The 57671-nt window shown below is 33.8% G+C and carries 58 protein-coding genes, 1 tRNA gene and 1 other RNA gene (2 of these 60 only partly in view); 27 read left to right on the forward strand and 33 right to left on the reverse strand.

What is annotated here, in order from left to right; translation table 11 throughout:
• The 5 genes from K5783_RS04950 to K5783_RS04970 all read right to left on the reverse strand — a co-directional run.
• A protein-coding gene (locus K5783_RS04950; RefSeq protein ID WP_297472522.1) for a cache domain-containing protein crosses the window boundary here: on the reverse strand, nucleotides 1-1303 show its 5' portion. It extends 416 nt beyond the left edge of the window; the window shows 1303 of its 1719 coding nt (coding positions 1-1303); it begins with the start codon at nucleotides 1301-1303; the stop codon falls past the left edge of the window.
• A gap of 145 nt (nucleotides 1304-1448) precedes the next feature.
• On the reverse strand, nucleotides 1449-2252 hold the full coding sequence (locus tag K5783_RS04955) for a transcriptional regulator (RefSeq protein ID WP_297472524.1): 804 nt from the start codon (nucleotides 2250-2252) through the stop codon (nucleotides 1449-1451).
• Nucleotides 2253-2319: 67 nt separating this feature from the next.
• On the reverse strand, nucleotides 2320-2862 hold the full coding sequence (locus tag K5783_RS04960) for a hemerythrin domain-containing protein (RefSeq protein WP_297472526.1): 543 nt from the start codon (nucleotides 2860-2862) through the stop codon (nucleotides 2320-2322).
• Nucleotides 2859-3083: a hypothetical protein gene (locus K5783_RS04965; protein ID WP_297472528.1), complete on the reverse strand. Its 225-nt coding sequence runs from the start codon at nucleotides 3081-3083 to the stop codon at nucleotides 2859-2861. The genes K5783_RS04960 and K5783_RS04965 overlap by 4 nt, the downstream gene beginning before the upstream one ends.
• Nucleotides 3084-3147: 64 nt before the next feature.
• The gene (locus K5783_RS04970; protein WP_297472530.1) at nucleotides 3148-4485 is read right to left on the reverse strand and encodes a multicopper oxidase domain-containing protein; all 1338 of its coding nucleotides are present in this window, start codon (nucleotides 4483-4485) and stop codon (nucleotides 3148-3150) included.
• A gap of 281 nt (nucleotides 4486-4766) precedes the next feature.
• Between K5783_RS04970 and K5783_RS04975 the strand changes: the two genes are divergently transcribed.
• The 3 genes from K5783_RS04975 to K5783_RS04985 all read left to right on the forward strand — a co-directional run bounded on the left by K5783_RS04975 (nucleotide 4767) and on the right by K5783_RS04985 (nucleotide 6104).
• A complete protein-coding gene (locus K5783_RS04975) occupies nucleotides 4767-4964 on the forward strand; it encodes a hypothetical protein (RefSeq protein ID WP_297472531.1) in 198 nt (65 codons plus the stop codon).
• Complete coding sequence (locus K5783_RS04980; RefSeq protein WP_297472533.1) at nucleotides 4964-5185, forward strand: hypothetical protein; 222 nt, start codon at nucleotides 4964-4966, stop codon at nucleotides 5183-5185. Before K5783_RS04975 ends, K5783_RS04980 begins: the two co-directional genes overlap by 1 nt.
• 418 nt (nucleotides 5186-5603) lie before the next feature.
• A complete protein-coding gene (locus K5783_RS04985; RefSeq protein ID WP_297472535.1) occupies nucleotides 5604-6104 on the forward strand; it encodes a hypothetical protein in 501 nt (166 codons plus the stop codon).
• Here K5783_RS04985 and K5783_RS04990 read toward each other — a convergent pair whose 3' ends face one another.
• The gene (locus K5783_RS04990; protein ID WP_297472537.1) at nucleotides 6105-7451 is read right to left on the reverse strand and encodes a multicopper oxidase domain-containing protein; all 1347 of its coding nucleotides are present in this window, start codon (nucleotides 7449-7451) and stop codon (nucleotides 6105-6107) included.
• A 345-nt stretch (nucleotides 7452-7796) separates the two neighbouring features.
• Here K5783_RS04990 and K5783_RS04995 point away from each other — a divergent pair, with 345 nt between their 5' ends.
• The gene (locus tag K5783_RS04995; protein ID WP_297472538.1) at nucleotides 7797-8171 is read left to right on the forward strand and encodes a hypothetical protein; all 375 of its coding nucleotides are present in this window, start codon (nucleotides 7797-7799) and stop codon (nucleotides 8169-8171) included.
• Nucleotides 8172-8321: 150 nt separating this feature from the next.
• On the opposite strand, the gene K5783_RS05000 is transcribed toward K5783_RS04995, so the two are convergent.
• Genes K5783_RS05000 through serB form a run of 3 tightly spaced genes read right to left on the reverse strand, consistent with a single transcriptional unit; the run spans nucleotide 8322 to nucleotide 10700 of the window.
• Nucleotides 8322-9236, reverse strand: coding sequence for a PHP domain-containing protein (locus tag K5783_RS05000; RefSeq protein WP_297472540.1), 915 nt, complete (start codon nucleotides 9234-9236; stop codon nucleotides 8322-8324).
• 53 nt (nucleotides 9237-9289) lie between these two features.
• Nucleotides 9290-10015 (reverse strand): coenzyme F420-0:L-glutamate ligase, encoded by a 726-nt coding sequence (cofE, locus tag K5783_RS05005; RefSeq protein WP_297472542.1) that lies wholly within the window; start codon nucleotides 10013-10015, stop codon nucleotides 9290-9292.
• A gap of 34 nt (nucleotides 10016-10049) precedes the next feature.
• The gene (gene serB / locus K5783_RS05010; RefSeq protein ID WP_366939167.1) at nucleotides 10050-10700 is read right to left on the reverse strand and encodes a phosphoserine phosphatase SerB; all 651 of its coding nucleotides are present in this window, start codon (nucleotides 10698-10700) and stop codon (nucleotides 10050-10052) included.
• A gap of 105 nt (nucleotides 10701-10805) precedes the next feature.
• Between serB and K5783_RS05015 the strand changes: the two genes are divergently transcribed.
• From K5783_RS05015 to egtB, 3 genes are all read left to right on the forward strand, one after another.
• Nucleotides 10806-11090 (forward strand): hypothetical protein, encoded by a 285-nt coding sequence (locus K5783_RS05015; protein WP_297472546.1) that lies wholly within the window; start codon nucleotides 10806-10808, stop codon nucleotides 11088-11090.
• A 67-nt stretch (nucleotides 11091-11157) separates the two neighbouring features.
• Nucleotides 11158-12600, forward strand: coding sequence for a proline--tRNA ligase (gene proS / locus K5783_RS05020; protein ID WP_297472548.1), 1443 nt, complete (start codon nucleotides 11158-11160; stop codon nucleotides 12598-12600).
• A 49-nt stretch (nucleotides 12601-12649) separates the two neighbouring features.
• Entirely contained in the window at nucleotides 12650-13960 is a 1311-nt protein-coding gene (egtB, locus tag K5783_RS05025) for an ergothioneine biosynthesis protein EgtB (protein WP_297472550.1), read from the forward strand.
• Here egtB and egtD read toward each other — a convergent pair.
• Nucleotides 13957-14979, reverse strand: a complete 1023-nt coding sequence (gene egtD, locus K5783_RS05030) for an L-histidine N(alpha)-methyltransferase (RefSeq protein WP_297472552.1) — start codon at nucleotides 14977-14979, stop codon at nucleotides 13957-13959. The genes egtB and egtD overlap by 4 nt on opposite strands.
• 95 nt (nucleotides 14980-15074) lie before the next feature.
• Between egtD and K5783_RS05035 the strand changes: the two genes are divergently transcribed.
• On the forward strand, nucleotides 15075-16040 hold the full coding sequence (locus K5783_RS05035; RefSeq protein WP_297472553.1) for an ABC transporter ATP-binding protein: 966 nt from the start codon (nucleotides 15075-15077) through the stop codon (nucleotides 16038-16040).
• On the opposite strand, the gene K5783_RS05040 is transcribed toward K5783_RS05035, so the two are convergent.
• Complete coding sequence (locus K5783_RS05040; RefSeq protein ID WP_297472555.1) at nucleotides 16037-19561, reverse strand: chromosome segregation SMC family protein; 3525 nt, start codon at nucleotides 19559-19561, stop codon at nucleotides 16037-16039. The two genes, K5783_RS05035 and K5783_RS05040, sit on opposite strands and share 4 nt — an antisense overlap.
• 617 nt (nucleotides 19562-20178) lie before the next feature.
• On the opposite strand from K5783_RS05040, the gene K5783_RS05045 reads away from it, so the two are divergent.
• Nucleotides 20179-20913, forward strand: coding sequence for a carbon-nitrogen hydrolase family protein (locus K5783_RS05045; RefSeq protein ID WP_297472557.1), 735 nt, complete (start codon nucleotides 20179-20181; stop codon nucleotides 20911-20913).
• On the opposite strand, the gene K5783_RS05050 is transcribed toward K5783_RS05045, so the two are convergent.
• A complete protein-coding gene (locus K5783_RS05050) occupies nucleotides 20914-22008 on the reverse strand; it encodes an inositol-3-phosphate synthase (protein ID WP_297472559.1) in 1095 nt (364 codons plus the stop codon).
• A 102-nt stretch (nucleotides 22009-22110) separates the two neighbouring features.
• Between K5783_RS05050 and K5783_RS05055 the strand changes: the two genes are divergently transcribed.
• From K5783_RS05055 to K5783_RS05065, 3 genes are read left to right on the forward strand one after another with little or no spacing between them, the layout of a single operon-like run.
• Complete coding sequence (locus K5783_RS05055) at nucleotides 22111-23052, forward strand: deoxyhypusine synthase (RefSeq protein WP_297472561.1); 942 nt, start codon at nucleotides 22111-22113, stop codon at nucleotides 23050-23052.
• Between the two features lie 49 nt (nucleotides 23053-23101).
• The gene (locus K5783_RS05060; protein WP_297472563.1) at nucleotides 23102-23815 is read left to right on the forward strand and encodes a PAC2 family protein; all 714 of its coding nucleotides are present in this window, start codon (nucleotides 23102-23104) and stop codon (nucleotides 23813-23815) included.
• Between the two features lie 50 nt (nucleotides 23816-23865).
• Nucleotides 23866-24486: a LysE family transporter gene (locus K5783_RS05065; protein WP_297472565.1), complete on the forward strand. Its 621-nt coding sequence runs from the start codon at nucleotides 23866-23868 to the stop codon at nucleotides 24484-24486.
• On the opposite strand, the gene K5783_RS05070 is transcribed toward K5783_RS05065, so the two are convergent.
• From K5783_RS05070 to K5783_RS05080, 3 genes are all read right to left on the reverse strand, one after another.
• Nucleotides 24483-24614 (reverse strand): hypothetical protein, encoded by a 132-nt coding sequence (locus K5783_RS05070; protein WP_297472566.1) that lies wholly within the window; start codon nucleotides 24612-24614, stop codon nucleotides 24483-24485. The two genes, K5783_RS05065 and K5783_RS05070, sit on opposite strands and share 4 nt — an antisense overlap.
• Nucleotides 24615-24702: 88 nt before the next feature.
• A complete protein-coding gene (locus tag K5783_RS11250; protein WP_366939168.1) occupies nucleotides 24703-24990 on the reverse strand; it encodes a DNA-binding protein in 288 nt (95 codons plus the stop codon).
• 322 nt (nucleotides 24991-25312) lie between these two features.
• Nucleotides 25313-25561 (reverse strand): hypothetical protein, encoded by a 249-nt coding sequence (locus K5783_RS05080; protein ID WP_109876106.1) that lies wholly within the window; start codon nucleotides 25559-25561, stop codon nucleotides 25313-25315.
• A 72-nt stretch (nucleotides 25562-25633) separates the two neighbouring features.
• Here K5783_RS05080 and dinB point away from each other — a divergent pair, with 72 nt between their 5' ends.
• Nucleotides 25634-26728 (forward strand): DNA polymerase IV, encoded by a 1095-nt coding sequence (gene dinB, locus K5783_RS05085; protein WP_297472572.1) that lies wholly within the window; start codon nucleotides 25634-25636, stop codon nucleotides 26726-26728.
• A gap of 9 nt (nucleotides 26729-26737) precedes the next feature.
• Here the strand turns inward: dinB and artG are convergent, their stop codons facing one another.
• From artG to K5783_RS05110, 5 genes are all read right to left on the reverse strand, one after another.
• On the reverse strand, nucleotides 26738-27655 hold the full coding sequence (gene artG / locus K5783_RS05090; protein ID WP_366939158.1) for a thaumarchaeosortase: 918 nt from the start codon (nucleotides 27653-27655) through the stop codon (nucleotides 26738-26740).
• Between the two features lie 241 nt (nucleotides 27656-27896).
• Nucleotides 27897-28376, reverse strand: coding sequence for a hypothetical protein (locus K5783_RS05095; protein WP_297472576.1), 480 nt, complete (start codon nucleotides 28374-28376; stop codon nucleotides 27897-27899).
• Nucleotides 28377-29039 carry a DsbA family protein gene (locus K5783_RS05100; protein WP_297472578.1) on the reverse strand — a complete coding sequence of 221 codons (663 nt, stop codon included), beginning with the start codon at nucleotides 29037-29039 and terminating at the stop codon, nucleotides 28377-28379. It abuts the gene before it with no gap.
• Between the two features lie 32 nt (nucleotides 29040-29071).
• Nucleotides 29072-29269 carry a hypothetical protein gene (locus K5783_RS05105; protein ID WP_297472580.1) on the reverse strand — a complete coding sequence of 66 codons (198 nt, stop codon included), beginning with the start codon at nucleotides 29267-29269 and terminating at the stop codon, nucleotides 29072-29074.
• Nucleotides 29270-29589: 320 nt separating this feature from the next.
• Nucleotides 29590-29958, reverse strand: a complete 369-nt coding sequence (locus K5783_RS05110) for a C2H2-type zinc finger protein (protein ID WP_297472582.1) — start codon at nucleotides 29956-29958, stop codon at nucleotides 29590-29592.
• Nucleotides 29959-30041: 83 nt separating this feature from the next.
• On the opposite strand from K5783_RS05110, the gene K5783_RS05115 reads away from it, so the two are divergent.
• Genes K5783_RS05115 through K5783_RS05125 form a run of 3 tightly spaced genes read left to right on the forward strand, consistent with a single transcriptional unit; the run spans nucleotide 30042 to nucleotide 32157 of the window.
• Nucleotides 30042-30428, forward strand: coding sequence for a hypothetical protein (locus K5783_RS05115; protein WP_297472583.1), 387 nt, complete (start codon nucleotides 30042-30044; stop codon nucleotides 30426-30428).
• A gap of 27 nt (nucleotides 30429-30455) precedes the next feature.
• Nucleotides 30456-31340, forward strand: a complete 885-nt coding sequence (locus K5783_RS05120; RefSeq protein WP_297472585.1) for an NAD(P)-dependent oxidoreductase — start codon at nucleotides 30456-30458, stop codon at nucleotides 31338-31340.
• A gap of 55 nt (nucleotides 31341-31395) precedes the next feature.
• Nucleotides 31396-32157 (forward strand): SDR family oxidoreductase, encoded by a 762-nt coding sequence (locus tag K5783_RS05125; RefSeq protein WP_297472587.1) that lies wholly within the window; start codon nucleotides 31396-31398, stop codon nucleotides 32155-32157.
• On the opposite strand, the gene K5783_RS05130 is transcribed toward K5783_RS05125, so the two are convergent.
• A complete protein-coding gene (locus K5783_RS05130; RefSeq protein WP_297472588.1) occupies nucleotides 32146-32727 on the reverse strand; it encodes a DUF99 family protein in 582 nt (193 codons plus the stop codon). The two genes, K5783_RS05125 and K5783_RS05130, sit on opposite strands and share 12 nt — an antisense overlap.
• A complete protein-coding gene (locus K5783_RS05135; protein ID WP_297472590.1) occupies nucleotides 32708-32833 on the reverse strand; it encodes a hypothetical protein in 126 nt (41 codons plus the stop codon). The genes K5783_RS05130 and K5783_RS05135 overlap by 20 nt, the downstream gene beginning before the upstream one ends.
• Nucleotides 32834-32937: 104 nt before the next feature.
• Between K5783_RS05135 and K5783_RS05140 the strand changes: the two genes are divergently transcribed.
• Entirely contained in the window at nucleotides 32938-33147 is a 210-nt protein-coding gene (locus K5783_RS05140) for a hypothetical protein (protein ID WP_109876263.1), read from the forward strand.
• 52 nt (nucleotides 33148-33199) lie between these two features.
• Nucleotides 33200-34414, forward strand: coding sequence for an NAD(P)/FAD-dependent oxidoreductase (locus K5783_RS05145; RefSeq protein ID WP_297472592.1), 1215 nt, complete (start codon nucleotides 33200-33202; stop codon nucleotides 34412-34414).
• Here the strand turns inward: K5783_RS05145 and K5783_RS05150 are convergent, their stop codons facing one another.
• Nucleotides 34415-37372 (reverse strand): hypothetical protein, encoded by a 2958-nt coding sequence (locus tag K5783_RS05150; protein WP_297472593.1) that lies wholly within the window; start codon nucleotides 37370-37372, stop codon nucleotides 34415-34417.
• Between the two features lie 402 nt (nucleotides 37373-37774).
• On the opposite strand from K5783_RS05150, the gene K5783_RS05155 reads away from it, so the two are divergent.
• Nucleotides 37775-38404 carry a bifunctional 2-polyprenyl-6-hydroxyphenol methylase/3-demethylubiquinol 3-O-methyltransferase UbiG gene (locus tag K5783_RS05155; protein ID WP_297472716.1) on the forward strand — a complete coding sequence of 210 codons (630 nt, stop codon included), beginning with the start codon at nucleotides 37775-37777 and terminating at the stop codon, nucleotides 38402-38404.
• A 33-nt stretch (nucleotides 38405-38437) separates the two neighbouring features.
• Nucleotides 38438-38717, forward strand: an RNA gene (rnpB, locus tag K5783_RS05160) — RNase P RNA component.
• Nucleotides 38718-38740: 23 nt separating this feature from the next.
• On the opposite strand, the gene K5783_RS05165 is transcribed toward rnpB, so the two are convergent.
• Nucleotides 38741-40099, reverse strand: a complete 1359-nt coding sequence (locus K5783_RS05165; RefSeq protein WP_297472595.1) for a hypothetical protein — start codon at nucleotides 40097-40099, stop codon at nucleotides 38741-38743.
• 116 nt (nucleotides 40100-40215) lie between these two features.
• Here K5783_RS05165 and cofD point away from each other — a divergent pair, with 116 nt between their 5' ends.
• The 3 genes from cofD (at nucleotide 40216) to K5783_RS05180 (ending at nucleotide 42797) form a co-directional block, all read left to right on the forward strand.
• Nucleotides 40216-41136 carry a 2-phospho-L-lactate transferase gene (gene cofD / locus K5783_RS05170; RefSeq protein ID WP_109876119.1) on the forward strand — a complete coding sequence of 307 codons (921 nt, stop codon included), beginning with the start codon at nucleotides 40216-40218 and terminating at the stop codon, nucleotides 41134-41136.
• A gap of 1 nt (nucleotide 41137) precedes the next feature.
• Nucleotides 41138-41776 carry a 2-phospho-L-lactate guanylyltransferase gene (gene cofC, locus K5783_RS05175; protein ID WP_297472597.1) on the forward strand — a complete coding sequence of 213 codons (639 nt, stop codon included), beginning with the start codon at nucleotides 41138-41140 and terminating at the stop codon, nucleotides 41774-41776.
• 112 nt (nucleotides 41777-41888) lie between these two features.
• The gene (locus K5783_RS05180) at nucleotides 41889-42797 is read left to right on the forward strand and encodes a TFIIB-type zinc ribbon-containing protein (protein WP_297472599.1); all 909 of its coding nucleotides are present in this window, start codon (nucleotides 41889-41891) and stop codon (nucleotides 42795-42797) included.
• Here the strand turns inward: K5783_RS05180 and K5783_RS05185 are convergent.
• Both K5783_RS05185 and yciH read right to left on the reverse strand, forming a co-directional pair.
• A complete protein-coding gene (locus K5783_RS05185; protein WP_297472601.1) occupies nucleotides 42786-43775 on the reverse strand; it encodes a CPBP family intramembrane glutamic endopeptidase in 990 nt (329 codons plus the stop codon). The genes K5783_RS05180 and K5783_RS05185 overlap by 12 nt on opposite strands.
• 5 nt (nucleotides 43776-43780) lie before the next feature.
• Nucleotides 43781-44089 carry a stress response translation initiation inhibitor YciH gene (gene yciH, locus K5783_RS05190; protein WP_109876122.1) on the reverse strand — a complete coding sequence of 103 codons (309 nt, stop codon included), beginning with the start codon at nucleotides 44087-44089 and terminating at the stop codon, nucleotides 43781-43783.
• A 104-nt stretch (nucleotides 44090-44193) separates the two neighbouring features.
• Here yciH and K5783_RS05195 point away from each other — a divergent pair, with 104 nt between their 5' ends.
• From K5783_RS05195 to K5783_RS05205, 3 genes are read left to right on the forward strand one after another with little or no spacing between them, the layout of a single operon-like run.
• Complete coding sequence (locus K5783_RS05195; RefSeq protein WP_297472602.1) at nucleotides 44194-44523, forward strand: Sjogren's syndrome/scleroderma autoantigen 1 family protein; 330 nt, start codon at nucleotides 44194-44196, stop codon at nucleotides 44521-44523.
• Nucleotides 44524-44557: 34 nt separating this feature from the next.
• Entirely contained in the window at nucleotides 44558-44728 is a 171-nt protein-coding gene (locus tag K5783_RS05200) for a preprotein translocase subunit Sec61beta (protein WP_297472604.1), read from the forward strand.
• Between the two features lie 7 nt (nucleotides 44729-44735).
• Nucleotides 44736-46484: a DUF2070 family protein gene (locus K5783_RS05205; RefSeq protein WP_297472605.1), complete on the forward strand. Its 1749-nt coding sequence runs from the start codon at nucleotides 44736-44738 to the stop codon at nucleotides 46482-46484.
• Here the strand turns inward: K5783_RS05205 and K5783_RS05210 are convergent.
• Nucleotides 46468-47121: a hypothetical protein gene (locus tag K5783_RS05210; RefSeq protein ID WP_297472606.1), complete on the reverse strand. Its 654-nt coding sequence runs from the start codon at nucleotides 47119-47121 to the stop codon at nucleotides 46468-46470. The two genes, K5783_RS05205 and K5783_RS05210, sit on opposite strands and share 17 nt — an antisense overlap.
• A gap of 80 nt (nucleotides 47122-47201) precedes the next feature.
• Between K5783_RS05210 and K5783_RS05215 the strand changes: the two genes are divergently transcribed.
• The gene (locus K5783_RS05215; protein WP_297472608.1) at nucleotides 47202-49667 is read left to right on the forward strand and encodes an ABC transporter substrate-binding protein; all 2466 of its coding nucleotides are present in this window, start codon (nucleotides 47202-47204) and stop codon (nucleotides 49665-49667) included.
• Here the strand turns inward: K5783_RS05215 and K5783_RS05220 are convergent.
• The 6 genes from K5783_RS05220 to K5783_RS05245 all read right to left on the reverse strand — a co-directional run.
• Complete coding sequence (locus K5783_RS05220; protein WP_297472609.1) at nucleotides 49652-50143, reverse strand: DUF367 family protein; 492 nt, start codon at nucleotides 50141-50143, stop codon at nucleotides 49652-49654. The genes K5783_RS05215 and K5783_RS05220 overlap by 16 nt on opposite strands.
• A gap of 34 nt (nucleotides 50144-50177) precedes the next feature.
• Nucleotides 50178-53465: a lamin tail domain-containing protein gene (locus tag K5783_RS05225; RefSeq protein WP_297472610.1), complete on the reverse strand. Its 3288-nt coding sequence runs from the start codon at nucleotides 53463-53465 to the stop codon at nucleotides 50178-50180.
• 137 nt (nucleotides 53466-53602) lie between these two features.
• The gene (locus tag K5783_RS05230) at nucleotides 53603-53848 is read right to left on the reverse strand and encodes a hypothetical protein (RefSeq protein WP_297472612.1); all 246 of its coding nucleotides are present in this window, start codon (nucleotides 53846-53848) and stop codon (nucleotides 53603-53605) included.
• Between the two features lie 136 nt (nucleotides 53849-53984).
• Nucleotides 53985-54061, reverse strand: a tRNA-Pro gene (locus K5783_RS05235).
• Between the two features lie 127 nt (nucleotides 54062-54188).
• Nucleotides 54189-55100 (reverse strand): DNRLRE domain-containing protein, encoded by a 912-nt coding sequence (locus tag K5783_RS05240; protein WP_297472613.1) that lies wholly within the window; start codon nucleotides 55098-55100, stop codon nucleotides 54189-54191.
• Nucleotides 55101-55239: 139 nt separating this feature from the next.
• Nucleotides 55240-57671, reverse strand: the 3' portion of a protein-coding gene (locus K5783_RS05245; protein WP_297472614.1) for a S8 family serine peptidase. The gene runs 1 nt beyond the window's last position; only the last 2432 of its 2433 coding nucleotides appear in the window; the start codon is cut by the window's right edge — 2 of its three bases fall inside, at nucleotides 57670-57671; its stop codon occupies nucleotides 55240-55242.

Below are 57671 nucleotides of genomic sequence, written 5' to 3' on the forward strand. Positions count from 1 at the left end.
TTTTGATGATTGGGACAACAGAATCAGTAAAGATTTGGCCATATCGTTTTTTCTGCTCAGCATTTAGAGTTTTAGTAATTTTGATTGAGCCCACTAAATCAACCAAACAGACATAGCTCTCACGCTTTTCTTCAAAGTATTTTGACAGAATATCCCCTTGTTGTTTAATGATGTTTTCTCGCTTTCCTATTGCAGAAATTGTTTCCTCTATTGTCTTTGCCATATCATCAAATGATGTGGATAACTGTTCAATCTCATCATTTGTCTTAATGTTTGTTCTAACATCAAAGTTTCCTGAGGAGAGTTCTTTAGCTGCATCACGCAATTTGAGAATTGGTTGTGATATTCTTCTAGACAGTATGAAAGTAACAATACTTGCAATAACAATAAGACTAATTCCAACTAAAATTATCTTATTTTGTAATTCTGTAATTGGTTTTAAGATAGAAGACTCATCTACTTCAGTTAACAAAACAAATCCAAGATCTTTTTGACAGTAAGAATATCCAAAGATGTCAACATTTCTGTAATCAGTATAATCAACAGCCTCTACATTTCGTCCATTATCAAAGCATTCACTTACTGCAAATGTGTCTACTTTTTGATTAAATGGTGTGTTTTCAAAAAATATTGATTCAGAAATCATCATCTTGTTTTTATTCACCAAATAAACTTCGCCTGTCTCATGCAAGCCAAATCTGTTCAGCAGTATGTTATCAAAGACAGAACTCCCCATACTTGCAATCATCACACCCACCTGATTGCCACTATCTGAAAGAATAGGCAATGAAATATTCATCAGGCGAGTTTTGTCAAGATCTTGTGTAAACTCTACAGTTACATCATTTACTTTGTAGTTGTCTTTGATGTATGTTATAGGATCAATTTTTTCATTTAATGAAAATATTGGTTTTCCCCTCATATTGATAATCTGAAGGTCTCTTATTCCAGCTTCAAACTCATTTAATTGAAATGATTGAAATTCATCATGAAGATGGGGAAGTTGTTCTTCAAGAATATTATGAAATGAAACATCATCAAGTCCAGGTATCAAGACATCAAATGATTCTTGAACAACTTGATTTTGGGTAAAACTCTGTAATTTTGTAATTCGTGATTCAATGATTGATGAAATTGTCTGACCACGTGTTTCTGATTCATCTTTTAGAGATTCTTTGACATTATTTTTGATTACACTATCTGCAAAATTGTATGCAAGGCCAGTTGTAACAGCAATAGATGCTATGCTAATTGCAAGCATCAAAACAATTAGTTTCGTACTTATACTTACAAAAGACTTCATATGATTTTTAACATATTTTTAGGTATTTTAATTGTGATCTAGTTAATCATTAGAATCCAAATAAGTCAGTATTGCATTACAATGATAAGCCATAAACGCATCCAGATTTGTTCTATTTATATTCAAAACCACAAAAATAATTTTTTTAAATTTCTTTTAGTTTACTTTCTTGAAACACATCAGAGCCATGCCAGCAATATCGGAAATAATCAAGACACCATTCATGAAACATAGGATCTTTTGAATAAAACATTTCAGTAATATCAGATTCGCCATCAATGCCAGGAAACATAACACACGCTTCTTTTTCATTAAGGACAAGGGTAGTGTGTGCATTAGTCATCATTTTACGCTCAACTAAGCCCTTTTCTATTAACTTATCAAATCCTAATTTTTTTAATAATGCCTTTCTTCCCTTTGGAACTACAGTGGGTTCTGAAAAAATATAATTGAATTTGACACCTTTTTTGATTTGTTTTACCAAGGGTTCAATAATATCAAGAGGCACTTCAGAAACTACTTCATAAATATACTCACTAGAATTTTTGTAGATATTCTTCCATTGCTCTAACACTTTAGATACTCCTTTGACATATTCGCTAATTGCAAGTTGACCACAACGCATATTGAATTTATGAGGAATGTTCCCAAAATCATGATTTTCAAAATATTTCCTATTTTGTAATAAAAATACTAACGAAGGAACTTGTGTACAGATACTTTTTCCAAATGTCGTTAATGTGTATGTACCGTCTATTGTTTTTTTTATCAAGCCAGTTTTTTCAAGACGTGAGAAATTTCTGTGCACTTCCTGTCTTGTCGCATCAATTTCTTTGGCACATGTTGAAGGGGCTAAATTTTTGCTCAATAGTTTAAACAAAATACTTAGTCTTTGAGGGCTAGCTAACTCCAGCACATAATCTGCCGCCTCATCAATCAGATCAGTCATGCATGATCATCAGATTCATGCACTATAAAACTAGTCGAAAATTAGATTCAGTCAGAGATACAGCACATCATTTTTGATACCAAGAACATGACTCCAAAAAGGCAATTTCTGCAATCATTTCTTCTACTTTCTTTACTACAGCAAACACTGATTTGTATTCCTCATACATATCAACCTCTTCTTCTTTTGTTAGCACATTTGCCTCAGCATCATCAAAAAATTTGTTTTCTTTGTGCAGATGATCTTTTAGAAACACGCCATATGCCTTTAGAAACCTTGAGACAGGTTCCCGTTCATCAGAACCGCCCTTCCATAATTTTAAATGACGAGATATTTGTCGTGCAACATTTCTACCAAACTCATGTTCAACAAGAAATCTATGAATCTCTTCTTTGAGCGTGTCATGATTTGAAACACATGGAAAATACGAGTCTTCTTCACGTGAATGATGAATCGTATCTACAAATTCAGAAATTACTATCATGATTTTATTCAAATCTGAAAATGGAATTTCTGTGCCTTGTTCTAACTCATCAGAACATTTGAAAACTATTTTTTCCAGGCGTTTTACCTGATCATGATCTGCACGTAATTGATTAGTAGCACTCATTTTGAAGATATGAACTCTCTGAGAATTTCAGCAGCACCTGAAGTATCACATGCTTCCAGTCTGTCAAGAAGATATGAATCAGATTCTATTTCATTCATTTTTTCTTTGAGTTGGCGATATTTTTCTGCATCATCATAATAATTTAAAATATGAGTCAAATCATCAGATGAAATACCGTTTTCTTTTAGTTTAGATTCAAGATTTTCTCGGCTCAATGACATCAGCAATTATTCTCCCACATTGTATTTAAAATCATATTACAATTTTTCATGTTGAACAATGCTGTTATGATCTAACACTAACAGTGCCTTGCATCCATGGGTGCAATGTGCAAATATAATCAATCATACCAGGATTCTCAAATGTATGACTCCAAGTATTGCCTGCCTGAATAAATTCTGAATCAAATGATTTTTCATTATCAGTTACAGTATGTACAACAGAATCATCGTTTGTCCAAGTCACTGTTGTTCCAGATTTAATTTCTATCAAAGTTGGAAAATATGATTCTACAATGTCGGGATTCCAAGAATTTTTGACAATGGATACTTTATCTGTTTGAACTTTTTCAGCATGACTAACTTGAACCTGACCTAAATTCTCATATGATATTATCACTGGTTTTTCTAAGGATTTGATCAAGTCTTCTTGCCATTCTATCATAGAATAGCTTCCCTTGTTGTTACTTGGTTTTTGAATGTTAGACAATGATGATGCATCTTCAAGCACTTCAATTATTGCCATAGAGCCTCGTTCTTCTTGAATACCATGAACATGGAATAGGTATCTACCAGGAGTATCCCAAGTAGCTTCAATTATTGCAGTATCACCATTTCCAATCAAATGTGTTTGTGCAAAGTATGGTTCATTCCATAAAATTCCTGATGGATACACTTGCATTATGGTACTATGAATATGAAATGGTGATTGGAGTACACCTCCAATACCTACTACATAAAATCGTGTTAACTCTCCTGCTACAACTTTGATTGGATTATCCATGTATTGTCCAGCATATCCGTTAATTGGGTAGTATTCTGTGAAATATGCCAGAGTTTCAGTTGGATCAAACTCACTTAAAGTGAAAAAATACTCTCTTGCAGGCTCCATTGGACGTATGGCAGGATCAATAATCATTGTTCCAAACATTCCCATTCTCACATGCTCAGTTGTAGGAAATGCATGACAATGATACATGAAAAGTCCTGATTCTTCTGCGATAAAATGATACGTGTATTCTTCACCTGGCATTATCATTGGAAACACACCATCGTTTACAGAATCATGAGTTCCATGAAAATGAACAGTATGTGCATATGGAGTATCGTTAACAAATTTTACAGTAACATCGTCTCCTTCATTGAATCTAAGAGTAGGAGCTGGAACTGTTCCATTGTATGTCCAAACTGTTGCTCTAACACCACCTGCAACTTCAATTTCGGCATCTTGGGCAATTAGTGTATAATGTAATGTTTGAGGATCTGGATTTTCAAATTTTGGATAAATATTAGTTGAATCTGCAACAGTTGTTTGTATTTCAGGAGATTGGAGTAGTAATACAGATGCAATACCAAATCCTACTATTATGCCTGCAATAATATACAATGTACTTGGTTTGATCATAAAATCACCGATAGTACAGATACTAAAATTACTGCAACAGCATAAAATATCCAGTATGTCCTTTTATGTCTTGGAATGTTTAGGGATTTTGATTTAGCTTGAAATTTCATTATAACTCCTTTGAAAAAGCGAGAACTGTGTGAGAAAAAGTCACACCATGTTCTGGTCTAGGGAAGCATTGTTCTCGCATGATTATGGATATGCAAAAGTGATGATTAACCTTGGTAAGCTTGCTAGCTTACATGTAACCTCTGAAACTTACGAGGGTCTTTGAGAAATCAATGCCTGATGGATGTATGAGAATCGATAGTTGTAGAAGATGTGGAATCAAATTAAAAATAAAACAAAAATGCTCAATTTGCACACAGCCAATAAAATTTGTCTGTAATGATTGCCGTTTAGAAACAGAAGAACAAATCCATTCCACATGTAGATTGGTGGATATGCACTACAAACCTTTAGCACCAGAGATAGCATAATGTCACGCAATTCTGATTCACATCCATTGTGTGTGGGAAAATGCAAAGAATTTGAAGTGCTCAGATCAGGCTTGGAGAGAAGATACAAACCAGGTCACAAGCGGTGTCAGCAATGTAATCAATGGATGTTGTATGAAGGGGTATTCTGCCCGTGTTGTAACTATCGTCTAAGAACAAGACCTAGATGTAAAAAATACAAAGTGGATCTTCCAAGAATTTGAATATCTTTCAAATTCAAGAAATTTCTTTTCCACATTTGTTTGAACAGATTTTCTCAAACAAGCTAACAAACTCTCGTCCACAATGAATGTAATTTTTGATGATTTTCATAATATTAGTTATGGAATAATTCTACAAAATCACAACCAATGCAGAATTTTGCTTGAATTTTTCTCCAAGGTTGTTTTGCATGGAGAGCAATGTTCGTATCACTTGTTTGAACTAGATTTGAACACTTTGGACATGTTTCCATATTGTTAATTATCGTTCTTAATTATATTAGATGGTAAACAACACAGTTGATTTGTCATAAGGCAAGCTTCCAATCGGGTTACAAATTTTCAAAACACAATACATAATTAACTAATAATCATTGTAAAAAACCAATTGACTATTGAGCAAAAAAAGAAAACTGAGACTATGTCATTTAGATTAGATAGGGAGATCCTAGATAAGCTAAGATCAGAATCTGAATTACAGGGAGTTAGTTTGAATGTGTTGGCAAACAAAATTTTCTCAAGATATGTGGATTGGGGGATGTTTGAGCCCAAGGTAGGCATGGTTCCAATAGCAAAACCCATTGTAACTGCATTATTTCAAAAACTGTCAGAACAAGAGACAATTGAATTGGCAACACAGATAGGCCATAGCATTGTGTCAGATATAGCCACATTCATGAAAGGCTCTATGGATATTGATTCATTTGTTTCATGGTTTGTAACAAGAATGAAAATTTCAGATTTTGAGATGAATTATTCTATAAAAGATTCAAGACACAGTTACATCATAAAACACGATTTAGGATACAACTGGTCGTTATATCACAAAACAGTATTAGAATTAATTTTCAATGACGCATTTGAGAAAAAAATTGATTTTAACATTAAAGATAGAATGATGGAGTTATCTTTTGAGAAATAATCATACTGCTTTTACAGTTCCAGTCATCCAAGGATGAAGCATGCAATAGTATTCATACAAACCAATCTCATCAAATGTCTGCTCAAAAGAATCGCCTGACATCATCATTCCAGAATCAAAGAGTTCATCATTGCTTGTAACAGTATGAACAGAGATGTCCTTGTTTGTCCATGTAACAGTATCTCCAGCTTTTATCTGAGTAATTTTTGGATAGTATGATTTGTTAGACGACTTTACTGCAGAGCCTTCTTCTACTTCACAAAGGGTGGTTTCAACTATTTGCGAAGTGTCAGCATCGCCTGATGTAGGGATATGGTGTTGCTCATGATCAGATGAGACTAATGTTTTAGTAATTTCGGCATCAGGATCAGGTTGTTGCAAACTGACAGCAATCTCTTGCTGCCATTCCCACATGTCAATGGATTTAGTTTTTGCAACATCTACACCATCAACTGCATCAGGAGTAGCATCCCTTACATCAAAGTAAGCCATGGTGCCCTTTTCTTCAGGCACCCCATGCAAATGGAATAGATACCTTCCAGGCTCTTTCCATTTTGCCTCAAATATTGCGGCATTTCCAGGACTTACTTCCCATGTCTGCGTTTTAATTGGTTCATTTTCCCAAATTCCCGAAGTAATCGTATCAAATATTGTTCCGTGTATATGGAAACCAAAAGCCGCGATTGCCCCCATATCAATATAGTACAATCGGACTAGTTCGTTGGTTTTTGCAGGTAATGGGTTTGTCCAGTACTGGTCAGCATACCCATTGAAAAACACGTAATCAGGAGTCCAGGTCTCCTGATCTTCCAAATCATATTCTCCTTTTACGAGGACATATTCTCGTGCAGGTTCTAGTCCCTCCTTGGGGTCTACAATGAATGCACCATACAATCCGTTTCGGATGTGTTCAGATACGGGCATCACATGGCAGTGATACATGAATGCACCAGCTGGTTCTGCTATGAAATCATATGTGTAAGAATCACCTGGTAGTACTTCTTGGAATACTCCATCATTTTTCTCGTTATGATCTCCGTGAAAATGCATAGTATGTGGAAGTTTGCCATTGTTGATGAAATTGATTATGACTCTGTCACCTTCAGTTGCCCTCAAGGTAGGACCAGGGATTGTTCCATTATACGTCCAAGCTTCGATTCTCTTGCCAGGAGCAATTTCAACAGTCGTATCTTCTGCAAATACAGTGAAAGTTCGTGTAACTGGGGGATTTTGGATAGAAATATTTTCTGCATATGATACTGAGGGAGTCTCAGAAACAACTAACCACAAACCAAACGCCACACCAAAGGAGGCAAGGGCTGCAATCATGATAATATTTCTATCCATGAACCATAATTCCACACACAGCATTTAACAATGAAGTTTATTTTGCAATCACTTGCAAACAACACAATACAACTTGTTTATCTAGAACAATCCATGAAAAAATAGATTGGCACCAAGATGTAAAGGATACTGTATTGATTTTATCACAAAAAGATTTGAAAATGGATTAAAATATCAAAATGGATTGAAATGGTGTACAATATGTTCCAAATTCGTCAAAACAGAGTCAATCAGATGTTCTTGTTGCAATACTAAATTACGAGTCAGAGCAAAAAATAGAGTATACCCCAAGAAGATGGAGAAACAAGAAAATTGTTTAACTGTAAAAGCAGAGGAAGTAAAACAATGAGCATTCAAGGAATGTATATGCTAAACACTGGAGAATACACTGAAGAGAAAATTCACCAAGCTCTTAGAATGCTATACACAGACAGAAAGAACGAATTTCAGACACTATCTGAGGCATTTTTAGGAAAAGAGAAACTAAACAAGATGGAGAATTGGAAGGAATTTGTTCTAAACTTTTGTTTGGATGTAGAGGACTCGTTTAAAACATGGTCTAATCAAAAACCGCCATCTGCCACTTCCCCACAAAAGGCTTTGACAATTCTAAGGCAGATAGGCAAGGGCAAAACATCAATGAACCAGTTAACACATATGCTAAACATTTCATATAATCTTTCAAAAGAGTTCAAAGAAATTTACAGGCGTCTAAAGTAGAATTAATTATAGACTGAAATCGTTTTTTGAGCATTAACTGCTTATTGTTAAAGGGAAATTTGGTTCGTCAAAAGGGAATTACAAAGTTAGTTCAAGACCCTAACATCAGAAATACTGTAGATGGTTGAGTTTAGATTATCCTATTTTGATTCATAATGCCATTTTGAACATGGTAGCCAAATTTCTGTCTTTCATGAAACCAGGATCCTGATTTTGAAAATTAATTTTTTGTGAGATTCGTCTCATCAGATAGATTGCAATGTTGTAAAATAAAGACCACATGTGACTATTTTGGTTTGAATCATAGATTCTTAGCAATAATGTCAAAAGCCATTTTGAATTTGGGTAGTGTTCAGAAATATAATCAATCAGATAATCCTTAGAATTATTAATTTTGTATTTTAGATGATCTAGTGTTTCGGATTGTAATGCATAGCCTGTTTGAGATATACTGATTTTCCCTTTTTTCATTGCTCGTAAAATGTCATCAAGATTATTTTCTGAATCAATTATATTCACACATCTTCCAAGTGTTGATATTACATGGGAGTCACTTCCTGCAACTTGAATCATATCATTGTCTAATGCAAATTGAGTTGCTCTAGCATTGGATAGTATGTCAATATTGTTACTATTGAAAACTTCAACCATGTCACATTTTTTTGCATTGTCACGTAATGCATCAAGTAGGCTAAAGGGGTGAGGTGCAGATGAAACCCCTCCCTGATCCCGGATTTTATCAATTACGTCATCAAGAGAAATGCCTGCAGGAATTTCATCATGAATCCCATATGCCAAAACATGTGCCCCATTATCAATTGTGATCTCTTCTGCTGGAAAAACATCTATGTTTTTGAATTTTTCATGATCATTTTTGTATTCCAGTAATTGATGATACCCATCTAGAGTATTGTGGTTTGTTACAAAAATTGCATTTAATCCTAAATTATATGAACGCTCAAGTTGATCCCGTATTGATATATTACAATCGTATGGAGGTTCTTCTTCACCAACATGAAAATTTGAAAAGGAGTTATGGCAGTGTAATTCAGCGTTAATGGGCAATTTCAAAAGAAATCTTCTTCTTTAGATTATAATCCTATTGAAAGAGAAGAGAATCATCTAAAAAGATCTTCATGTTCTGGACGAATTAATTCATCAATAACGTGTTCTTCAATTTTAAATGTGTAACCACGTATTATTGCAATTGGAGATTTCAGCGATTTTCCCATTACCAATTCTGCTGCAGAAGAAAGCTCATCAGCTATAGCAATCGCAGTAACACGTAAAATTTTTTGAAATGAATCAAGAGTTCCAGCATAATCAATTATAGGATTTAATCCAGAAATACCAATTGCACAATTAGTTTGACCCATACGAAAAGGACGGCCAAACGTATCAGAAATGATTACTGCCACATTTTTGTTAGTTTGTTTTAAAATATTGTAACGAATAGATTCTGCAGAGACATCAGAGTTAATCGGCAACATAGTAGCATGTCCTTCTTTTACATTGCTTTCATCAATGCCTGCATTTGCACAAATGAAACCATTTTTTGTTTCAACTATTATTATTCCATTTTTCATTCGGACAATTCTTTTTGTTTCAGATAAAATTAATTCAATTAATCGTGGATCTTTTTGATATTGAGAGCCAATTCCTTGAGACAATAAAGATGGTACAATATTAGATAAACTGACAATTCTTCCTTCTTGTTTTGAGATTATTTTTTGTGCAATTACAATAATATCTCCATTGTTCAGTTCAGAAGATTTTATGATTAATTCAGAGATATTGTCAGAGGGTTCAATTTCTTTTTCAATAAAGATTGGGATGATTTGCAAGTAAGATAACTAAAAAGATGGACTAAAAAATTGTTTAGGCAGGAGAAACTGTTTCCAATTGTATCTTGTAATGTTTGTTAATAATATCTAGAACTTTAGAAAGATCTTTTTCTTCCAAAGTAGTAGTAGCTAAATCTTTGACTATATCCTGAGCCCGATAAGCAATTCCTAAACCACAGATATCAAATAATTTTACATCATTTGCTCCATCTACAACACAAACTATGTCTTCTATTTTTTCACCCCATTCTTTAATTTTTATTTTAGCAGATTTGGATTTATCAGAATCAACATTAATAATCACACCATCAAGTTTTCCGTCTTTAAATAATAATTCATTAGAAAAGACATAATCAAGACCCAGTTCTTTTTGTAATCGATCCATCATCAAAGTGAATCCACCTGAAACTGCCATGAGTTTCCAACCAGCAGCTTTTAAGACGCTACACAGTTCTTTTGCACCAGTCATTATTGGTAATGCATCAGCGACTTCCTGACACACTTTTTGATCAAGGCCTTTAAGAGCGCCAACTCTTGTTCTCAAACCTTCTTCCCAGTTAATTTTACCTTGAATTCCTTGTTTGGTAATTTCCCAAATCTCATCTTCTTTGTGGAGTTTTTCTGCGAGGAGTGGAAGGTATTCTTCATCATATAAAACACCTTCAACATCAAAAATTGCAAGCAACGGATTTCTGATTTGCAAAAAAATTGCTAATTATATTAAAGTTTAAACTTTTTTTGAGATCCAAAAAACGCTAGTAATAAATCACCGTATGTTTTATGATTAAACATGGCAGAATTAGAACACAAATATGAAGTTGACATAAATGAAAAAGAAGGAAGACAAAAACTGCCACAGGATGTAAAAGACGAGTTAAAAGCATCAGGCATGATGGATGAAAAAGGAAAATTGAAATTAAAAGGTGTCAGTCCAAAAATGCTCAAAAAAATGAAACAAGAATTTGTTGATTGTCCAGTATTAAAAGAAGAGATTCAATTTATTCAGTGTTTTGTGTGCCCAAATTTCCAAAGCAGGGTAATGGGCAAAGTTCTCTGTAAAGGGGATGCTCTTTAAAGAAAATATAGATTTTCAAAATTCTCACGAAAGGCTCATTAGTTAAATTAATTCTTTGAGTTTTAGCTTGAGTAAAGAAGACATAGGGATCACAGTTTCAAAAAACGATGATTTTAGTGAGTGGTATACACAAGTAGTCCTTAAAGCAAAACTTGCAGATTATGCACCAGTGAAAGGATTGATTGTGCTTAGGCCGGATGGATATTCCATTTGGGAATCATTAAGAAGCACATTTGATAAAAAATTTGCAAAAAATGGAATCAGGAACGGATTTCTCCCAATTTTAATCCCAGAATCATTATTAGGTAAAGAACAAAAACACTTTGCAGGATTTAATCCAGAAGTTTTTTGGGTAACTCATTCAGGAACAAATGAAATTGGAGATAAACTTGCACTGAGACCAACATCAGAAACTCTGGCATATACAATGTACGCCAAATGGATTCAAAGTTGGAGAGACTTACCACTAAAAATTAATTTTTGGAATACAGCTTTGAGAGCAGAAATCAAAGCTACGAAACCATTTCTTAGAACATCAGAATTTTTATGGCAAGAAGGACATACAGTCCACACATCACAGGAAGAAGCAGAAGAAGAAGTGATTAAAATTTTAGAGATTTACAAAAATTCAGTAGAAGAGGAATTGGCAATTCCTGTAACAGTGGGAAAGAAAAGTGAAAAAGAGAAGTTTGTCGGTGCAGTATATACAACTACTATGGAATCAATCATGCCAGATGGAAAAGCATTGCAGATGGGCACATCTCATTTTCTAGGACAAAATTTTTCAAAACCATTTGAAGTGAAATTTGCAGACAAGGATAATGTAGAACATTTTGCATGGCAAACTTCATGGGGAGTGTCATGGAGATTAATCGGAGCGATGATCATGGTACATGGAGATGATAAAGGATTAGTATTACCTCCAAAAGTAGCACCAACACAAGTTGTAATTGTTCCAATTTATAAAAATGATGAGGGTAAAGAAAAAGTATTACCAAAAGTTGAGGAAATCAAAAATAAATTAGAATTAAAAGGAATCAGAGTTCATGTTGACAACAGAGAAGGATTATCCCCAGGCTACAAATTTAATGATTGGGAACTAAAAGGAGTTCCACTAAGAATAGAAATTGGACCTAAAGATATTGAAAAAGAAAGTGTAGTTATTGCAAAAAGATACAATTGTGAGAAAACAAATTTGAGTTTTACAGATATCGAGAGAATTATTATAATTTTAGATGAAATTCAAAAAGAGATGCTAAAAAATGCACAAGAACAATCGAAAAAGAACAGCATAAACATATCAAACTACTCAGAATTCAAATCTAAAATTGAGGGAGGGGGTTTCTTGAATGCGCCATGGTGTGGAACATCAAAATGTGAAGAAAAAATTAAAGAAGAAACAGGAGCAGATATCAGAGTAATTCCATTTGGCAGTGAAAATTTAAATCTAAAATGCATATACTGTCAAGAGCAAAGTCAATCAATCCCAATTTTTGCTAGAGGATACTAAAAGAAATTAGCCACAAATATAATAATAGAAAAAAGATCATTGTTCATTAATGGCCTCCAGTCAAAAGTTAGATCAAAAGGGAGTATTATTAGAACAGTTTAAAGAAACACGAAATAGAACACTAGAACTAGTAAAAACTTTAGAAAAAGACGACTTTGTTGTTCAAACTGCTTTTTTTATGAGCCCTCCAAAATGGCATATCGGTCATGTTAGTTGGATTTATGAGGCAATCATGAGCAAATTAGATAAAAATTATGAATTTTACTCAAAAGAATTTACAGAGTATCTAAATTCGTATTATCAACAATTTGGAGTTCCACATGACAAAGGATTGCGAGGAGTAATTTCCAGACCAACCGTTGATCAATTGTTTCAATATTTTAACACTATTAATCAAAGAGTGGAGAAATTTATCAAATCACAGACATTAGATGAAAATGCAATTAAAACTATCACAATGGGGTTTCATCATGAATGCCAACATCAAGAACTTTTAGTGTATGATTTGCAACATCTTCTTGCTGAACAATATAGACCAGTGAAAAAAGACATTGCAGACAAACCAAAAGTGAATGATAAAAAATCAACCTACATCAAAGGAGGAATTTATGAAATGGGTTACAATGGAAAAAACTTTTGTTACGACATAGAACTTCCTGAACACAAAGTTTACCTTAATGATTTCAAGATGGATGTATTTCCAGTTTCTAATCAACAGTATTTAGAATTCATCGAAGATGGAGGATATGAGAATTACAAATATTGGTTGTCAGACGGATGGGAGAAAGTAAAAGAAAACAAATGGAGTTCTCCCATGTATTGGGAAAAAATTGACGGAGAATGGAATGTCCGAGATTTTATAGGAATTAGAAAAATCAATCCAAATGAGCCAGTATGCCATGTAAGCTATTATGAAGCCGATGCATATTGCAAATGGGCAGGAAAAAGACTTCCTACAGAAGCTGAATGGGAAAAAGCTGCTTGTTGGAATGAAGAAAAACAAGAAAAATCAATTTATCCTTGGGGAAATGAAGAGCCAGAAAAAGACAAATGTAATTTATTAGAATCATATTATTGGAAATGTACAGAACTAGGAACATTCCCAAATGGTACTAGTCCTTCAGGATGTCAACAAATGATTGGAGATGTTTGGGAATGGACATCATCAGAATTTATCGGGTATCCAGGATTCAAATCGGGATTTGATGAATACAATGACAAGTGGTTTACAAATCAAAAAGTTTTGAGAGGAGGATCATTTGCAACACCAAAAATGTCCATCAGAGGAAGCTATAGAAATTTTTTCAGATTAGATGAACGTTGGTTATTTTCCGGGTTTAGATGTGCAAAAGATATCTAGATTTTGGATACGAGTGTTAGTGAAAAATGATTTTTGTCATCTAACCAAGTATGTTTGATGTCAAATCCCACATCATCAAGAAGTTTATGTATATCAGACAACTTATACTTGTGAGAATATTCGGTGTGAATCAGTTCGTCTTTTTCCAAATTCAATAAAAGGTCAGATTTTGATATTACTACAGATTGGTTTACTAGAGATTTTAGATACATCTCAATTCTCTGATCATTTTCGTTGTATAGTGAATGATGTGAAAAATTATTTAAATTAAAATCTGCATCAAGTTCATCATTGATTCTAGAAAGAACATTTAGATTAAATTCCGCAGTTATGCCTTGCGAATCATCATAAGCAGATTCTAAAATCTGTTTATCCTTTACTAAGTCAAGTCCAATCAGAAAAAGATCACCTTTTTTCATGGTGGAATTTATTTTTTGTAGGAATTCATGTCCATCAACAGGGGAGAAATTTCCAAAACTAGAACCTAAAAATAAAATTAAGTTTTTTTTCTCATCATAGTTTTTTAGAAATTCTAAACCACCTTCATAGGTATCAATTATTCCAGTTATATGCAAATGTTCATAATCTTTCAATAAATTCTCTGAACTTTCCGCTAAAATCTCAGAAATATCTATAGGAAAATATTCAACAACATCACAAATTTTTGAAAAAATATCAAGAATTATTCTTGTTTTTACAGATGCGCCACTACCTAATTCAACGACTCTGAAATTTTTGTCCAAATACGAAGGCAATTCATTTTGAAGTTTTTTTAAAATTATAATTTCGGTTTTAGTAGGATAATATTCAGGCAACATACAAATTTTTTCAAATAAATCTGAGCCCTTTTTGTCATAAAAAAATTTAGGAGAGATGAATTTACAACGCCTGTTTAAACTAAAAGATATTTCTTCAGCAAATGTTTTTTCAATTCTACTTGCATGAGGTTTGAAATATTGAAGACGGTTATCTACAACATATTTTTTATAATTTAGATTTTTTTGTAAAGTGTTACTCAAGTATTAATTCCGTGATTTTTTAACATAAATGCGTTATCCCAAATTTTACGCATAAATCGTATTTCTTGATATACTTCTTGTTTTAACAATAATCAATGAAAGAAATACTAAAAGTGGAGCATTTGCAAAAATATTTTAATAAAAAAGGTATGTTTGGGGGGAAAACATCAACAGTCAGGGCAACTGACGATGTTTCGTTTTCACTCGAAACGGGTGAAGTGTTAGTATTAGCAGGAGAGTCAGGATCAGGAAAATCAACCATTGCAAAATTAATTCTTAGATCAGTTCAGCCAGATTCTGGAAAAATCTTTTTTGAAGGACATGAAATTGATGATGAAAAAAAGAATTTGGAAAAAATTAGGATGAATTGTCAAATGATTCATCAAGATCCATATGACTCAATTAATCCAAGAATGAAAATTGGAGACATAGTATCAGAACCCCTAGAAATTCATAACATCGGAAACAAACAACAGAGATTAAAGAGAGTAGTTGAAGTTTTGCAAGAAGTAAAACTAGAGCCAGCTAACGAGATCATAAAAAAATATCCCCACATGCTATCAGGAGGACAAAGACAAAGAGTAGTATTGGCAAGGGCATTATCCCTCAAACCAAAAATTATCATAGCAGATGAGCCTGTATCTATGCTAGATGTGTCAATAAGAGCAGAGATGCTTGAATTAATGCATGATTTACAGAAAAAATACAATATTTCATTTATCTATATCACGCATGATTTGGCAACTGCAAAATATTTTGGTCAGAGAATAGGAGTTTTGTATAAAGGAAAAATTGTGGAGATGGGTCCAATTGATCAAGTTTTATTGAAACCAAGACATCCTTACACCCAAGCATTAATTGATGCCATTTCAGAGCCAGATCCTGATAACCTAAAGAAAGAAAAGAAAATAAGGATTAAAGATGCAACCGATGAAGATATTTTTCAGGGATGTAGATTCAGAGCAAGATGCCCCTATGTGATTGAAAAATGTGCAGAAGAACCAGAGTTACTGGAAATTTCTGACAGACATTATTCTGCCTGTCACATAAAATTAGACTAGGAAGTGTGTACAGAAGGCATTCGTTTATCTTTGTAAGTCACAACATTGGAAACACCATTCTTTGGGAAAACACCATAGATTAATTTTGCTTTTTGTATAACAGAATCTTTCAAAGAAACCATGATGAATTGACTCTCATGGGATCTTTCTTCCAGAATTTTTGCCAGTCTTTCAGAGTTGGGAGCATCAAGATGTGCATCTACTTCATCAAATAGGTAAAAGGGAGATGGTTTTAGCTTTTGTAATGCAAGTACAAATACAATTGCAGCTAAAGTTTTTTCACCACCACTAATTGATGTTGATTCTCTTTTCGGCTTATTTGGAAATTGAATTAGATATGATATTCCAGAATTAAATATATCATCTTCATTTTGTAATTCTAGCCATGCATTGCCTTCAGTCATTTTATTAAAAATCAAACGAATTTCTTTATCTACTTTGTCAAATGCATCTAAGAATGTCTGACGCTTATCTTTCTCGATATCTTCAATGAATTTAACAATAGAGTTTCTTTCTTCTTCAAGAGAATTCTTTCTTGTAGACATTGAACGATATCCATAGGATACTTCCAGATAGGTTTCAGGAGCTTTTGCATTTAATGCATTTAAAGAATTTAGTTCGGCAGTTAATCCCTGAACAATCGATTCAACATCGAATGTTTCCATATCTTTGTCAAACCCAAATGCGGAAAGAATTTGCTGAAGTTTCATTTCGTTTTCAACTAAATCATGCAAATCCCTGTTCAAAGAATCAGTTTGACGCTCCAATGAATTGATTTGTTTTGTAATTTCTTTATCTTTTTCAGATAAAACTTTGAGTTTATCATCATATTCTTTTAGATTTTCAATTGAAGAACCAGATGTAGAGATAAGTTCCTGCTCTTTCTCTCTTAATTTAATAAGAATTGCACTTTTAGATTCTTTTTGTTTTTCTAATTCTTGTATTTTTGATTCTAGTTCTTGATGTTCCAAATTCAAAGAATGTTCTTCATTATAAAGACGATCAGATTGAGACTTTTCTCTGTTTTCTTGAGTTTGTAATGTTGTTTGTTGAGAAGATTTATCACGATATTCATTCATTATTGTAGTATATTGTTTTTCAATTTCAGATTTCCTGGAATTTATTCTAGACAATTCATTTGCAATTCGAGTCTGTTCACCACTTGCATAATTTTCCTCTACGATTGCGATACGTTGACGTAATGATTCTGCATGGGATTCAGTAGTGGATATTTCAGACGCAATAGTAGAATTTCTAGAAGTCAATTCAGAAATTCTTTTTGTTAATTGATCTTTCATGGCAATTGCTGAAGTTATTCTGGATTTCAAATTTGCAAGATTCTCATTTGTAGAAGTAAGAGAATTTTCAGAAATTGAGAGTCTTTCTGCATAAGATTGAATTGAATCGTCTAATTTTTTCAAAGAATGTTTTTTCTTTAACATGTATTTTTTTATTAACCCAATAGACTGGAATAATCCATCAATATCACTACTCATCGAAATTAGTTTTGTAAGTTTAGAAATTTTTGAGTTAATGTCTATTACAACAGTTCCGCCTTTTGCTTCAAAGAATTCACCATCGATAGTCACAGCCTTGTAACCTTTTTGAGACAGATTATACGCAGATTCACGCGTTTCAGTAAGCACAATATTTCCAAACAAGAATGTTTTGAGTGCAGTGTATGCAGAATCACAAGTCACATAATCTGCAAGAATTCCCATTATTCCTGATTCGGCAGGTAATTTTAGTTTGAATTGAGGAATTGCCTCAAGTGGGATAATTTTCAATTTTGGAAGATTTTTACTTTTAGCTACCTCAGCAATTCCAAGCAATGTTGCAAAATCTTTTACCACTATAGCTTTAATCCAATCTGAACTCACAGCCAATACAGAGCGTTCATATTTCTTATCCCATGAAATCATTTCATAAACTAGACCGTCAATTCCAAGTTTCTCAGCATCTTCTTTTAGTTTTGCAACAGTATAATCTTCATGCATGAATCCTTTTACTGTCTTAATTTTTGATTCGTATTGAGTTGCAGCTTTGTTGGATTTTTCTAAAATTAATCCCAATTCATCCATATCATTGTTAATCTTTGATTTTCGTTCATGTAATTTAGAAATTCTAGATTTTAATTCAGTTATGGATGCAGTGTGATTATTCATCATCGATTCCAATTGAGATTCATATCCGGATAGTTTTACAATGTCATTTTCTATTTCATTAAATTTTGCAGTGTTTGTTTTAATTTTAATGAGAGATTCATCGTTTTCATTTTGTAGTTTGGATAACTTTAATTCAGATTGATTAAGCGCTCCAGTCAAAGACTTTATTTTATCATCAATTTCTGATTTTTTCGCTGCAGCTTGTGATTGTTCATCTAGAATTTTATTTCTTTGTGAATCAATTATTTCTAAATCAGCATTTATTTTGTTTTTCTTTAGATTTGTTTCTTCAATTGAATCTTTGATTTTGTTTATTTGAGAATTGATATCATTTCTAGCTTGATCAATATCTTCAATTTCTTTTTTAATTTCCGGAATTCTAATTTCAATTTGCTCCAGTCTTTTCTTTGATGCAGATATTGCACTATTGTCAATTTCATATTGTTCCATAGCAGAACTTATTTCTACATCCAAAGATGCTTTCGATTGACTATAGTCATTAGCTTCTGCCATCAATTTAGATTTTTCAGTTTCAAGAGACTCAATTTCAGTTCGTAAAACATTTCTTTCTTCATCAAATTTTGTGATTTCAGATGTCAGAGTATGTAGTGTAGATTCTTTGGAGGATTTTTGGCATAAAATAATTTTCAGTTTGTTTGCAGCCGCTATTGCCTTGTAACGATTTAATTCACGCTCCAAAATATCGTGACGTAATTTTTGATTTCTTTCTTCTTCAAGTTCATCAATCCTTTTTTTTATTTCACCCATTTTTGCAAGTGCAATTTCCAGTCTTCTATCTGCCTCATCGAGTTGTTTTACAGACTCTGTCTTTTTTTCATCAAAATATGATAAACCGATTAAATCTTCAATGGTTTTCCTTTTTTCTTCTGATGTAAATTCAGAAATTCTGGTGACTGTTCCTTGTTGAACAGCATTTAGTTGGCCCAATCCAGCATTTGCCATATCCAACAAATCAAGAATGTGACTTCGGTTTGTTTTCTTTTTATTAAGATAGTAGGTATTTTCCCCACTTTCATCCATTTCTCTGGTTATCTCAACCTGATCTGAATCAACTGGAATTTTTCGGTCAGTGTTATCAAAATGCACACTAGATCTGGCCATTTTTGGTCCACGGCGATTTCCCTCAATATCATGAATTAAAGATCGTAATTTATCAACCCTCATTACTTTGGGCTTATTTTCACCCATTGCAAAAATTATGGCATCCAAAATGTTGCTTTTACCCGAACCGTTTGGGCCAGAGATAGACACAAGTCCAGGTTCAAATTGAACAGTAGTATTCTTAAATCCAAATGATTTGAAACCAAAGATCTCGACTTTTTTTACATGAACCAATGACAATAATCTTGTATTACGTAGGATAATCGATGATTAACAAGTTTAGTTGACATAATTGAGTAATTTTTCTTGTTTTGTTATCATATTTTTCGTAATGGTCCAGATCCAGGATAGTCATAATTAAAATACAATGAAACTAAAAACTACGACAAAATTGTTTTGATCACATTACAACTAAGTCAAAAACCAAGATCAGGCACAAAAAGGATATGTTTTAAATTAAAAGTGGTTTCAGGCTTAATCGAGTTTCCCCTTGAACACCTGAAGCACACAAACGATAGGACGGTGATAAATTATCTACTACAAAATGGGAGATAACATCTTGTATGTATAGTAAAAACAGACAGAACTGTTCAGAAGAAATTTTATCTTTACCATAGATTGTTTGAAATAAATTATATCAATGGAGTTGTGATAAATCCTACAATTGAGCCGACCATGAATAGGAAGAGATTTTTTGGAAATACCATGTTATCACCTGTCCTTAAATTGGAATAAAAAATATAGATTGTTTGAAATAAACAGATCATTTTTGCAAGGAATAAAGCATTTATCAAAATTTTTCAAATTCAGTGACAAGTCACCTATAATTACCGAGGAAAGATTCAAAAATTATGGTAAAATTAGGATTAATTCAAACCACATCATACGAATCTAATCAGAAAGGAATAGCACAAGTTTCAAAGATTATTAAAAAACTAGGACAAAAAGAGACAAAAATAGTATGCCTGCCAGAACAATGGTTAAAGAACAACATTATCAAGGATTTTGATTCAGAGTTTTTAGAATTTAAGAAAATCGCAAGAGACTTTTCAATGACTATTATTCCAGGAGCGTTTTATGAGATTAGAAAAAACACCTCAATAATTGCTCCAGTTATTGGTCCTGAGGGTGAGTTCATAGGAAGACAAGAAAAAATCCATCCTTTTGATTATGAACGCTATAGCGTAAAACCTGGAAATGAGGCTAAAATTTTTAAAACATCTTGTAAGTTTGGAATAATTATTTGCTACGACATGGTATTTCCCAACGTTGCCAATGTTCTTGCAAAGAAGGGAGCTCAAGTATTATTTTCTCCAAGCAGAATTGTTCGAAGAGGGATTGTACCTTGGGAAATGTATGTTCAGGTCAGAGCACTAGAAAACAGAATACCAATTTTAGCTGCAAATGTGGAGAATCGAAGATTTGGAGGAAATAGCATTATTGTAGATTTAACAGAAGATGACAAAGTAGTTACAACAAAAATCATTAAATTAAAAGGAGCAAGTGAAAAAAGTAAAGAATTCATTCTTGAAAAATATGAGAAAAGTAGAAAAAGCAGATTTTCAGATTCAAATAAATTTCAATAATTAATTACCGGCAACAAACTTTTCGCATTCAGCTTTTGCGTTTACATCAGAAGTTTGTTCTATGGGATGTTTCATCAGATAAGCACTAGCAGGTTTAATTGGACCACCAACACCCCTATCAAGAGCAATTCTTGCCAATCGAATTGCATCAATTACAATCCCTGCAGAGTTTGCTTTGTCATCAACTTCTAAACGAACTTCCATGTTGTAAGGAATGTTTGCCCATTGACGACCTTCAATTCTCATAAACATCAATTTAGTATTTCCCAAGAAAGGAATAAAATCAGAAGGACCAACATAGATTTGATCATCATCTAATCTGTCTTTAAGCTGGCTTTGAACACTTTCTGTTTTAGAAATTCTCTTTGAAGCTAATCTATCTTGTTCTTTCATGTTTAGAAAATCAGTGTTACCACCCACATTGATTTGGTAAGTTTTTTCGATTTTAGTTCCTCGATCACTACATAATTTTGCTAATGTTCTATGTACAATAGTTGCGCCAACTTGTCCTTTGATATCATCACCAATGCAAGGAATGTTTTTTTCTTCAAACTTTTTGGCCCATTTCTCATCAGATGCAATAAATGATGGAATGCAATTAACAAAAGCAGTGCCAGTATCAAGACAGATTTGAGCCCAAAATTCAGTTACTTTGTCAGAACCTACAGGCAGATAAGATACAATAATTTCAACACCAGTGTCTTTTATTATTTTTTTTACTTCATCAGCAATTTGTTCAGGAGTTTTGTCACTTTGAATAGGTTTAATTCTATTTTCCACCCATAACCCTACACCATCCAAAATTGGGCTTTCATGAACTTTGGCGTCGGTTTTTGGCATTTCATCTCTAGGAACCCAATCAACCATGTTCGGATATTCATAAATTGCTTCATTGAGTAATTTGCCAACCTTGTTTTCCCCAACATCAAATCCGCAAACAAAGTCAATGTCATGTATCCCATATCCTGCTAATTTATCGTGAATGATTCCTGTAACTTCTTGAGAGGGGTTTTTACGGTAATATTCTATACCTTGAATTAATCCAGCAAAACAATTACCAATACCTACCAAACCAACTTTAATCCTATCAGCCATTTGAAGACTGGTGTTATTGGACTTGTTTAAAGTTTTCTTAGAACATACAGAAAATATTTCAATTAAGGCAGAATTTTATACTTGCCATCGACGAATAAAATCATGATAGAACCTGGACGTCCGGTTAAAGACATTGAAATTGATTCAGATACACCAATAGAAAATATTTTTGAAGAGTTGTCTCAATCAGGAGGATTTGAATCAGTAAATCTTTCAGACGGATTAGAGATTTTAACTGAGATGATTTCAGATAAACAATGTCTAAGATTTGTTTCATTTGTAGGAGCTGTTGTTTCAACTGGATTAAGAGGAATAATTAAAAATATGATCAAGAATAAATGGTTCGATGTTGTAATTACCACTTGTGGTGCATTAGATCATGATATTGCAAGGCATTTTTCACACTACAAAGAAGGTTCATTTACAATGGACGATATGGAATTGTCAAACCAAAATATTCACAGATTAGGAAATGTACTTGTTCCAATGGATAGCTATGGTCCACTTATAGAAGAGAAGATGCAGGGATTTTTAGAAGAAGAATATCAAAAGGGAGTCAAAGAGATGACCACTGCAGAAATTTGTAAAATGATCGGAAAGCATCTGGGAGAAGATTCATTTCTTTATTGGGCACACAAAAACAATGTAAGCGTAGTAGTTCCTGGAATTATGGATGGAGCAGTAGGCAGCCAAATTTGGCTTTTTGCACAAAAACATAGTGATTTTAAACTAAACATGACAGGTGATGCAGATTTACTTTCAGGATTTATTTTCAAAGCTGAAAAATCAGGAGCGTTTATGATTGGAGGAGGGATTTCTAAACATCATACATTGTGGTGGAATCAATATAGAGAAGGATTGGATTATGCATTTTACATTACAACTGCACAAGAATTTGATGGAAGTCTTAGTGGGGCACTAGTAAGAGAAGCAATCTCATGGGGGAAAGTTACACAAAAAGCTAGGCAGTCAACGCTACATGCAGAAGTCACAACAATTCTACCGTTTATTTATGCGGCATTAATTAAAAAATTACAAAAATAGATCATAAGGTAGACAAAAGATATTATCTGATTAGGATAAATAGAAACCATTGCTTCCTGAAATAAAAATTAGAGAGATCATACCAATAAATCTAGAAGGCGGGTACCTTATTGATGGGTTCCCATCTGTAGGATTTAGTAGCGCAATATCTTCAGAATCAATGATACACACATCAAATTTTGAATTAGCAGGCATAATAGATTCAGAAAATTTTCCACCAATCAGCATAATAAAAAATAAAATTCCAAATTTCCCAACAAGAATTTTTGTAAATGAAAGTTTGAAAGTTGGAATATTTTTATCATATTTCACTCTTGAGGAATCTCTGCACAGAGTTACTGCTAATGCAATGTTAGAGTGGGCAAAAAAACACAAAATTGAATTAATTGTAAGCAGTGTTGCAATAAAAGATCCAAAAGGAAATGAAGAAATGATTGGAATTGGGAGCACAGAATCGGCCAGAGAGAAAATCACAGATGCAGGTTTGAAAGTATTAGAACACGGGACAGTTCCAGGAATTCCAGGAATCTTGTTAAATGAAGGAAGTATAAAAAAACAAGATGTCATTGTAATAATTTTTCACACTGATGGAAAAGGTCCAGACTTTAAATCAAGTGCAAATCTTTGCTTAGCAATGTCAAAATTAATTCCCGGAGCTTCATGCAACATTCCATCATTGCAAAAAGAAGCAGAAAAAGCAGAGGAAATGATTAAAGAGGCACATGAAGAATCAAAACATCTAAAAGATTACATGTACAGATAAAAGTTCAATTATGTTTATTTTGTTACCCACATGGTTGCAATTACAAGAGAATGGAACAGTTTTTTGAATTTGCACTATCGGTAATTGTTATTTCAGCATCAGGAGTAATGACTCCAGGCCCACTTTTTGCAGCCAATGTATCTTATGGATTAAGAGAAGGTGCAAGATCAGGAATCAAGATGGCAATTGGTCACACAATTGTTGAATTTCCATTAATTGTTTTGTTGGGAGTAGGAGTATTCTCATTTGAGATTTTTCCAGAATTTAGAACAATAATTTCTATTTTAGGTGCCATCACACTTTTTATGTTTGCAATTATTCAGATTAAGACAATTTTTACAAGAAAAGAAATTTCAAAAATAAAAACAAAACAAGGACCGTTAATTACAGGGATTTTGCTTAGTGCGTTAAATCCATTTTTTATTATTTGGTGGCTAACAATTGGTTTCAAATTAATATCGGATGCAATGTTGATATGGGCATTTGCAGGCATCATCATTTTATTTGCATTGCATATTTGGATGGATTTTGCATGGCTTGGCGCTATTTCATTTTTTACATCAAAGAGTTCAAAAATGATATCTAATAGAAATTACAAAATGCTAATGATCAGCCTAAGTGTGGCGTTAATTTATTTTGGAATATCTTTTTTGTCAGACACAGTATTTTAACCACAATCTAAAATTTCAATTTCAGGTTCACATGAATCATTAAAAAGATCAATCTTTTCAACAATCATTTCACATATTTCAGGATCTAAAGATTCTTCAAATGTGTTAATTTCATTTAAAATTTGCATATGTTTTATACCACAGGAATTGTTGGATAAACTAAGAAACATCATCATAATTAAAATTACGAATAAGATTAGAATGAGTTTTTTTAAACTAATTTTTTGAAATATCAATTTCCATAGTGGAAACATTACGTTGTTTTCCATCTTGAGAAGTAAGTGAATCAGATGAAATTCGTACATCACTAATCACGTAGCCTACCGAATCCATTCTTTTTACAATCATTTGGGATACATCAACGGCTTGAGTTATTCTTTTTCCTCTAGCTTTAATTGTCACAGTAGGCCTTGTAGAAAGTTGAGTTAAAGTTGCTGAAACATAGGTCATGATAGGTTTGGTGCCAACAAAAATTACATCTCGTTCTTCTGGCGGATGATGTATTTCAGAAGTTTTGTGTTGTGGTTCAGGTTCTGGTGCAGATAGTTGTGGTTCAGGTTCTGGTGCAGATAGTTGTGGTTCAGGTTCTGGTGCAGATAGTTGTGGTTCAGGTTCTGGTGTTGGTTCAGGTTCTGGTGTTGGTTCAGGTTCTGGTGTTGGTTCAGGTTCTGGTGTTGGTTCAGGTTCTGGTGTTGGTTCAGGTTCTGGTGTTGGTTCAGATTTAGTTCGGGTGTCAAATTCAGATAAAATGTCTTCTGCGTCTTTTGATTTTTTAGAGTCGTTCAATTTTGAATTCCTGTTATATGAAAACTTTCCCCGGCGTTTATTAATTTTTCAGGTTTTGCCCATCAAGATAGTCTTCAAGTATTTTTTCTAATTGATCTTCGTTACTAGCCTTTCTTATTTTTTCAACCAAATCCTCATGTTCAATTTCATAGCAGTTTAACACATCTTGAGAATCTTTGAAAACCAGCATTGCCTTATTTTTAAAAATACAATGATACAGTTTTTCTTTTTCCATTTTTTCTGGTTTTAGATTAATGCCATTTTCATCAGCAGAGACGGGATAATCCATAAAATTATGAAACATGATCAGTATTTAGATGAATGCACAATATAGTAATAATCAAAACATTATCTAAAAGTATTGGAAACAAGAGTGGTTTTCCACATAGATTTTGATTATTTTTATGCTCAATGTGAAGAGACAAGATCACCCGAATTAAAAACAAAACCAGTTTGTGTTTGTGTTTTTTCAGACAGAGGAGGAGACAGCGGTGCAATAGCTACGGCAAACTATGCTGCAAGAAAATATGGAGTTAAATCAGGAATGCCGATTTCGTTTGCAAAAAAAAGACTAGCAAGTAGAAATGATGCAGTGTTTCTACCAGTAGATTTTGATTTCTATTCAGACATTTCTGAAAAAGCAATGAAAATTATGAAATCCAATGCAGATATCTTTGAATATGTTGGAAGAGATGAGGCCTACTTGGATGTAACAAAAAGAGTAGAAGGAGATTTTAAGAAAGCAAGTCATCTTGCACAGCAAATTAAAAATTCCATTCGAGAAAAAATCAAACTTAGTTGCTCAATAGGAATTTCACCTAACAAGTTGATTTCAAAAATTGCATCAGATTATCGAAAACCAGACGGTCTTACAGTTGTAACTCCAGATAATATGAGTGAGTTTTTAAATCCTTTAAAAATCAGAGCTATTCCAGGTATAGGGAAAAAAACTGATGAAAGATTCAGTGAAATGGGTTTGGAAACAATACAAGACTTGAAAAAACTAGATGTTTTTACATTGAATAAAGAATTTGGAAGAAAGAGTGGGACTTACATCTACAATGCAGTGAGAGGGACGTATAATGAACCAGTCAAAGAAAGAGAAGCAAGCATACAGTACAGTAAAATTTCAACATTAAAAAAAGACTCAAAAGATTATCAATTTCTATCTGAAAGTATTATCGATTTATGCAAAGAAGTACATAGCATACTATTGAAGAATAATCGGATGTTCAAATCAGTAGGAATTCATCTAATTCAATCAGATTTATCAAGTAAATCAAGATCAAGAATGTTGAAAAATCCGACTTCAAGTATTGAAGAATTGCAAAAAAATGCGGACCAATTACTAAGAGAAGCATTAGAAAACCAAACCATCACAATCAGGAGATTAGGTGTGAAAGTTACAGAACTTTCAGAAGTTCAAGGGCAAAGCAGCATTACAAATTATTTTTAAATAGAGAGATTATTGTTCAAGTTTCTTCATACGTCTGGATTCTATCAAAATTACTACAAGTATGAATGCAAACAGCCATGGCAGAAACATGATCTCACCTGCAATTTTGTGATATTCTTCCCATGCTACAGGATCTGTTGTTACTTTAAGGGCATACCAAGATAAAGAAAAGATTCGAATTAAATTGACTGTGATTGTCCCTATAATGCCTAAAACAAAATACATGGCTTTTCGATGTCTTGGAATGTTCAGTTTTAACATGAAGGCACCAATTACCAAGGAAAAAATAATAATACTGTGAACTCCAGCAGATGGCCAAAATACCTGAAGTGCCATTGAACCATGTTCCCCACGCAAAAACATCACATTATCTTTGGCAACGGCAGTTCCAAGATCAAGTATTGTAATAACCCACACGTTAGTTTGAACAAAATATGGAACAACATATTGTAAAGGTCCCAAAGTGTCATATGGGAAAAATGCATCAAGCGAAAGGATTAGCGCAGTACCAGTCAGGAAAATAGGTCCGGCAGGAGCGATTCTAATCCATCTCTTGCCAAAGAAAATAGTCAATGCTGCAACAACAAAAATTGCCATAATAACAAAGTCCCACATCCATGTCCAAGAATAAATTAATTGTACGTCAAACTGTTCTGCAGATTCAATAATGTAATCTCTTAAACCATACTCCAACGAAATCAGATATGCAATAGTCAGAAACGACAAAGGGATTACTGAAAGAAGTCGTTTTTTAGATATGACAATTTTTAGTCCAATTAATTCGGCCACTATGAAAACAAGTGCAAAGAAATAACCTCCTCTACCTTCATTCCAACTCCATGCGATGGAATCAGGGAAGGCAATCATTGAAAAAATGATAGGGCCAGATATTATGAAAATTCCAAAAATAATATTCCAATTCTGCATTAGTTAAACCTAAAAAATGGCAAATAAATAGCTCAACTTTGATGATTTGGAAAAATCATTCTTTCATTAAAATTCAAAAAAACGCTAATCTTCGGCATCCTCTATTTCATCTGACTCAGGATCTCTTCTACTAGGCCTAATTGGGACATAAATGAATGTCATATAATCAATTAAAAGTCCTACAACATACATTTCAAGGTTGTAAAAATTTGCCTAATTGGTAATTTCTGATGCATCATTATCAAGTATTGAGAGTACATTCAATTTTAAGAGATTTTACAGTAGTAAAATAAGTGACAATCAAAATGACAATTGCAATAATTCGAATCGGAACATCATAATTGGTTAGAAATGCAGTTGCAGTTGCACCTACAGAACCAAAAGTCGAGATTATTGCAAATCCTACTGGACCACAACTACACGCACCAGCAACAGCACCAACAATGGATCCAATAATACCGCCACCCATTTTTTGTTTTGAACTTTTTAGAATGGTTATTCTAAAAATATTCATCGGGATAACCAGTCCAGATAGTGCAGAAAGTATTAAAATTAATACAAATCCCAATTCAGTCCCAACAGGTAAATGACTTATGATGTAAGGTTCTAAGAAAATGTATTCAGACAGAATCAGTAAACCAATTACCATAGAAACAAAAATAACAGATGCTAATAAGACATATTTGAAATTTGAGAATACAAGTTTGGTAGTTTGTATCATTTAGATCATAGGATCCAGAATTTGTTTAAAGACAGAAAATGGTTGTGCACCACTGATTTGTTGTTGTCCGTCAGGACCTACAATAAAGAATCCAGGGGTTCCTCCAACACCATGATCTTTTGCTTGCTGTATATTATACTGAACACGTTTTGAATATTTTCCTGAATCAAGACAACTATCAAAGAGATTCATGTCAAGACCCAAACTAAATGCAAATGCTTTTAGTCTTTCAGAATTTGCCCAACCGCCATCAATTTTCGATTCTTGTGAATTGTAAAGAAGGTCATGATAATCCCAATACTTTCCTTGATCTTCAGCACAGTATGACGCTTGAGCTGCTTTTAGAGAATCACTTCCCAAAAAAGCTAAATCAACAAAAACTAAATTTACTTTTCCTGTTTCAATATAATCACGTGTTATTGCAGGTTTTGTGTTATGAAACCAATTATAACATTGGTGACATTGGTAATCACCAAATTCAACAATTGTGATTGGAGCAGAAGGATCTCCTAAAATTGCAGAACCCATAGCAGTAGAGATGGTACCATGCATTCTACCCACATCAAGATTCGCAGTTTCTGTGGGTGATGAAGAGGCAGATACTGCAATACCAACAATAATTGCTGCAACTATAGATCCTAAAACTACAGCTTTTTTACGCATGTTTCAAAACATATCGAATTGGTTAAAAAAACTTATTCCAAATTACGTGATGATTTTCGTTTGAACAGATTTAGAAATTTTGCAATAATAGTATCAATAGGACAAATCTCACAGGAAGCAAGTGATGAGTGACTATCAAGATGTTTTTCAAATTTTTCTCGAGATTCAAAAACAAGATCACATTTTTCACAATAAACTTTATTCACATTGTTCTTCGATGGTGTATTCATAAATTTTTTTGTGGACTGATGCTTATAAAGATCCTGTTGAAAATCAAATTATGATTAAATTCTTTGATGACGGTTAGAGGATTTTTCGATGACGCTAGAAGTTTTATAATTATTGTAGTTTAAGATACTACGTAAAGCCCACCACACAATTGTAATTTATGATATTTTTGGAAAACAATTAAAGATAGAAGGCATGAGAACAGATCCAAAATATAAGTTGCACAAAGTCAGATTTCAGAATACCAAAACATTTTCCACATTATAATTTCTCATTGCCGCAAGAGATACCAATGAAAGATTTGGGTTTCAGAATTTAAGAATTAGAGATAATGAATTCTCATGTGAACATTTAGTTCAACTTGATATTTTGTCACAAACCCACAATGTGTACAAGAAAACAATTCAGATTGATCTACAGATTCTCGTTCTATCACCCTACCTGAAATAGAAGTAATGTTAATTTTTTCATTATTTGAAATTACTGCAAAGTTTCTTCCTTCATCTATTGAATCCAAGTATTCTTTAATAGCAGAAATAACTAAAGCGATGTCAAGAGTTTCATCATCATTAAAAGTAGAGAGAGTGAACTGGTGTTGTTTGATAGTAGGAATAGCAGCTACCTTATCTGCAACATAAACGAGTAACTCGTTTTTTATAGATGATACATCTTTGCAGTCAATAGTAAGCATGAATTTTAATGAATTTATCAATATTTTAGTTTAACAATAATTTGAAAATGATTATTATGGTTTGATATTGTGAATTTGAATAGATGAGAGATTCAGAAACATTTGGGGTTGAAAAAGGCCACGGAGAAGAGATTGTATCATGGTTAAACAACCAGGCAAAAATTCAAGGGGTAAAACTTGAAGCTAGATTGTATGGATACGATATTTCGACTAAAAATTTTGGGGATTTTGAATTGTTTTCGTGGATTGGAGATGTGCAAATTGCAAGAAAAATGATCATAAAAGCAAGTAAAAGATTCAAGGTAAAAGTAATCGAAGGAGGATACAAACCAAAAGAAAAATTACTCAGATTAAAAAAATTTGATTTTGCCAAAGTCAAAAAGGGAGACAAGACAATAGGATTATTAGAATTTGCATCATCAAGATTTGGAGATAAACAATGGGAGATTCAAAATGAAGAACGTCATTAAAATAATAATTAAGAGAGTTGAAAAAATATGAAAAAAATAGGAATTGTAGGATTAGGAATGTTAGGAAATGCTGTGGCACTGCATTTGTTAGATGTAGGATTTGATGTCACAGTATACAATAGAACAAAAGAAAAAACAATTCAAGTTAAAGAAAAAGGAGGAAAAGTTACATCATCACCAAAAGAAACTGCTGAAAACGCAGAGCTCGTCATAATAGTAGTTAAAGATGCAGAGGCAGTAAAACAAGTATCATTTGGAAACAAGGGAATCATAGAATGTAAAAACGAAAAATTGATTGTTGCAGATATGAGTACAGTTGAACCGTCAGAATCAAAAAACATCTCAAAAAAATTTCAAGAGCACAATATTAACAAACTGGATATTCCAGTAATGGGGGGACCAAATGTAGCTATCACAGGAGAACTAGTCATGATGGTATCAGGAGATAAAACTGCTTTTGATAATTGTAAAAACGTTCTAGAAAAAATTGCAAATAAAGTATTTTTCTTAGGAGGAAGCGGGATAGCACATTCAGTTAAACTTGCCATGAACCTACAAATAACTATGCTTGCTCTGGCACTATCTGAAGGGATCACTCTTATGAAGAATGCAGATGTGGATCCAAAAATATTTCTTGAAATTTTAAACTCTACGTATTTTAAAACTGGCATGAGTGAAAAAAAGGCATACAAAATGATAGACGGAGAATATACCGCAACATTTACTCTTTCAAACCTAAAAAAAGACATCAGTACTATTACAAAAATGGCCAAATCCTTAGGAATAAAACTCCCAATGATAGAAAAAGCAGAGGAAGTGTATGACGACGCCCTAAAAGAAGGACTGGGGGAGATTGACTATACAGGGATAATAGAGTACATCAAAAGAATTAATGATTCCAAACAAAAATAATTGCACGAATATAATTAAACAAAAATTCTATAAGTTATGAGTTCCTTGTGCTAGTATGAGATTAAGTGATAAAGTCGCCATAGTAACAGGTGCATCAAGTGACATAGGTAAAGGAATTGCTAAAAGATTTTCAGAAGAAGGGGCAAAAGTAGTCATGGTTGCAAGAAACCTAGAAGGATTGGAAAATGCAAGAAAAGAGATAGGAAATGAAGAGTCAACAGCATCAGTCACGTGCGATTTGATAGATGAATCACAAGTATTACAAGCAGTAAATCAAATCATGGACACGTATGGGAAAATAGACATTTTAGTAAATAATGCAGGAGCAATCAATGATCCAGTACATTTTCACGAAATGAAAGACGCAGAAATTAAAAAACTCATAGATGTTAACTTGTTAGGAGTCTTTCATATGACAAAAGCAGTTCTTTCAAAAATGTCAGACGTAAAAAGTGGTGCAATTGTAAACATTGGCTCTATTTCAAGCGAAAGAGCAATTCCAAGAGTGCATTTGGCAGTGTATTCAGCAACTAAAGCAGCAATTTCCATGTTTACAAAATCAATCGCAGTTGAATATGCAAGAAGAAACATCAGATGTAATTGCGTCAATCCAGGAATTATTAATTCAGGAATGATTAAACCATATCTAGATGATCCTCAAGCAAGAAAAGTTCTCGAAGAAAGATTACCACTTGCAAGAGTCGGCGAACCTGTAGATGTTGCAAATGCAGTACTGTATTTAGCATCAGACGAGGCAAATTGGGTGACTGGAACTATCTTAAATGTAGATGGTGGCAAAACAGCTTCAGAAGGATAACCCTTTTTCAAACAATGTTTTTGCCAGTAATTGTGATACACGGATAGGTTCTGGGATAGAACCATCCAATGTCAAATCATCAAGAAGATGTCGTACATCATTTAGTGAACAGCCCTCTCTCCGAACAAAAATATCATGACATGTATGCAAAGTAATCTTGTCTCTTTTACCCAATTTATTATATTCAGAAAGTTTAGATTCAAATGAATTTGGAAAATGTTGTTTAATGGCACTATCTATTCCCACAGAATCATTATATGAAATTCCAATTATAGGAATTGTTAGAGAATCAAACAATTGTTTTATGTCTATAATATTATACATAGAGACTATCAAACCAGATATCAAAACATAGCTAACATCAGGTCTCTGAAGTTCATTATACATCTTCAAGATGGAATCTGTAGCATCATCACCGCCTATTGTAGTACTTCCAAATACAAAATCATCAATGATGAAATCTCGTCTCATTACAATTCCAGATAAAATAGATTTTGAAGAATTTGGTCCAAAGCTTTCAGCAATAGCAAGGCCTCTCAGTCCCTTTTTTTCAAGATGAAGAGATCTCATTTTTCTTTGCCCTCAAGTATGCTCTATAGCTTAATCCCGTAATGGTCATAATTATACCAGTAATTACAGACCACATAACGAAAGATGCGATTTGAGATTCGTCCATAAATTATTAGGAATTTGTAAACATCTAAAGTTTCGGTTAGGAACAAGAATGTCAAATTCAATTTTGCCTGAAACATCTAAATAGATTTAATGCAAGTGAAATTTATGCCTGAATTTATTTGCCCTGACTGCGGGAAACGACTATTTCATGAAAATGAAACAACGTTAAAAATCGAGGAAACAATTCATTCAAAATTCTGCAGGAAAACCGAAGGTGAAACACATAGTTTTATGCATCGAGATCCAGCACATATGCAAACTTTTGATTCAGAAAGAGAAAACGATACATCAGGCACGCCAGTGTTAAAGAAATAATTTCAAAAAAATACCTCAAAATTATATCCTAGGCATTACTGATGGAGTCTAGTTGTCAGAGGAATATCATTATGATTTAGTTGTAGTAGGAGGAGGTCCAGCAGGTTCATCAGCAGCATATGAAGCTGCAAGAAACGGAGTCAGGGTGGCCATGCTAGAAAAAGAAAATTCAATAGCAGAAACAGTTAGAACAAGTGGTGTAACATGGATTCAAAACATCAAAGAGTTTGGAATTCCAGATGATTGCTATAATCCCATAAAAAATTTCTCATTTTGTTCACCAAATAATGAAGTTACAATTAGCGATTCAGTTCCACGAGCTGCCGTGTTAGATGTGAGAAAAACATACAGATGGTTAGCTCAAGAAGCAAAACAGTCAGGCGCAGATATTTTTGTCAAAATCAATGTTAACAATGTAATTAAAAATGAAATGGGAGACATCATCGGAGTAAGCGGAATTGGGCCAAATGGCAAAATCACATTTCATTCCAAAGCAGTGATAGATGCAAGTGGATTTCCTTCAGTTGTTGTCAAAGCAATGGGATTTGCTACTCAATGGAAAAGATTTGGTGCAGGAGCTGAATACGAGGTAAAAGTAGAAAATATCGATCCAGACACATGGTGGCTAATGGTGGGTAAGCAATATTCACCTGCAGGATATGCGTGGATTTTTCCTCTAGGAAATAACATTGCAAGAATTGGAGTGGGTGTTGGAAAACCAGAATCGAATGTAGATCCAACTCAAAGACTAAAAGAATTAATGGATTCAAAGTTAGGACCAATTAAAAAACTGGGAAAAATATCACCAATTGAGTTTCATTATGGGTTGATTCCAAATGACGGATTATCAAGAAAGACAGTGTTCAATAATTTAATTTTAGTTGGGGACTCTGCAGGACAGGCAAATCCATTGGTTCTTGAGGGAATTAGATATGCTATAAAATTCGGCAGAGTTGCAGGAAAAGTAGCATCAGATGCAATTAAAGCAGGAAACACAGATGAAAGTTCTTTAAAAGCCTATGAAGAAAATTGGAAAAAAGAAATCGAATCCAAGATTAATTCTGCTGGAAAAGTACAGGATAGATGGATTGGGTTATCTGATGAAGAATGGGATAAAGAGTTAGATATCATTAAAGAATTAAAACCTGAAGAGTTCATTGATTTTATAAAAGCAGAATTTGGGTTATCAAACATGATAAAACTTGCTACACATCATCCAAAACTTGCAGTAAGACAGCTCTTTAATTTAGTTAAAGGGAAAAAATGATCATTTCACATTAAAAAAGTCAGTTACTCGCGTATCATGATATTCTAATTGAATGACGTGCAGACCAGAATCAAATGGTTTTGATATTATTTCTGAAAATAAGCCTGAAGAATTATCTTTAAGAGGAATCTCCTCTATCAAATTCCCTTTCTGATCAAAAATATCAACAAAGATATCTTCTCTAAATGCAATTGTCTTCTGAACAGCCCCAGATATTATCAGTTTATCATTATCATAGGAAGCTTCAATCACTGCGGTACGGGAACGGATGGGAAGGTATCTTTCAATGATCATTTTTAATTCATCGATGTTTTCATCTACACTTTGAGCATTCTTATCAGTAAACCCTGACTTTATTTCATTAATTACAGATGAAAATCTAGAATTACTAGCAAAATCTTCACCGCCAAATTTTTCTGCAAATGATTCTAGTTCTTCAAATTCGCGTGCTAATTCAACCATATTCAAATCAGTTTCACTGTATTCAAAATCAAATTCTTCTTCAACATGAACAATTTGAGTAGCCTTAGAATCTTGATATTGTAACATTACAACATATAGGCCAGGATCGGTGGGGGCAATCCATTGGGTGAAAAAATCACCTTGCTTGGTATCAGTAAATTTTAAGCTACTGTGAGTACTTCCATCCATATTGAAAACAGTAACGTAAAGATTTTCGCGCCTATCAAAAATAGATTTTTCAGTAGCGCCCTTTAGAATCCAAATATCTTTTTCTGCATCAAATGAGATATCATATATTATTTTTGGGTTTTTGAGAACCAGATGTTCACTAAGATAATCACCAATTTCTGAAATTTTGGATTCTGCGTCGACAAAGTTTGCAATATCAATTAATTCATTAGCATCAATCATCATTTGATCATACTCATCAACGTATGCAGAAAATTCACTGTTGTGGAAGGTGGACACCATGTTTGAAAAAGTGCTGAGTTTTTTACGGAATTCAATACGCTTTATCTCATCTGCAGTATATCCAACATCAGACCCCAGAGGATCATTTGCATAAGCCTGTGAAACATCTGTCCATTCACCAAATAATTCTCTCACTAACGTATCAGCTTGATCAAGATCATTTTGAATCACAAGATCCCTTACGTTATCTATTTTCTCATTGAATTTTTCAGTGAATTGAATATAGTTTGGTAAAAAGCGATTCTTGGTTAAGCTGAGTTCAACCAAGTTTTCAAGAGATTTTGCACGTTGTAAAATATCACTAGCACGTACTTTGAATGCATCTTTATCATAAGAATCCAAATCGGATTTGATCTGAGGTGCTTTTTCACTTACCCAGGTTAGCAAAACTTCAATCCTATCAATTCTTGTTATTGAGGGGTTCCCAGATTCCATTTGTTTAGCAGTATCTAAAATTTTAAGAGCATTGTCAATCAAAAATAGATTTTCGTAATCAGCGTGTAACTCAGCCTTTTCTTTCATAGTCTTGTATTGGAATTCTAAAACAATCAATGGGTTTCGTTTTTCTCTGAGTTCAATCATTGATTGATCAAATTCAGAAACAATATCCAAAATCTCATCAGGTGATTTAGCATTTTCCACTCGCTCTAAAAGTAATTTCCAATCAGATACAAGACTAGAATCAATACCGCTTGATTGTGAAATCTCGACACTCTTGTTAATTCTTGAAGAAATATCTATAATCTGAACCATCTGTTTTATGACATATTCAGAATCCAAGATACTTTGAACGGATGTAGCGAGTGCAAGATCTGTTTCCAAATCCTCCCAGTCAGGCATGATCAGATTAGCAAGTTCACTGTTTTCTTCGGAATCGCTTGAGATAAATCTCTCAACAGTGTCTAATTCTCTCAATAGAATTGCGGCCTGATGTAATTCCGAAACGCGTGTTTTAGAATCAAGTAGATCTTCGATAGACTCTTTTTCCATTAACGAAGGTTTTAGCAATTCCCAATCATTTTGAATTAATCTGTAAAGATCACTTTCTTTTCTAGATACGACATCAAGATATCGGGATTTTGAGAGAATGTCAATTAGTTCGTTCAATTCTTCAGAATAAATTGGAGCGGTTCCCCTAGCAAAAATAAAGCCCACTTCATTTTTCACAGGCTTGCTCATCACAGTGTCAGACTTTGTCATCAAATTAAGCAATGTCTCTTCTAATTCATCAAATGTAGGAGTTCTTTGATTAGTTGCCTTTTCAGGATTTACGTTTCTAATGTCAACAAAAGCATCAGTTAGTAAATCAACTGCCTTTGTTTTATCACCAATATGATAATAAAATATTGCAGAGTAAATTGTTCTGTCAATAGATTTTGCAAGATCAAAAGATATTTTGTCATCATCTAATAACTTCTGCACAGAATCAAGGGAAGAGGATATTGCAGGCCTAATTAACGGATCAACCTCAAGAATCAAATCACTCACAAAAAACTCACTCCATAAATCAACATATGTGGTTTCCAAGTCAGACAAATCATTTGATGTTTGATTTGATATAGGGGATGAAATATCAAACAATGTGCCAATTAACAGACCTTGATCTTTTACTAAGTTTTGTGCAAGAGAAAGTTTTTCTTCATTGTTGGGTTCAGAAAACGAAGATGAAGACACAGTAAATGTCGTAGATTTTGAATAATCACCATAAAATAATTTTATTTCATATTCACCAGAAAGCCCACAAATTCTTCCTTTCAATGGAATAACATCTGTGATGAAAATTCCATTGGGTAAGGGTATTAGTTGTTGGATTTGACATAAGTCGCCTTCAGGATTAAAAATTTGCATTATTAGGAAAGAATCATCGGTAATGCTTGCAATTTGGCCATAAATGAAAAGAGGTTCACCATGGTCATAATTTCCAAAATCATCAAGAAGTGTAATCCTGTCAGGACTTTGAGCTGATGCATACACAGGCATTAATAAAATAACAATTAGGCTCAGAATTACCGGAATTTTCCCCATAGAATTACAAACCTACGTTAATCATACTTAAAACTTGAGTAGCTATGATATGTGAAATTTTTTAATATTTGATTTGATCAAGCCATGGCAACTACCATCCGATAGTTGCCAGACTTGATTTTTGGCACAGTGTTGGTATGGTCGATATTTTGCGACATACAAATTGAATGAAATTGCACTAGTGTGCAAAAGGCACAATCTTTACAAATCATACTATTAGGCATCAAACATTGAGAGCATTTTGAATACTCGTATAATTTTCCACCGCATTTTCTGCATGATTCATCTGGCAATTCTTTTCAAATTAATTTAATGCAAATAAAATATAAGCAACACGTAGAAGTTGTTCATATCAATCATCAGTGAAACAAGATTATAATGGAAATAAAAAAACAAGGAAGTATGGACAAGGTTAGAAAGACGTTTGATGAATGGGCTCAAAATGGACGAGCAGAATTAATGGAAATAGAGCATGGAAAGAATGTTGTAAAATTTTTGCAAACAATATCATTTGATAAGCCATTTACATTTCTAGATGTCGGTTGTGGAAATGGATGGGTAGTTAGAAAAATAGCAAAAGAAAAAAACTGTAAAAAGGCGATAGGCATAGATAAAAGTAAAAAAATGATCATTCAAGCTACACGAAAAAAAGAAAACAACAAAGAAGAATACATTCACACAGATGTTGAAACAATGAAGAATAGAAGAAAGTTTGATTTTGTTTTTTCGATGGAGTCTCTTTATTATGCAAATTCAATGGAGTTAGCACTGAAAAAAATATTCAAACTACTAAAACCAGGTGGAAAATTTTTTTGTGGAACGGACTTTTATTCAGACAATAAGGCCACTGCTAAATGGGCAAAAATTATGAAAATACAGATGCACCTACATTCAAAAAAAGAATGGAAAGAGTTTTTTAAAAACGCAGGATTCATTGTAAAAACAAAACAAATCAAAGATTTGAGAAATACAAAAAAATGGAAGCGAGAATTTGGCACATTATTCATCATAGGCACAAAGCCTAAAAGGTAATATTCAAATTCAATCAAGAAACACAACTATCATGTGAGCTGGAGCACGATACGCTGCTACGGCAGAGGAAACTCCTCCCTCCATACAGGAAATGTGATCCGGAGATGGATAATCAGAGATGATTGGCAACGGAGCAGAAAAAAATCCAATATGGCGCACTATGATGGCAAAACCTGAGGTTTCCATAAAAGGAATGAAAAAAGCCGTCCCACATGGAGCAAGGCCAAACAGAACTTTAAGTTCCTGTACTAGGTTCAGGTAGGCTGCAAAGCGAAATATCGTGGAAACAGAAGGAGGGTTACTCCCAGCACACATAATTTTTTAATTTTAAAAATGTTAGCTCATTGAGCGAACTTGCTCTTTACAAATCTCTGCATTACACTTGCATGAGGCATCACACAAACATGAACCGTGCATCTCACAATCACACTCAGAACCCATCTCAGCAGATGCTGCACATCCACAGGCTGCCTCTTCAGTAGCGGATGTCTGTGGTGGTGGACTTTGTTGTTGTGCATTATCATAAACGCTTCGGGTTTGCTGATAATCAGTTTCATCCTTCAACTGTGCTTCACCTCTATTCGTTTGATAACCACCAGACGATGCACTAGTTTGATAACCAACTAATCTGTTTGGATCAATTCCTTGTTGTCCAACTTTTTCATTTTTAAGAGATCTATTACTTACAATGAAAAATGCAATTCCTGCAATCGCGGCCATTCCTGCCATTCCATAAACTATCATAATTGGAAAGTCACCAGTAGAAGTTGTTGCATATCCCTCCGGAGGCTTTGGTGTAACACCTGCAATTTCAAGACCATCCAATACATCCAAAGCTCCAAAACCTATGGTAGCCAAGTTTGCTTGGTCGGCGGATTGTACACTTCTAACGGTATATTTTTGATCAGCAACAACATCAGCTGTAAAGACTCTTTCAACCTGTCTTCCTTCCCTAATGCTGCTTTCTCCCATTGTCCAACTTGACACTACAAAACCAGCTATTTCTTCATCCAATCCAAATGTTCCAGCATCTACATTGATTCCAGTTGGATCAAACAAAAAGTGCCAATTTGTAAGTGGTTGTTCTAAAATAAAATCAGCATTAATAATTGGTCTATGTAAAACTTGTTCAGCTTCAGTTCCAGCAAATACAGCATATACTTCAGGTTCCTTATCCCTCAACATGTTAATTGGAATATTGATTTCTACTCCATCGATATTGACTTCACCATTAACAGTCATTCCTCTCCATCCTAGGTCAACCAAAGTTCTTTGGGCATCTTTTGTGATTACATAATCAGACAATGTACCTTCCAAGAGAACTTTATAGTCAATTGACGTATTGATAGATCTTCCTTTAAGTAAGAATTCATAGGATACATTCAAATCGGAAACTTTTGCGTGGCTTCCATCATTAGAGAGTTTTTGATTTAATTTTGCCATTAATTCCTGAACGCCAGGATTTGATGAATCTGCAGAACCTGAAACTGTCCATTCTTTTCCTTGTAATTCATCAAAGAGTTTTCCGCCGTTTGGATATTCAATGAAGACAGTTTTGAGATAATGCATTGAAAATGGTGAAGAATCTGAATTAGGATTAATTCTAGCATCCAATTGTGCAGCCCAAGCGGTACTGCTAGCTCCAATAACAACAAGTACTGCAAGCAAAACTGTTAAGAGTACAGCTTTAGACACGAGTGAAATCCACAAAATAACAGTAATAAACTTATCTTAAGATTATTGATCGGTATTTTTTGAAAAAGTAATATGGAGTAATTTAGGTAAACCCGATAGTCTTAGGGGAAAATGGTATGATTACAGTATTAGCAGGAGGAACAGGTTCGGTCAAGTTAGTAAGAGGGTTAGTTGCTCAAGAATCCAAAGTTAACGTAATTAGTAATGTAGGAGACAATTACTGGCTTTATGGACTCTATGTTTGTCCAGATATTGATACAATTGTTTACGGCTTGGCAGATTTACTTGATCAAGAAAGAGGTTGGGGAATGAAAAAAGACACATTCAACTTTTTGCGTCAAATGGAAGTGTTTGGAGAAGAAACATGGTTTAGAGTAGGAGACAGAGATGCTGCAACTCATTTGATTAGAACTAACATGTTAAAGAATGGAAAAAATCTCAGTGACATCACTAAATGGATGTGTGAGAAATTCGCAGTGAGTGCAAATATTATTCCAGTAACAGATAACAGTATTGAAACTAGAATTACTACAGATAAAGGAGAACTACATTTACAGGAATATTGGGTTAAACATAGAGGCAAAGATCCTGTTTTAGGAATTCAATACATTGGCGCAGACAAAGCACGTCCAAATCCTGAAGCAGTTAATGCAATACATGATGCAGACATGGTAATTTTAGCACCAGGAAATCCTCTAACATCAATCGGCCCAATGCTTCAGATAAAAGGCATTAGAAAAGAACTCTCGAAAATTAAGAAAAAAGTTGTGGCAGTTAGTCCATTAATCGGAGATGATGCCGTAAGCGGACCTGCAGCAAAATACATGCAAGCGGCGGGAATTGAATCAAATGCTTATGGGTTAGCAAAGATGTATTCAGATGTATGTTCAAATATCATCATAGACAGTAAAGACAGACTCCTAACAAAAAAAATTCAGAGTTTAGATATGAGAGTTTTTGAAACAAAAATCACCATGAAAAATAAATTAGCTGAAGACGCATTAGCGAATTTTATTTTAAAACAAGTACACGTTTAATTTGAAAATTGCAGTAATTATTCCTGTAAAGACCTTCACCAAAGCAAAGACGCGTTTAGATTTATCATCAGAGAAAATAGATAATTTATGCAAAATAATGCTAGAAGAGATTTTACATACAATATCAATTTCACCTCAAATTGATAAAACAATCATAGTAACAAAAGAAGAAAAGGCAATAGAGATTGGGAAAAAATTCAATGCGGTAATATTAGTAGATGAAAAAGAAGAAAGTGTAAATAGCGCAGTTGCACTTGCAGACAAATATCTTTTAGAGAACAACTATGATGCATCTATCGTTTTCCCACAAGACATACCATACATCAAAACTCAAGATATTGATTTTATGTTAAATTACAAAGCACCGCCAAATTTTGCGATAATTATTCCATCAAGAAGATTTGATGGTACAAATGCCCTTATGAGAATGCCAATAGATCTCATGGAAACTCATTACGATGAAGATAGTTACAAAATCCACATGAATACGGCCAAAGAACATACTCTTAATGTTGCAATGGTTTTTGTAAAGAGAATCATGTGGGATGTAGACAATATTGAAGATCTGAAATTTCTACTAGAACAAAATGAAAAGCCCCAAATTGCAGAAAAAATTAAAAAAATTTTAGAGATCAATTAAATCAAAACCATAGATAGGATCAATGGAGAAAGAGAGGGATCATCAACAAACTTATAAACAATAAATTAGAAAATGTTAAATATCATAATAAAAAGTTTTGGGAGATATAAAAATGGTTAAAAAATTAAATCCAAAAGACAGATGTCCAAGATGTGGGCAGGGCACAGTAGTCACAGATGCCAATACAGGAGAGAATTTTTGTGGAAAATGCGGATTTGTAATTACAGATAAAGTTGAAGAGTCTGGACCTGAATGGAGATCATTTTCAAATGAAGGCGAAAACAAAAGCAGGGCAGGAGTTCCAACATCACTTGCAATGCACGATATGGGATTAGCCACAGTAATCAACCCACAAAATAGAGATGCAACAGGAAAGCCACTCACAGCGTCGATGAAAAGTACAATTGAGAGACTAAGAACTTGGGACAGTAGAAGTCAAGTTCACGAACCAGTAGATAGAAATTTCAGACAAGCATTTAGTGAATTAGACAGATTAAAAGACAAACTTGCAGTAGGAGATGCAGTTATTGAAAAAGCAGCTTATATCTACAGAAAAGCATTAGAAAAAGGACTAGTACGTGGACGTTCCATTTCAGCTTTAATTGCATCAGCATTGTATGCAGCATGTAGAGATACAGAAACTCCCAGAACGTTAAAAGATATAGGACAGGCAAGCAACATCAAGCGAAAAGACATTGCAAGGTGTTATCGTCTTTTGCTAAGAGAATTAAATCTGAAAATGCCGGTAGTGGATCCTGTAAAATGTATTTCAAGAATTGCAAGTAAAGCAGGATTATCAGAAAAAACAAAGAGAAAAGCGACAAAGATTTTACAGACTGCAGAAGAAAATAAAATTTCAGCAGGTAAAGATCCAATGGGATTGGCAGCTGCTGCACTTTATGTTGCATGCGTCACAAATGGAGAAAACAAGACTCAACGAGATGTTGCAGAAGCTGCAGGTGTAACAGAAGTCACAATCAGAAACAGGTACAAAGGATTGAAAGTAGCGTTAAATCTCTAGAGCAGATTCTTTTTTTGAATTAAATCGATTCACAAATAAAATTGATGTAGAAATTATTCCCGATATTAACAAAAGTATTTCCAATGAAGACATTAGTGAATGAGAAAATGCTTCTTCAACAGATATGAAATTTAATTGAGAAACGAAATTAGCATAGGAGAAAATAAAATAATTCATTGCCCAATGGATTAAGAGTGAAGCTACGAATCCATATCTTAGATATACCCATCCTAAAATAATTCCACTAGCAGCAGCTTGAGCAAATTTTCCTTCACTCCAAGATTCTGCAAACGCAATATGTGCAAAACCAAAGAATATACCTACAAAGACAATTAGTAAAATTGCTTTTTTATTATCGTGGAGATGTAATGAACTAGGAGTCCACAAACATTTGATGAAATATCGTAGTGAAGATTTATGAGAGTATAGGACAAATAATGGAATACCTATCAAAATCAGACGAAACCCAAATTCTTCAATAAAAGGTGCAAGGCTAACATAAAAAAACTGAATCAGATCATTATCGTCTAGTGGAGGTACAGTTACAATTCCAAATGCCTCTTGAATAAAATTAATCAACGCAGAGATTAAAATTAAAATTGAAAACCATTTTGTAATTCCAATCATATAGTTAGACGTAGTGTTGAATTTGCCAAAAGAGATGATTGATGAAATAGATTTCAGAAACCCATCTTTTGGGCCAAAAATTGCGATTGCAAACAATATTGCATAAAAAGTCCACAAAACAGCAAAAACATCCCCAATACTAACATCAAGATGAAATTGATACAATTCTGTGCCTTCAAAAAGTGTCAAATGAGTAAGCGGATATTCATGATTGATATCCCCACCAATATCACTTTCAAAAACAATGTAAACACCAATGGGAAACGATACAAGCAACAAGCCAAGAATGACCGATTGTAATGCCGTAAATGGAATTCCAAGGAATTGAAGAATTCTATTTGAATTTTGCAATGTATCTAATGTAATTCTATGGTATCTGCGGCAAATCCCAAATTAATCAAAGTGTCTTTGATAGTATCTCGATGATCACCTTGTAAGAAAATATATCCTTCTTTGGCAGTTCCGCCACAAGCATATTTGTTTTTGAGTTCTTTGGCAACAGTTTCTAAATTATTTAGTTTTGGATCTAACCCTTCAATCATTGTGCCTTTTTTCTTAAATCTTCTAGTTTCTAATCTAATTATAATTTTAGTACTATCTTTGGCCAGTTCACCGCATGCGCACAAATCTTCTGGTAGACCACAAGTATTACAAATTACTGCCATTCGTTCGAAATAAATTCAATTATACGCACTATTAAGCCTTGTTTGGTTAATTCTTACAAAATGAAAATAAACGGATTTTTTAGACAGAGAATCAAAGATAAATTATGCCAGAAGATCTTACAAAAAAAGCTGCTGAAATGCTTCTAAACGGAGCAACATTACTTGGAGAGCCTTGTCCATATTGCTCAGGAGTCAGAGTAATGAAAGAAGGGCACGCATTATGTGTTAGTTGTGGACGTGAGCCAGAAAAAAAAGAGATCATGACAGAAACTCCACAACACCCAAAATCAAGATTAGAAGAAACTTTAGAAAAAAAGATAGAATTACTCTCAAAAGAACTTGAAGAGGAAAAAAACCACGATAAACAACAAAGTATTCTAAAATCAATTAATTCAGTGCTAGAAACATTGGGAAAAATCAGAGAAAAACAATAAAGTATTTATGTAAAAATCCGTGACTCGAGGTATAATGAGTAGCAACAAGAAAAAATCAGCACCACTTCCAGCGTCAAGTGGAGGTCTCATGCGATTCTTCGAAGATGAGACAAAAGGATTCAAAATAGATCCAAAAATAGTAGTATCAATTCCAATTGGCTTAATTGTAATTTCATGGGCAATTGATCTTTTCCTAGCTTCGTGAAAAAACAATGGAACAAGATCCAGACGATGTTTCAAATATACACAATAGATTCTCGCTTACTCTAGTTAATCCATCATCACATTATTTTTCATTAGTAGTATCACTAATAGTATCTTCAGTGATGGTTCTTGCAACATATTTTGGTTATTTGACCAATGTAAGTTTTGAACAAAATTGGTATAGACTGCCACTTGTTTTAGGGGTTCTAGTTGTAACACAATTATTAGATACAAGATTTTCCAAGAAGAAAGAACTTTCAAAATCACTGCATTCATCTCTTTTTGGAAATATGTTATGGACAGTTACAATTTTGATGGGAATACTATCAAGCATAGTATTATCAAAAGAGATAGAATTATTTTTCATAGTTTTTGGAGTGTTGCTTTTTGCTAGTTTTAGAATAGGAATTTACACTACAACTCTTGGAGCAAGTCTCAAAAAAGCTTGGGCAATTTGTTTTATTCAACCATTAGCAATGTATTTGGTATTAATTCCGCAAGACATGTGGTTTTCAATACTTTCTGAACCTATTGGGTTAGTATATGGAATATCATTTATGGTAATAGCAAGCATATGGTCAGTTCTCACTGACAGAGCAGGAAGACCAGGAATGGAAAGTACACATAAAACAATTCAGGCATATCTTGCATCACAAGGAAATGATTTTGATGATGCTGAAGAATTAATGGAGCAGCGATCAAATGAAACTAAAGTTACTACATCACAGTTAAGATTATCATCACCTAATGGAGAAACAGAGTTTCGCATGGTATTGCCAGAAATTCACCCAGGACCATATCATCCGGTAGGCGGAAGCAATATCCCATACCTTATTTACAAAAATTTATCATCATCAGCAATGGTGATGCACAGTATTTCAGATCACTCATTGAATCTACCATCAAGAAATGAAGTTGAAAACTATCTGAAAAAAATGCAAGACAGTAAAATCAAAGAAGAAGGACTACAGTGTACAGAACCAGTCACAGTGCAAATAAACAAAGCCAGAGTAATAGGTTTACTTTTTGGAAATAATCCACTCTTGTTTTTGTCATTGTCGCCTCATGGTATGGAAGACATCCCTAGCTATATGAAAACAGAAATAGAACAATATGCAAAAAATAGAAATTATTCAAGAACAATGATTGTAGATTGTCATAATGCAATGGGGGAAGAAATTTCAAAAGAGGATGGCGAAGATATGTTAAAAGCTGCAAAATCTTGCCTAGACACTCTAATTACAAAAGAGAACTATCCAATAGAATTCGGTTATGCTAATTCAGACGATATGGATGTATGGACAGAAGATTTGGGGATGGGAGGCTTGGGAATTGTTTGCCTAGTAATAAACAATAAAAAATATTTTCTCGGATGGGCAGATGCAAACAATATGGAAAATGGAGTAAGAGAGAAAATAATAGATAATTTTTCAAAATTAGATTATAATTTGGTGGAAATCTGCACTTCAGATACCCATTATGCTCCGGTAAAAGCTAGAAACAGAAATGGGTATTATCAATTGGGGTTGATTACAAGTGCAGATAAGCTTTCAAAGTGGTTTTTGGAAATTGCTAGAAATGCAGAATCAGATACGAAATCTGCAAAATTTGAAATTTTAGAGAATGAGGCAAGTGTGAAAGTAATGGGGCATGAAATATACGAAGATTATTCAAAAGCACTAGACAATTCGTTGAAAATCACCAAAGCATTTGTCATTGGCGGAGTGCTGTTTTTCATAACTAGTCTGTTCCTATAGTTTTCATTTGATCAATATTCCCATAAAATTCATCAATAAATGAAGTGAATTGGAAGATTGGAACGATAGGAACATTTTCAATAAAATTAACCTTATCTTGATATAAAGTTACGATTACAGGCACTGCCATTCCACCAGGAGTTTTTTCAACATAGTGTTTTGTCCTCTCAATTTGTTTTTTAACTGCGGTTTTTAATGCAGATGAACTGTATCGCTTCCAATGCTTGCAATCGATTAAAATTGCAATACCTAATCGAATGCCAATTACATCAATTTCCATACGAGGTTTTGTAAGAATCATATTTTTAATCACTGCAAAATTTTTCGATGATAAAATTTCACCAGTCAAACCCTCAAAATCTTTCCAATCAAGAGAAATTGAAATTTCATCAATAGGGTAACCGTTTTCAAGCAATGCAACTGCAATTTTTAATTTATCACCATCATTAAAATAATAATTATCATCTTGTTTTGTACCAATTCCATTTTTGATGAATTCTTCAAGAATTATTTCAGAATCAACAAAATTAATTTTTGTAACAGCAGAAAAATCCTCGACGGATACGCCACCTTGAATAATTCCATTTAATCCAATTATCATCTTAGGATGAATTTTCAACTCCATTTTTTGGTTCATGGGCAGATATAGGTTTTAAGAACTATTAATTGGAAGTTATTATGATATAGATTTTATTACAAGCTTTGCAATGTAAGAATATGAAAAAATTGCTAGTAATTCTACTAGCTCTTTCAATTGCAACCTTAATGTATAACGAATCATTTGCAGAAAAAAATACGTTTTTTGATTCAGTTAAATTCATTCAATATATGGATGAAAACACAGCATTAGAGGAAGTAAGAAATGGAAATCTAGACGTGTATTATTATAGAATTTCATCAGATAGATTAGAAAATCTTCAATCAAGAGAAGGGTTACAGGTTTTTGATTCCACAGGAGGATCATACAGTATTCTTGTAAATCCTGCAGAATCTGAAAAATTCAATCCTTTTTCAAATAGAGAAATTAGATTTGCCCTAAATTATTTGGTAGACAGAAAATTAATCGTCAATGAATTAATGGGCGGGTATGGCTCACCCGTCATTTCTTACTATAGCCCATCAGATCCAGAATACCTTACGATAATCAAACAACTTGAGTCATTTAATTTCAAATACAACCCTGCACTAGCAGACGAGATAATCACTAGGGAATTAAACAAGAAAGGAGCAGTTAAGATAGATGGAAAATGGGAATTTGCAAATATTCCAATAGAAATCACAATTTTCATCAGAAGTGATGATCCTGTAAGAAAATCTATTGGAGAGATTTTATCAGGAGAACTAGAAAGAATTGGATTTACAGTCAAAAAGGATTTTGGAGATCTTAACAAAGCATTTGTTATAGTGTACGGTTCAAATCCTTCTGATTTGAAATGGAGTCTGTACACTGAGGGATGGGGGCGTTCTGCATTTGTAAAATATGATTCAGTAGGATTAGGTCAAATGTACTCTCCTTGGTTTTCAAATATGCCAGGGTTTAATGATCCAGCATATTGGAATTACAAGAACGAGAAATTAGATGCACTGACTCAGAAAATTTACACTGGAGATTTTGATTCATCAGAAAAAAGATCAGAGTTAATTCAAGAAGCTGTTGTTGAAGGAATTAATGAATCAGTTAGAGTTTTTTTGGCAAGTAAGATTGATCAATATGTTACAAATGAGAAAATTAACGGAGTAGTAAATGACTTTGGTGCAGGGGTTCCAAGCAGATTCACCCCAATTAATGCAAGAGGGGATAGTGATGAGTTAGTCATTGGTGTCAAGCAAATCTATCAAGGGGCATGGAATCCAATAATGGGGTTAACTGATAGTTATAGTAGACATATTTGGGGAATAATTTCAGATCCTGGAACATTCAAACATCCATTTACTGGTGAAACAATTCCAGTTAGAGCAGATTGGAAGATTGAAACCTCAGGGCCAGATGATAAAATAAAGATTCCAAATGAATCAAAAATGTGGAATCCTACATTGCAGAAATGGATGAATGTGGAACCAAACACGCTTGCAACAAGCAAAGTTACATTTGATTTTGAATTTAGTAACTGGCACAATGGACAAAAAATGGATATGAATGATATTTTGTACTCATTATATTTTACAATAGAATGGGGAACACAGACGGATAAGAATGATAGAACTTTTGATACCGAATTTACACCAAGAGCTGCTCAAAGTATCCAGACAATCAAGGGAGTAAATCCAATTGATGAAGATACAGTGGAAGTCTACGTAGATTATTGGCATTTTGATGACGGGGAAATTGCAGAATGGGCATTGTTGTGGAATTCAGTACCATGGGAAATTTCTGTTGCTATGGAAAAAGCAGTGATTGATGGTAAAGTATCATTTTCAAGATCTGGAGCAACTAGCAAAAATGTCAACTGGTTGTCATTAATTATTCCAAATGATGCAAACACCATCAAAAATTATCTGCAAGAATTCAAAGATACAAACTACATTCCAGAATCACTAAAAGAGAGCAAAGGGAATTCAGAGTATTTTCAAAACAGGTACGATGCATCAATTAAATGGATTGAAACTAATAATCATGCAGTAATTAGCAATGGACCATTTTATTTAAAATCATACTCTCCTGAATCAAGAACAATTACAGTTAAAGAATTCAAAGATGATTCATATCCATTTAAAATTGGGAAATGGGAACAGTTTGAAAAAGCAAAATTTCCACAAATAAAGAAAATAAATATGAAAGATATTTTTCAAAGAGGAAACGAAATAAATTTCGCGGTTGAGACAGAAAATTCAGATGAAATACTTTACTTTTTAACAAACAGTGAAGGAGATATGATATCATCAAAGACACTCAAATTAGATAAAAACAGCATTTCCGTTAACATACCTCCTGAAATTACAAATGAGTTGGGAATTGGATCAAACAACATCAAAATATTTGCAATTTCAGATTCTGTTTTAAAACCAGATTTTTATGAATCAAGTTTCATGATAACCAAAGATAAAGTAGAATTACCAAAAAGTGCTGATACAAACATCGATGTTTCAGAAAACAAAACAGAACTTTGGTATTGGATTATTCCATTTGGATCAGTGATTGGAATCATAATCATCATAAAGAAGAGACGTCATTCCAGACCATAATCTTTGAGAATCAATTCTATTTGTTGTTCATTTTCAAGTTTGGAGTATTCTTCAAAGAGGTTTTGGTTGAGTTCATAAAATGTATGCCCCCATTTGAATTTGTCAAGCAGTTCCAAACCTTGTTCCTTAAATCCTAGAATTATCAATGTTGCAGACAGAGCTTCAGCAGTAGTGAGTTTATTTAGTTTTGAATAGTTAACTGGGTTTCCAGCAAGCAGAGGAGGTAGTTTTCTCTTGATGCCGTTGAATTTTTTTGAGAAGGCATGTTCTGCAAGATTCCAGGAACAATCAATTCCAACAACCGAATTAATCAAAAACTTATCTTTAGGAAGCAAAGTTTTTTCAGAAAAAGGATCTAACACTAATCCTTTGGTCCCTATTTTTGTTATATTTTGAGCAAGTCCAAATTTCACCATTTTAGCAGCTGTGCATTTTTTAGGATCATCTTGATAAAACATCAAAACTTGTAACTTCATTTTGATTAGTGGTAAAATGTAGAGTATTTTGAATTTACTCTAGTGTTTTGTATGTTATTTTGTAGTAGAATCGTGAAACTTGATCATCTTTGATAATTTCTACATCCCAATTGGCGTCAGATAAGAATCCATCAGTAGATTCAGGCAAAATACTGAATTTTTCTAATCGTACATCAGGACCGCTATACCTTACATTTAGAGCAGTTCCATCAACTTCCACCACATCATAGATTTGTCCAGGTTTTCGGGTAGATTCACTAACGAGACATTCAGTATCAGGACCAATTATACAAATTCCAGTACCAGTGGAAACTTTGATGTTAACACTTGATTCCTCACCTCTAGCTGGAGTTATCAAAGAACCTGAAAAGACTCGAGGTGCAACAGTTACATCATTAACAATTTTTTCTGAAGTAAAAACAGAAATCATATTTTCAGCAAGTCTACTTTCTTTCTCAATTATTGTGTCTACTTTTGGAATTTTTGGTTTTTCAATTACGTTGAATTTGATGGATTTTGCTTCAAAATCTGCGTCAACTAATGCTTCGTATGAACCAATTGCAGATGCATCTGCTGGGATTGTGAAGTGATAGGTAAAAGAGCCTGACGAACTAGGACGAATTGTAGTTACAGGTCCAGAATTTTTACCACAAATAAAAGAGCCACATGATATTTCATTACCTGTTTTTTTAGCAACGCTAACTTCAAACTTTTCTAGATAGATTAGTTTGTTTGGTTTTCCAGTAATAACTACAACATCTCCAGGATAATATTCAGATTTATCAGTAGATAGTAAAAGAGACAAAGGAGCATCAATGCCAAATGCAAAATCATTTGCTACTGTAAATGTTGAAGTGGCAAGGGTGTTTCCATAAAGTGCTTTTACTGTATAACTTCCTTCACGAAAAATTGTGGCAGGTAATTCAAATAGACTTGAAAAGTCGCCGCCTTGTGTTGGATAAACAGATGATTCATGGATTTGTTTGTATGGAAAAGTGCCATCAAGAACTTGGATTAAGATTCGTTCAGGTATTACAAGGCCTTGATCACCTTGAACCCTTTTGATAATATTTCCAGTGACCTTTAGTTTTTCGCCTGCCTTGTAGAGGGATTTTTCAGTTGTTACAAAAACTGGAGTTTTTGACAGGGAGTCATTTTGAGGATCAGGTGAGACTTTGAAGAAGAGATTTTTACTTTCTGACGATGTAGAGATTTTGATTTTATATATTCCAAAATTGGATTTTGTTACATCTCTTTCTTTGACATCAGTTTTTAGATTTTGAGTTTTTTCAGCGATGGGAATTTTCCAGTCAAATGTGAATCGCTGTTCATGTACAGTTGCACCTAAATCAGTTCTAGTTCCATCAGGTCTGGTAATTGTTATGACTACAGAACGATCACCAGTTGGAGGAAGGACTCCTGCAAGATGGGCTGTTTCACCTAATCCATATACTTCTTTATCAAGAGAAATGATAGCACCACTTTTCAAATCAAGGGAATTGGCAATTTCAAAACTATTGGTTACCAATAACCCCTCATATTGAGCTTTAACGACATATTTACCTTCAGAGAAAATCAGTTTGTTCAGATCAGTAGTGACGGTAAAGATTCCTGATGATTCAGGAATGGCAGTAAAGTCATAATCAATTGAAACACCGCGGGTAGAAAGGTTCCCAGTATTGGCAGAACCAGTAATTTGTAACGGTTTTCCATCTTCTGTTAGAATTGTGACTTTAACAGGAGCAGTTTCGAAACTTGCTCTGGAAACGGTGTTAGCTATCTGACCAGTGATAATGATTTTTTTGTCTATACCAAAATCATATAGAGGTTTATCAGTAAAGACGGTAAGAGGAAGATTTGATTTGACATATGTTGAAGGATCTCTTACTACTTGGATGTATTTTGTTGCAGAGCCAATATCTTTGTTGACATTTATAGAATAACCACCTAATCGTGAGTCGCTTTGCGGAATTTTAAACGAATATTTGAATTTACTATCTCCATCTAATCGTACTACATCAAGAATTTTTAATGTGGAACCGCCACCTGTAGTGCCTCCCAATGAAAGATTCTTTGTCTGAACAATTTCTAAATTAAATGAATCCACCCATTTATCATTTAATCTTCCAGTAATAGTGACAGTTTCTCCTAATCCATAGACTTCCTTGTCAGTCCATAGTGAAATTGATTTATCTTCTTTTACATCTTTGATTACTTCAAAAGTCACTAATGCGGATTTGTCAAAATATTCAGCATATACCTCGTATGTACCATAGACTGGACTTACAGTTGTTAAGAATAAACTAGTCGAAAATTTATCCTTTGTCGGATACAAATTGCCACTTGAGACAACTTTACCTTGAGGGTCTTTCACAGTTACTTTCATTCCTTCAAATGGAATAGTTTCTGAAGTAAGACCAGTTATTGAAACCAGTTGTCCTGGAATGTATTGAGATTTATCAGTAATTATACTAAGAGAGGAATCTCCTTTTGTTTTTTGTTCCGCCAATTCATAGCCGACTAAGAAATTAGTTTTTGCAGTTGAACCTGCATATGAAACTGATACTGTATATTCTCCTTCATTAATTCCCAGAACCTGATGTAAGTTTAGAGAAGTTTTGTAATTGAGATTTAAATCAGGGTACAAAGTAAGAGATTGTGAATAATCAGGCCCAGAAATATTTACTTTAATTGGCTCTGATTGGAAAAAGGGTTTAACAATAAAAACTTCTTCAGACACGCTGCCCTTTATTGTTGCAGTTTGACCAAACAAGTATGATGGTTTATCAGTAGATATGGTGACCGTGATTTCATCTGAATCTTGAGCCTCTACAAGCTTACCATTTGAAGAACCTGCAGTGGATGTTACAAATTTCCAATCATCAGAACTATCAAAGTCATAACCATCATAGATTCTCTGCCAAGATTTAAAATCATTTTGAATATCAGCAAGTAGTGGAGTTTTGTCAATCACAATTCCATTTTTATCTCGTAGTTCAACGGATTCATTTGAATCAGTAAACCAAACACTTTGATAAGAATAGGTCAAAAATTGTCCAGGTTGAATTATAGTTCCACTAGGAATAGTCATAGTTTTTTTAAGAACAGTAGTTGATGCAATTTTCCAACCACCCAAGTCAACATTAGAATTAGTAGGATTGTAAAGTTCTATCCATTCAGATACAGATGTCGCATCATTTCCAGGAGGATTGATATCAACTTCATTTATCACCACATGCTCAGAGTTTGTTTGAGCATATACAGGAACAACAAGTGCAACTAGTAAGAACAAAGATAGTACTAAAGATAGATGATTTTTCATTGTTATTTCCTGTTTTGATTGATTATAGCACTCTTTTTAGAATGAAATTGAGGAAAAGTTGAGCTTGTTGTTAAAGTCATATATCTTAAAAACATGAAAAATTTTACGATTTTTCTCTATTAAGGCATACGTATGAATTATTCTTTAGAATAGTCACAATTGGGACATTTTTTATTAAAAATACGTGAACCGCATTCCATACAAATTCCCTCCCCAACATCTTTTTGGATTAATTGTCTTTTTTTCCCCACGTATACCTTGATTCCAAAATACATGACTATTACAATTATAGCGGCATAAACTGGCGCCATAAATGGGATCAGGCCAATCATAAAAAGTAGAAGTCCTACAATTAGCAAAATGTCGCGTCTTTCAAATTTCAATAAAACAACACCTAAAAGAATTCATAAAAACATGCCGGAGCTCAGAGCCATTAGTTTACTTCATATCAAAGTCAATTCTCTAACTCTTCCTCATTGCTCGGCAAGTAGACTAGTTATTAATTTGATAATAAGATAATGGTGGGATTGGAGTGATTTGAACACTCGATCTCTGCGTCCCAAACGCAGAATCATACCAAGCTAGACCACAATCCCAGTAAATCGTAAAAGTTGCCCAATTTAAGCTTGACAGATAAGTTATTCGTAAGCAAAATTTCTCTATTAAATAAAATAGATATGAAGAATTTTTGAATAAAGAAAAATAAGAAAAAAGTGTTGGATTTTATGTGAAAGTTAATTCCAACTGAGGAATATTATCTTGTGTCTCTCGTGCTGCAATGTTGATTCTACCCGAAGAGTCTTCATCGCTTTTCATGATAACCCAACCATAGTTTGGAGTGCCATCAAGATATGCCAAGATATCTTCAGTAACATCAAACTCTATCCATTTGCCAGACACATCATTTGAGATAACTACTGTGTCAGCAACTGTGGCCTTAAAACTGCCACCATCCCAATTTGTACAGTTATCTTCAGATGAGCAATCCCATGTAACACCTTTTTGTGTTCCAATGAAATTTCCAAATGGGGCATTAGAGCCAATTCCTTCTTGCCATGGTTCAGTTAAACTGCGAACAGTAACTGATTGTCCCTCTTGCCATCGGCCGTCATTATCCACTACAAAGATTTTCAGTTTTGCAGAATCCAATGTTTTATCACCTAGTGCAGTTCCCAATTGTATTTCATCAAAACCAATGAGGACACGATTGTTAGTAGGACCAGTGCCCATTACTCGTAGAACTTTATTAGAGCCTTCATTTGATGTTTGTAATCCTTCTCTAACAAAACTATCTTTTGAAGAGAAAAGAATTGCAGAATTTTCGGTGAATTGAATGTCAGAAACAGAAGTCTTTACAGCCCTGAATGCCGAGAAACTATCAGTGTTTGTTCCAATCATTTGTGAATCAAATCCTTGGTTCTGTTGAATAAATATACCAGTTGGAAATGATGCAGACGATGGATCAAAACATAATCCAGTATTGCAAAGCAGTTCGTAGTTTTTATCAGAAAGTAGAGATGATGTAAATCCGCCACCTAACATAAAAAAAGTCATGCCAGAAAAGGCCACACCAGCAATTACCATCACACTTAGAAGTTTAATTCCAGAATGTTCAGTTGTCGTCAATGTTGTCATTACTATATGATATCATGTCATGTTAGTATAGACTTGTTTGTAATCAGATTACACACATTTTAGAGTACATAAAACCATTTTAGAAATTACAAGTTATGAAGTAATTATATTTCAATTAAAATTAATTGTAAAGTTCTAACTAGTTTATAATGAACGCTGCATCAATTGAGCCAAATCCATACTCATTGTGATTGTTTCCGTGTGAATTTGGAATTGCGTTTCGCTCAATGTTATCTAATAGTTGTTCAGGGGACAAGTCAGGATTTGCATCAATCATTAGTGCTGCAATGCCTGCAACATGGGGGGTAGTGGCTGATGTTCCATAAAACAAGTTACCGCCATACGCAATTGTAGTTACACCGTTTGGTCCCACTACACTTGGAACTGATAGTCCATTGTTTGTAGGCCCATGGGAACTAAATGATTCTAGAGTTCCATCAACATTATTTACTGCACCAACTACAATGACACCTTTGGCATCAGATGGAACCACAACACTTCCTGAAGATACAGGATATTCAATGCTGTTATTCACTGAGAATAATTCCAAGGAAGAATGAGTTGGGACATCTGAAAGAGATTTAAATTCACCTACGGATGAGATTCCTATGGCATACATTCCTGCCATTTTTGGCATAAAGAAGATACTTTCAATTTTTTGAGAGTCTTTTGTTTGGGTGTTTGCAGAATAGTCTACAATTTGTCCCAATGGATCAACTAATACCAGATCAAAGTCAGATAAATCTCCGAGCCCATCATTCCAGTTTAGATAAAGCATGATTGGCACGTGGCTATTAAGTTGAGACTCAGATACTGTAATTGAGAGACCCTCATCATTTTCTGCAAATTCGTGCCATGCATTAAGATCATCATCGGAGAATGTTCCTTCCCAGTGTTTTTCTGCAAAGTTACCAGATGGCACAATTACTGTAATTCCACTATTGATTGCTTCTTCAACTTTCTTAGTAATATGACTAGAACCATCAGTTGGGAGGTTAGGCCATCCTGCAGCCATTGCAATCACATCTACATTATTTGCAATTGCCTCATCAATTGCACGACCAAACTCTACATCAGTGTTCATCTCATAGAGATGTAACTTAGCGTTTGGTGCAACATCTGAAATAATTTCTGCTACTGCAGTTCCATGACTAGTAGTTTCTCCTTGGGTGATAGTTTGAGAAATCATAGAGTTCTCAAATGAGTTTCTAAAGGATTTAAAATCCACTATATTGTCGGAAATTTTTGGATTATCAGTATCAAATATTATATCAAGTACTGCAACTTTGACATCTTTTCCTGTAATTCCTGAATTGTGTACAATGTCGGCATTAATGGTGAACACGCCTTCTGAAATTGGATAAGTGTAGTCGGATTTTGTAACGGAATCTGATGCATCGCTGCTTAATTGAACAAGGTTTGCATATTTTACATCACCAATTGTTTTGACAACAACATCAGAGTTGAGGAATGGTGATTTTACTGTCTCAAATGAATCTCTAGTGAAATCAGATAGATTTGTGGTTGCTCGAGTCTTTGTAACATCCATCATAGAGTTTATTCTTGGGATATTTTGAATATCAGTGGTAATTTGAACTAAATTATCGCCTTGTACTTCAATATCAGACAGACTTTGGATTTTCTCAATAGTTTCAGGATCTGTGTTTGATAATTCTAAGACAATTCTTGTTTTGCCGTTTTGTGAATCAATTCCAAATTTCCATGCATCGTCATCAGGATTTTCACTTTGGAGTAGTTTTCGTACTTGCTTGTCTGTTTTCTTTACCAACAGTCCAGGATTCTTTTCATTTTGTATTTCAGAAGAGACTTCTTTGACTTTATTTTCTATGTTATCTGCCTCTATGGTTAATCCAGGATTTACATCTAAAATCTTTTCAAAATATTCCAATTTTACTTTTTGAGTGTCTTTGATTAGTTGTAATTCAATTTTTGCAAGTTCTGCGCGGTATTTGGCATCAGGGGATTTTCCTTTGTATTGCTTGTCAAGATCCTTTGTAGCCATCATAGACATGACTTTATTTACTAGATGTCCTTTTTGAGATTCTTTTTGAGCATCACTGACTTTGTGTTCAGTTTTGTCTAACGAGGGATCTGATTGGAATGATTCTTCAATAATTTCATCTACTGCTTGAATGATTGCATCTTCAATTAATTTATCATTGCCAAATGTGTTTGCAGTGAGTTTTTCTGCCTTTTTAATTGCGTCATCTACTGCCTTTTGAGCTTGTTTTTCTGCCTTTTCAATTGCTTTTTGTGCTTTGTCAACTGCCTTTTGTTCATCGGAATTACTGTTGCCGTTTCCACCGCCATTGCCGTTTCCACCGCCATTGCCGTTTCCACCGCCATTGCCGTTTCCACCGCCATTGCCGTTTCCACCGCCATTGCCGTTTCCACCGCCATTGCCGTTTCCACCGCCATTGCCGTTTCCACCGCCATTGCCGTTTCCAGGATCTGCAAATGTTGGAGTGGAACCTGCAAAACTCCATGTTAAGAGTAGAATTGACAAAGATAAGAATAGAATTCTAGAACTTGTACTAGGTTGAGTCTTCA

Origin of the sequence: Nitrosopumilus sp. (assembly GCF_025699125.1) — an archaeon.
Taxonomy (GTDB): domain Archaea; phylum Thermoproteota; class Nitrososphaeria; order Nitrososphaerales; family Nitrosopumilaceae; genus Nitrosopumilus.

Bases quoted from the DNA above. Each gene is read 5' to 3' on its own strand.
- K5783_RS05205 (WP_297472605.1), top strand. From the start codon at position 44,736: ATGGAACAAGATCCAGACGATGTTTCAAATATACACAATAGATTCTCG.
- K5783_RS05110 (WP_297472582.1), bottom strand. From the start codon at position 29,958: ATGCTTACTATTGACTGCAAAGATGTATCATCTATAAAAAACGAGTTA.
- K5783_RS05065 (WP_297472565.1), top strand. From the start codon at position 23,866: ATGGAACAGTTTTTTGAATTTGCACTATCGGTAATTGTTATTTCAGCA.
- K5783_RS05100 (WP_297472578.1), bottom strand. From the start codon at position 29,039: ATGCGTAAAAAAGCTGTAGTTTTAGGATCTATAGTTGCAGCAATTATT.
- K5783_RS05215 (WP_297472608.1), top strand. From the start codon at position 47,202: ATGAAAAAATTGCTAGTAATTCTACTAGCTCTTTCAATTGCAACCTTA.
- K5783_RS05080 (WP_109876106.1), bottom strand. From the start codon at position 25,561: ATGGATTATCCCGTCTCTGCTGATGAAAATGGCATTAATCTAAAACCA.
- K5783_RS04955 (WP_297472524.1), bottom strand. From the start codon at position 2,252: ATGACTGATCTGATTGATGAGGCGGCAGATTATGTGCTGGAGTTAGCT.
- K5783_RS05015 (WP_297472546.1), top strand. From the start codon at position 10,806: ATGGCAGAATTAGAACACAAATATGAAGTTGACATAAATGAAAAAGAA.
- K5783_RS05140 (WP_109876263.1), top strand. From the start codon at position 32,938: ATGCCTGAATTTATTTGCCCTGACTGCGGGAAACGACTATTTCATGAA.
- artG (WP_366939158.1), bottom strand. From the start codon at position 27,655: ATGCAGAATTGGAATATTATTTTTGGAATTTTCATAATATCTGGCCCT.
- yciH (WP_109876122.1), bottom strand. From the start codon at position 44,089: ATGGCAGTAATTTGTAATACTTGTGGTCTACCAGAAGATTTGTGCGCA.
- K5783_RS04985 (WP_297472535.1), top strand. From the start codon at position 5,604: ATGTCATTTAGATTAGATAGGGAGATCCTAGATAAGCTAAGATCAGAA.
- K5783_RS04970 (WP_297472530.1), bottom strand. From the start codon at position 4,485: ATGATCAAACCAAGTACATTGTATATTATTGCAGGCATAATAGTAGGA.
- cofD (WP_109876119.1), top strand. From the start codon at position 40,216: ATGATTACAGTATTAGCAGGAGGAACAGGTTCGGTCAAGTTAGTAAGA.
- K5783_RS05135 (WP_297472590.1), bottom strand. From the start codon at position 32,833: ATGGACGAATCTCAAATCGCATCTTTCGTTATGTGGTCTGTAATTACT.
- K5783_RS05200 (WP_297472604.1), top strand. From the start codon at position 44,558: ATGAGTAGCAACAAGAAAAAATCAGCACCACTTCCAGCGTCAAGTGGA.
- K5783_RS05180 (WP_297472599.1), top strand. From the start codon at position 41,889: ATGGTTAAAAAATTAAATCCAAAAGACAGATGTCCAAGATGTGGGCAG.
- K5783_RS05150 (WP_297472593.1), bottom strand. From the start codon at position 37,372: ATGGGGAAAATTCCGGTAATTCTGAGCCTAATTGTTATTTTATTAATG.
- K5783_RS05115 (WP_297472583.1), top strand. From the start codon at position 30,042: ATGAGAGATTCAGAAACATTTGGGGTTGAAAAAGGCCACGGAGAAGAG.
- K5783_RS04980 (WP_297472533.1), top strand. From the start codon at position 4,964: ATGTCACGCAATTCTGATTCACATCCATTGTGTGTGGGAAAATGCAAA.
- K5783_RS05035 (WP_297472553.1), top strand. From the start codon at position 15,075: ATGAAAGAAATACTAAAAGTGGAGCATTTGCAAAAATATTTTAATAAA.
- K5783_RS05105 (WP_297472580.1), bottom strand. From the start codon at position 29,269: ATGAATACACCATCGAAGAACAATGTGAATAAAGTTTATTGTGAAAAA.
- K5783_RS05045 (WP_297472557.1), top strand. From the start codon at position 20,179: ATGGTAAAATTAGGATTAATTCAAACCACATCATACGAATCTAATCAG.
- K5783_RS05240 (WP_297472613.1), bottom strand. From the start codon at position 55,100: ATGACAACATTGACGACAACTGAACATTCTGGAATTAAACTTCTAAGT.
- K5783_RS05225 (WP_297472610.1), bottom strand. From the start codon at position 53,465: ATGAAAAATCATCTATCTTTAGTACTATCTTTGTTCTTACTAGTTGCA.
- K5783_RS05055 (WP_297472561.1), top strand. From the start codon at position 22,111: ATGATAGAACCTGGACGTCCGGTTAAAGACATTGAAATTGATTCAGAT.
- K5783_RS05220 (WP_297472609.1), bottom strand. From the start codon at position 50,143: ATGAAGTTACAAGTTTTGATGTTTTATCAAGATGATCCTAAAAAATGC.
- K5783_RS05120 (WP_297472585.1), top strand. From the start codon at position 30,456: ATGAAAAAAATAGGAATTGTAGGATTAGGAATGTTAGGAAATGCTGTG.
- K5783_RS05125 (WP_297472587.1), top strand. From the start codon at position 31,396: ATGAGATTAAGTGATAAAGTCGCCATAGTAACAGGTGCATCAAGTGAC.
- K5783_RS05070 (WP_297472566.1), bottom strand. From the start codon at position 24,614: ATGCAAATTTTAAATGAAATTAACACATTTGAAGAATCTTTAGATCCT.
- K5783_RS05210 (WP_297472606.1), bottom strand. From the start codon at position 47,121: ATGAACCAAAAAATGGAGTTGAAAATTCATCCTAAGATGATAATTGGA.
- K5783_RS04965 (WP_297472528.1), bottom strand. From the start codon at position 3,083: ATGTCATTGAGCCGAGAAAATCTTGAATCTAAACTAAAAGAAAACGGT.
- K5783_RS05195 (WP_297472602.1), top strand. From the start codon at position 44,194: ATGCCAGAAGATCTTACAAAAAAAGCTGCTGAAATGCTTCTAAACGGA.
- K5783_RS05050 (WP_297472559.1), bottom strand. From the start codon at position 22,008: ATGGCTGATAGGATTAAAGTTGGTTTGGTAGGTATTGGTAATTGTTTT.
- K5783_RS04960 (WP_297472526.1), bottom strand. From the start codon at position 2,862: ATGAGTGCTACTAATCAATTACGTGCAGATCATGATCAGGTAAAACGC.
- K5783_RS04995 (WP_297472538.1), top strand. From the start codon at position 7,797: ATGAGCATTCAAGGAATGTATATGCTAAACACTGGAGAATACACTGAA.
- K5783_RS05095 (WP_297472576.1), bottom strand. From the start codon at position 28,376: ATGATACAAACTACCAAACTTGTATTCTCAAATTTCAAATATGTCTTA.
- K5783_RS04975 (WP_297472531.1), top strand. From the start codon at position 4,767: ATGCCTGATGGATGTATGAGAATCGATAGTTGTAGAAGATGTGGAATC.
- K5783_RS05155 (WP_297472716.1), top strand. From the start codon at position 37,775: ATGGACAAGGTTAGAAAGACGTTTGATGAATGGGCTCAAAATGGACGA.
- egtB (WP_297472550.1), top strand. From the start codon at position 12,650: ATGGCCTCCAGTCAAAAGTTAGATCAAAAGGGAGTATTATTAGAACAG.
- K5783_RS04990 (WP_297472537.1), bottom strand. From the start codon at position 7,451: ATGGATAGAAATATTATCATGATTGCAGCCCTTGCCTCCTTTGGTGTG.
- K5783_RS05130 (WP_297472588.1), bottom strand. From the start codon at position 32,727: ATGAGATCTCTTCATCTTGAAAAAAAGGGACTGAGAGGCCTTGCTATT.